Origin of the sequence: Streptomyces sp. NPDC002328, from assembly GCF_042890065.1 — a bacterium.
Classification (GTDB): Bacteria; Actinomycetota; Actinomycetes; order Streptomycetales; family Streptomycetaceae; genus Streptomyces.
The window spans coordinates 114306-166329 of sequence record NZ_JBIARQ010000019.1 but is presented as its reverse complement, the minus strand read 5'-3'; the positions used below and the strand labels follow the sequence as shown (position 1 = coordinate 166329).

General features: G+C 72.0%; 47 protein-coding genes and 3 pseudogenes (1 of these 50 running past the window's edge). 18 read left to right on the top strand and 32 right to left on the bottom strand.

Annotated features, from left to right (window positions below; translation table 11 throughout):
- Positions 1–576 precede the first annotated feature (576 nt).
- The gene (trpS, locus tag ACFYX4_RS34110; protein WP_389341703.1) at positions 577–1602 is read left to right on the top strand and encodes a tryptophan--tRNA ligase; all 1026 of its coding nucleotides are present in this window, start codon (positions 577–579) and stop codon (positions 1600–1602) included.
- On the opposite strand, the gene ACFYX4_RS34105 is transcribed toward trpS, so the two are convergent.
- Positions 1542–2540 (bottom strand): GlxA family transcriptional regulator, encoded by a 999-nt coding sequence (locus ACFYX4_RS34105; RefSeq protein WP_389341700.1) that lies wholly within the window; start codon positions 2538–2540, stop codon positions 1542–1544. The two genes, trpS and ACFYX4_RS34105, sit on opposite strands and share 61 nt — an antisense overlap.
- A 75-nt stretch (positions 2541–2615) precedes the next feature.
- On the opposite strand from ACFYX4_RS34105, the pseudogene ACFYX4_RS34100 reads away from it, so the two are divergent.
- Positions 2616–3200, top strand: a pseudogene (locus tag ACFYX4_RS34100) (cysteine hydrolase family protein).
- A gap of 37 nt (positions 3201–3237) precedes the next feature.
- On the opposite strand, the gene proC reads toward ACFYX4_RS34100, so the two are convergent.
- From proC to ACFYX4_RS34065, 7 genes and pseudogenes are all read right to left on the bottom strand, one after another.
- The gene (gene proC / locus ACFYX4_RS34095) at positions 3238–4050 is read right to left on the bottom strand and encodes a pyrroline-5-carboxylate reductase (RefSeq protein WP_389341696.1); all 813 of its coding nucleotides are present in this window, start codon (positions 4048–4050) and stop codon (positions 3238–3240) included.
- Positions 4051–4164: 114 nt separating this feature from the next.
- On the bottom strand, positions 4165–4938 hold the full coding sequence (locus tag ACFYX4_RS34090) for an ABC transporter permease (RefSeq protein ID WP_389341692.1): 774 nt from the start codon (positions 4936–4938) through the stop codon (positions 4165–4167).
- A complete protein-coding gene (locus tag ACFYX4_RS34085; RefSeq protein ID WP_389341689.1) occupies positions 4935–5789 on the bottom strand; it encodes an ABC transporter ATP-binding protein in 855 nt (284 codons plus the stop codon). The genes ACFYX4_RS34090 and ACFYX4_RS34085 overlap by 4 nt, the downstream gene beginning before the upstream one ends.
- Before the next feature lie 129 nt (positions 5790–5918).
- A pseudogene (locus ACFYX4_RS34080) lies at positions 5919–6619 on the bottom strand (class I SAM-dependent methyltransferase).
- 686 nt (positions 6620–7305) lie between these two features.
- On the bottom strand, positions 7306–7800 hold the full coding sequence (locus ACFYX4_RS34075; RefSeq protein ID WP_389341686.1) for an EamA/RhaT family transporter: 495 nt from the start codon (positions 7798–7800) through the stop codon (positions 7306–7308).
- Positions 7801–7872: 72 nt separating this feature from the next.
- Positions 7873–8802: a GyrI-like domain-containing protein gene (locus ACFYX4_RS34070; protein WP_389341683.1), complete on the bottom strand. Its 930-nt coding sequence runs from the start codon at positions 8800–8802 to the stop codon at positions 7873–7875.
- Between the two features lie 163 nt (positions 8803–8965).
- On the bottom strand, positions 8966–9292 hold the full coding sequence (locus ACFYX4_RS34065; RefSeq protein WP_389341680.1) for an SH3 domain-containing protein: 327 nt from the start codon (positions 9290–9292) through the stop codon (positions 8966–8968).
- A 191-nt stretch (positions 9293–9483) separates the two neighbouring features.
- Here ACFYX4_RS34065 and ACFYX4_RS34060 point away from each other — a divergent pair, with 191 nt between their 5' ends.
- Positions 9484–11673: a serine/threonine-protein kinase gene (locus ACFYX4_RS34060; RefSeq protein WP_389341677.1), complete on the top strand. Its 2190-nt coding sequence runs from the start codon at positions 9484–9486 to the stop codon at positions 11671–11673.
- A 43-nt stretch (positions 11674–11716) separates the two neighbouring features.
- Here the strand turns inward: ACFYX4_RS34060 and ilvD are convergent, their stop codons facing one another.
- From ilvD to ACFYX4_RS34040, 4 genes are all read right to left on the bottom strand, one after another.
- Positions 11717–13570, bottom strand: coding sequence for a dihydroxy-acid dehydratase (ilvD, locus tag ACFYX4_RS34055; protein ID WP_389341675.1), 1854 nt, complete (start codon positions 13568–13570; stop codon positions 11717–11719).
- Between the two features lie 166 nt (positions 13571–13736).
- Positions 13737–14342, bottom strand: a complete 606-nt coding sequence (locus ACFYX4_RS34050; RefSeq protein WP_389341673.1) for a TetR family transcriptional regulator — start codon at positions 14340–14342, stop codon at positions 13737–13739.
- Positions 14339–15163 (bottom strand): sugar phosphate isomerase/epimerase family protein, encoded by an 825-nt coding sequence (locus tag ACFYX4_RS34045; RefSeq protein ID WP_389341670.1) that lies wholly within the window; start codon positions 15161–15163, stop codon positions 14339–14341. Before ACFYX4_RS34045 ends, ACFYX4_RS34050 begins: the two co-directional genes overlap by 4 nt.
- Before the next feature lie 168 nt (positions 15164–15331).
- Positions 15332–16264 carry a Ppx/GppA family phosphatase gene (locus ACFYX4_RS34040; protein ID WP_389341667.1) on the bottom strand — a complete coding sequence of 311 codons (933 nt, stop codon included), beginning with the start codon at positions 16262–16264 and terminating at the stop codon, positions 15332–15334.
- Between the two features lie 96 nt (positions 16265–16360).
- On the opposite strand from ACFYX4_RS34040, the gene ACFYX4_RS34035 reads away from it, so the two are divergent.
- The gene (locus ACFYX4_RS34035) at positions 16361–17266 is read left to right on the top strand and encodes a hypothetical protein (RefSeq protein ID WP_389341664.1); all 906 of its coding nucleotides are present in this window, start codon (positions 16361–16363) and stop codon (positions 17264–17266) included.
- Positions 17267–17333: 67 nt separating this feature from the next.
- Here the strand turns inward: ACFYX4_RS34035 and ACFYX4_RS34030 are convergent, their stop codons facing one another.
- On the bottom strand, positions 17334–19142 hold the full coding sequence (locus tag ACFYX4_RS34030) for a hypothetical protein (protein ID WP_389341661.1): 1809 nt from the start codon (positions 19140–19142) through the stop codon (positions 17334–17336).
- 162 nt (positions 19143–19304) lie between these two features.
- Between ACFYX4_RS34030 and radA the strand changes: the two genes are divergently transcribed.
- Together radA and disA are read left to right on the top strand one after the other, a co-directional pair.
- Positions 19305–20714 carry a DNA repair protein RadA gene (gene radA / locus ACFYX4_RS34025; RefSeq protein ID WP_389341658.1) on the top strand — a complete coding sequence of 470 codons (1410 nt, stop codon included), beginning with the start codon at positions 19305–19307 and terminating at the stop codon, positions 20712–20714.
- 81 nt (positions 20715–20795) lie between these two features.
- Complete coding sequence (gene disA / locus ACFYX4_RS34020; protein ID WP_389341654.1) at positions 20796–21920, top strand: DNA integrity scanning diadenylate cyclase DisA; 1125 nt, start codon at positions 20796–20798, stop codon at positions 21918–21920.
- A gap of 198 nt (positions 21921–22118) precedes the next feature.
- Here the strand turns inward: disA and ACFYX4_RS34015 are convergent, their stop codons facing one another.
- Positions 22119–22964, bottom strand: coding sequence for a hypothetical protein (locus ACFYX4_RS34015; protein WP_389341652.1), 846 nt, complete (start codon positions 22962–22964; stop codon positions 22119–22121).
- Between the two features lie 372 nt (positions 22965–23336).
- Here ACFYX4_RS34015 and ACFYX4_RS34010 point away from each other — a divergent pair, with 372 nt between their 5' ends.
- The 5 genes from ACFYX4_RS34010 to cseC all read left to right on the top strand — a co-directional run bounded on the left by ACFYX4_RS34010 (position 23337) and on the right by cseC (position 28034).
- Positions 23337–24302, top strand: coding sequence for an A/G-specific adenine glycosylase (locus ACFYX4_RS34010; protein ID WP_389341649.1), 966 nt, complete (start codon positions 23337–23339; stop codon positions 24300–24302).
- 246 nt (positions 24303–24548) lie between these two features.
- Positions 24549–25091, top strand: coding sequence for a SigE family RNA polymerase sigma factor (locus ACFYX4_RS34005; RefSeq protein WP_389341646.1), 543 nt, complete (start codon positions 24549–24551; stop codon positions 25089–25091).
- Positions 25076–25747, top strand: coding sequence for a hypothetical protein (locus ACFYX4_RS34000; RefSeq protein ID WP_389341643.1), 672 nt, complete (start codon positions 25076–25078; stop codon positions 25745–25747). The genes ACFYX4_RS34005 and ACFYX4_RS34000 overlap by 16 nt, the downstream gene beginning before the upstream one ends.
- Before the next feature lie 227 nt (positions 25748–25974).
- On the top strand, positions 25975–26676 hold the full coding sequence (cseB, locus tag ACFYX4_RS33995) for a two-component system response regulator CseB (protein ID WP_389341640.1): 702 nt from the start codon (positions 25975–25977) through the stop codon (positions 26674–26676).
- A gap of 20 nt (positions 26677–26696) precedes the next feature.
- Positions 26697–28034, top strand: coding sequence for a two-component system sensor histidine kinase CseC (gene cseC, locus ACFYX4_RS33990; RefSeq protein ID WP_389341637.1), 1338 nt, complete (start codon positions 26697–26699; stop codon positions 28032–28034).
- Between the two features lie 123 nt (positions 28035–28157).
- Here the strand turns inward: cseC and ACFYX4_RS33985 are convergent, their stop codons facing one another.
- Positions 28158–29813, bottom strand: a complete 1656-nt coding sequence (locus ACFYX4_RS33985; protein ID WP_389341634.1) for an MDR family MFS transporter — start codon at positions 29811–29813, stop codon at positions 28158–28160.
- Between the two features lie 169 nt (positions 29814–29982).
- Here ACFYX4_RS33985 and ACFYX4_RS33980 point away from each other — a divergent pair, with 169 nt between their 5' ends.
- Positions 29983–30579 (top strand): TetR/AcrR family transcriptional regulator, encoded by a 597-nt coding sequence (locus ACFYX4_RS33980; protein ID WP_389341631.1) that lies wholly within the window; start codon positions 29983–29985, stop codon positions 30577–30579.
- Between the two features lie 25 nt (positions 30580–30604).
- On the opposite strand, the gene ACFYX4_RS33975 is transcribed toward ACFYX4_RS33980, so the two are convergent.
- Positions 30605–31216, bottom strand: a complete 612-nt coding sequence (locus ACFYX4_RS33975; RefSeq protein WP_389341628.1) for a M23 family metallopeptidase — start codon at positions 31214–31216, stop codon at positions 30605–30607.
- Between the two features lie 518 nt (positions 31217–31734).
- Here ACFYX4_RS33975 and ACFYX4_RS33970 point away from each other — a divergent pair.
- Positions 31735–32412, top strand: coding sequence for an HAD family acid phosphatase (locus ACFYX4_RS33970; protein ID WP_389341623.1), 678 nt, complete (start codon positions 31735–31737; stop codon positions 32410–32412).
- Between the two features lie 85 nt (positions 32413–32497).
- Here the strand turns inward: ACFYX4_RS33970 and ACFYX4_RS33965 are convergent, their stop codons facing one another.
- Complete coding sequence (locus ACFYX4_RS33965) at positions 32498–35026, bottom strand: ATP-dependent Clp protease ATP-binding subunit (protein ID WP_389341620.1); 2529 nt, start codon at positions 35024–35026, stop codon at positions 32498–32500.
- Positions 35027–35456: 430 nt separating this feature from the next.
- Here ACFYX4_RS33965 and ACFYX4_RS33960 point away from each other — a divergent pair, with 430 nt between their 5' ends.
- Complete coding sequence (locus ACFYX4_RS33960; protein WP_389341617.1) at positions 35457–36149, top strand: SCO3374 family protein; 693 nt, start codon at positions 35457–35459, stop codon at positions 36147–36149.
- On the opposite strand, the gene ACFYX4_RS33955 is transcribed toward ACFYX4_RS33960, so the two are convergent.
- The 10 genes from ACFYX4_RS33955 to ACFYX4_RS33910 form a co-directional block, all read right to left on the bottom strand.
- Positions 36128–36463 (bottom strand): Lsr2 family protein, encoded by a 336-nt coding sequence (locus ACFYX4_RS33955; RefSeq protein WP_389341614.1) that lies wholly within the window; start codon positions 36461–36463, stop codon positions 36128–36130. The two genes, ACFYX4_RS33960 and ACFYX4_RS33955, sit on opposite strands and share 22 nt — an antisense overlap.
- Positions 36464–36690: 227 nt before the next feature.
- Complete coding sequence (locus tag ACFYX4_RS33950) at positions 36691–37224, bottom strand: amino-acid N-acetyltransferase (protein ID WP_389341611.1); 534 nt, start codon at positions 37222–37224, stop codon at positions 36691–36693.
- 9 nt (positions 37225–37233) lie between these two features.
- Positions 37234–37662 (bottom strand): BlaI/MecI/CopY family transcriptional regulator, encoded by a 429-nt coding sequence (locus ACFYX4_RS33945; protein WP_389341608.1) that lies wholly within the window; start codon positions 37660–37662, stop codon positions 37234–37236.
- Between the two features lie 140 nt (positions 37663–37802).
- Positions 37803–37982 (bottom strand): hypothetical protein, encoded by a 180-nt coding sequence (locus ACFYX4_RS33940; RefSeq protein WP_389341605.1) that lies wholly within the window; start codon positions 37980–37982, stop codon positions 37803–37805.
- A gap of 58 nt (positions 37983–38040) precedes the next feature.
- A complete protein-coding gene (locus tag ACFYX4_RS33935; protein ID WP_389341721.1) occupies positions 38041–38754 on the bottom strand; it encodes a hypothetical protein in 714 nt (237 codons plus the stop codon).
- Positions 38755–38890: 136 nt separating this feature from the next.
- A complete protein-coding gene (locus ACFYX4_RS33930) occupies positions 38891–39688 on the bottom strand; it encodes a type III pantothenate kinase (RefSeq protein ID WP_389341602.1) in 798 nt (265 codons plus the stop codon).
- 15 nt (positions 39689–39703) lie between these two features.
- The gene (gene nadC, locus ACFYX4_RS33925) at positions 39704–40702 is read right to left on the bottom strand and encodes a carboxylating nicotinate-nucleotide diphosphorylase (protein WP_389341599.1); all 999 of its coding nucleotides are present in this window, start codon (positions 40700–40702) and stop codon (positions 39704–39706) included.
- Entirely contained in the window at positions 40699–42414 is a 1716-nt protein-coding gene (locus tag ACFYX4_RS33920; protein WP_389341596.1) for an L-aspartate oxidase, read from the bottom strand. The genes nadC and ACFYX4_RS33920 overlap by 4 nt, the downstream gene beginning before the upstream one ends.
- The gene (gene panC / locus ACFYX4_RS33915; RefSeq protein WP_389341593.1) at positions 42411–43403 is read right to left on the bottom strand and encodes a pantoate--beta-alanine ligase; all 993 of its coding nucleotides are present in this window, start codon (positions 43401–43403) and stop codon (positions 42411–42413) included. Before panC ends, ACFYX4_RS33920 begins: the two co-directional genes overlap by 4 nt.
- A complete protein-coding gene (locus ACFYX4_RS33910; protein ID WP_389341590.1) occupies positions 43400–44329 on the bottom strand; it encodes a Rossmann-like and DUF2520 domain-containing protein in 930 nt (309 codons plus the stop codon). Before ACFYX4_RS33910 ends, panC begins: the two co-directional genes overlap by 4 nt.
- A gap of 162 nt (positions 44330–44491) precedes the next feature.
- On the opposite strand from ACFYX4_RS33910, the gene ACFYX4_RS33905 reads away from it, so the two are divergent.
- A complete protein-coding gene (locus ACFYX4_RS33905; protein ID WP_389341587.1) occupies positions 44492–45712 on the top strand; it encodes a threonine aldolase family protein in 1221 nt (406 codons plus the stop codon).
- Between the two features lie 11 nt (positions 45713–45723).
- On the opposite strand, the gene ACFYX4_RS33900 is transcribed toward ACFYX4_RS33905, so the two are convergent.
- Positions 45724–45963: a hypothetical protein gene (locus ACFYX4_RS33900; protein WP_389341584.1), complete on the bottom strand. Its 240-nt coding sequence runs from the start codon at positions 45961–45963 to the stop codon at positions 45724–45726.
- Positions 45964–46148: 185 nt separating this feature from the next.
- Here ACFYX4_RS33900 and ACFYX4_RS33895 point away from each other — a divergent pair, with 185 nt between their 5' ends.
- On the top strand, positions 46149–47255 hold the full coding sequence (locus tag ACFYX4_RS33895; RefSeq protein WP_389341581.1) for a DUF5937 family protein: 1107 nt from the start codon (positions 46149–46151) through the stop codon (positions 47253–47255).
- 67 nt (positions 47256–47322) lie between these two features.
- Here the strand turns inward: ACFYX4_RS33895 and ACFYX4_RS33890 are convergent.
- The 3 genes and pseudogenes from ACFYX4_RS33890 to ACFYX4_RS33880 all read right to left on the bottom strand — a co-directional run.
- Positions 47323–47582 (bottom strand): annotated as a pseudogene (locus tag ACFYX4_RS33890) (ATP-binding protein); the annotation flags it as partial.
- Positions 47583–47600: 18 nt separating this feature from the next.
- Positions 47601–48269, bottom strand: a complete 669-nt coding sequence (locus ACFYX4_RS33885; RefSeq protein WP_389341578.1) for a response regulator — start codon at positions 48267–48269, stop codon at positions 47601–47603.
- 79 nt (positions 48270–48348) lie between these two features.
- Positions 48349–49554, bottom strand: coding sequence for a sensor histidine kinase (locus tag ACFYX4_RS33880; RefSeq protein WP_389341575.1), 1206 nt, complete (start codon positions 49552–49554; stop codon positions 48349–48351).
- A 130-nt stretch (positions 49555–49684) separates the two neighbouring features.
- Between ACFYX4_RS33880 and ACFYX4_RS33875 the strand changes: the two genes are divergently transcribed.
- Complete coding sequence (locus ACFYX4_RS33875; protein ID WP_389341718.1) at positions 49685–50728, top strand: SAM-dependent methyltransferase; 1044 nt, start codon at positions 49685–49687, stop codon at positions 50726–50728.
- Between the two features lie 57 nt (positions 50729–50785).
- Here the strand turns inward: ACFYX4_RS33875 and ACFYX4_RS33870 are convergent, their stop codons facing one another.
- Positions 50786–51937 carry an NADH-quinone oxidoreductase subunit D gene (locus ACFYX4_RS33870; RefSeq protein ID WP_389341572.1) on the bottom strand — a complete coding sequence of 384 codons (1152 nt, stop codon included), beginning with the start codon at positions 51935–51937 and terminating at the stop codon, positions 50786–50788.
- Positions 51938–51968: 31 nt separating this feature from the next.
- Between ACFYX4_RS33870 and ACFYX4_RS33865 the strand changes: the two genes are divergently transcribed.
- Positions 51969–52024, top strand: the 5' portion of a protein-coding gene (locus tag ACFYX4_RS33865; RefSeq protein ID WP_389341569.1) for a PH domain-containing protein. Its footprint extends 478 nt past the window's final position; only the first 56 of its 534 coding nucleotides appear in the window; its start codon is at positions 51969–51971; its stop codon lies beyond the right edge, outside the window.

The following is a 52024-nucleotide window of genomic DNA, read 5'->3' as shown; positions in this document are numbered from 1 at the left end:
AGACCTTTTCGCGATCCGATTTCCTCGGTGCTTTCCGGTTCCCCGCTCTCGCGGTTTCCCTTCCGGCGTTTCCGACTCTATCAGATCCTTTCGGCGCTGATTCCCCGTCGGAGGGGGCTGTCTTCCCGGCTGTTGGGCCGTTCCGACGAGTGAGACTTTAGCGGATTCCCGCCCGCCGAAGCGAATCGGGGCCCGCGTCCTTTCGAACGCGGATTCCTCATTCCGCGAATACGCATACCAATGAAACGACGGCAGACGAATCGACTGCTCATCGAGAAGAGGTAGGTACCTGTGGAATGGCTGTCCGGGGACCCACCGGAGTGGGCGCTCACGTCGGACAACTCGGAGAACACTACGTATCCGGCCGGGGCGTGTCAACCCGCCCCCATGGGGCCCTCCCGAGGCGTACGCTGAGGCCCATGTTCACGCGTACGTGCAACCAGCAGTGGTGGGCCGCCTGACGGCGGCCGGCATTCACGTATGCACTCAACGGCCGCCGCCTCGGCGGCCGTTCTCGTATCTCCCTCCTGAGAGCCGGCCGGCGGGCGCGGCGGTCATCGACCAGGAGGTGGAGAGATGAAGCGGGTCTTCAGCGGGGTCAAGCCGACCGGGCATCTGACGCTGGGGAACTACCTGGGAGCCATGCGGCAGTGGGCCGAGGTCGACCAGCACCGGGCGGACGCGCTCTTCTGCGTCGTCGACCTGCACGCGCTGACCGTGGACCACGATCCCGCGCGGGTGCGCCGGCTCAGCAGGCAGACGGCCACGCTGCTGCTGGCGGCCGGGCTGGATCCGGCGTTGTGCACCCTGTTCGTGCAGAGCCATGTGGACGAACACGCGCGGCTGTCGTACCTGCTGGAGTGCGTGGCCACCGACGGCGAGATGCGGCGCATGATCCAGTACCGGGAGAAGGCCGCTCGGGAGCGCGAGCGCGGTGGGAGCGTGCGGCTGTCGCTGCTGACGTACCCGGTGCTGATGGCCGCGGACATCCTGGCGTACGGGACGGACGAGGTTCCCGTGGGGGACGACCAGGCGCAGCACGTGGAGCTGACACGGGATCTGGCGCTGCGGTTCAACCAACGGTACGGGCAGACCTTCGTGGTGCCGAGGGCCACGCATCCGGCGGTGGCCGCCCGGGTGATGAACCTCCAGGCGCCCGCCTCGAAGATGGGCAAGAGCGAGGACTCGGGGCCGGGGATCGTCTATCTGCTGGACGAGCCGGACGTCGTGCGGAAGAAGGTCATGCGGGCCGTGACCGACAGCGGGCGGGAGGTCGTGTACGACCGGCCGGGGCGGCCCGGGGTGGCGAACCTGCTGGAGATCCTCGCCGCGTGCACGGGCGGGAACCCGGAAACCCTGGGCGGCGTTTACGAGTCGTACGGCGCTTTGAAGAAGGACACCGCGGAGGCTGTGGTGGAGGTCCTTCGGCCCGTGCAGGCCAGACACAAGGAGTTGTGCGCTGACCCGGTGTATGTGGAGGGGGTGCTGAGGGAGGGTGCGGAGAAGGCGCGGGCGATGGCCCGGCCGGTGGTGGACTCCGCCTATCGCGCGATCGGGCTGCTGCCGCCGGTGGCGGAGCCGGCGCTGAACGCGGCGCGGTAGGCGCGCGGGCTGGTGGCGAGGCGCGATGCGAAGTGCTGGCGCATCGTGACCTCGCTGCCGAAGCCGGCGCGGCGGGCGACCTCGGGCATGGGGAGGTCGGTGCGTTCGAGGAGTTTCTGGGCTGCGGCGAGGCGCTGGTCGAGGAGCCAGCGCAGGGGTGTGGTGCCGGTCTCCGCGGTGAAGTGGCGGGCGAAGCTGCGCGGGGACATGCCGGCGTGGGCGGCCAGGTCGGCGACGGCGAGGGGCTCGTGGAGGTGGCGCAGGGCGTGTTCGCGGACGGCGGCCAGGGTGTCGGCGTCGCGGTCGCTGCGGGGTGTGGGGCGTTCGATGAACTGGGCCTGGGTGCCCGTGCGGAAGGGGGCGGTGACCATCGAGCGGGCGATGGTGGCGGCTGCCTCGGCTCCGTGGGAGACACGGACGAGGTGGAGGCAGAGGTCGATGCCGGCCGCGGTGCCGGCGGCGGTCCAGATGTTGTCGTCCTCGATGAAGAGTGCGTCGGGGACGAGGTCGACGCGGGGGTGGTGGGCGTGGAGGAGGTCGATGAGGTTCCAGTGGGTGATCGCGCGGCGGCCGTCGAGGAGGCCGGCCTGGGCGAGGGTGAAGGCCCCGCCGCAGAGAGCGGCGAGAGTGGTGCCGCGCGCGTGGGCGCGGCACAGGGCGTCGAGGACGGGGGGCGGTGCGGGGGTGAGGTGGTCGTCGAGGCCGGGGACGAGGATCAGGTCGGCGCGGGAGAGCCAGCTGAGGGTGCGGTCGGGGAGGAGGGTGAGGCCGCCGCGCATCGGGACGGGGGCGGTGGTGTCGGCGGCGACGCGGCGCAGGTCGAAGGCGGGGGCGCCGCGGTCGGTGCGGTCGTTCCCCCAGACCTCGGTGATGACGGAGACGTCGAAGGCGCGGATGCCGGGGAAGGCGACGAGGGCCACCCGGTACGGGTTCACCATGACTGGCAGTAAACCATCGATCGCTGGCTTCCTGCCCGCTGGGAGCGGTGCCGGTCCGGCGGCAGGATCGACGGCATGGAGATTTCAGGGAACGCTGCGCTGCTGGTCGTGGACGTACAGAAGGGCTTCGAGGAGGAGGGTTTCTGGGGGTCCCGGAACAACCCGGGCGCCGACGAGAACATCGCGTCGCTCATCGACGTGTGGCAGGGGTCGGGGCGGCCGGTCGTCTTCGTGCGCCATGACTCGTCGTAGCCGGATTCGCCGCTGCGGCCGGGGTACGGGGGCAACGGCTTCAAGGAGTACGTGGAGGAGCGGCGCGGGAAGGGCTCCGGGGAGGAGCTGTTCGTCACGAAGAGCGTGAACTCGGCCTTCTACGGGACGCCGGATCTGGACGCCTGGCTGAAGGCGGCGGGGATCTCGCAGGTCGTGGTGGCCGGGATCCAGACGAACATGTGCGTGGAGACGACGGCCCGGATGGGCGGGAACCTCGGCTACGACGTGCTGGTGGCGTACGACGCGACGTACACCTTCGACCTGGAGGGGCCGTTCGGCTGGCGCAGGAGCGCCGAGGAGGTGGGGCAGGCGTCGGCGGTGTCGCTGCACGGGGGCGGTTTCGCGCGGGTGGTGACCACGAAGGAGGTCGTGGACGCGGCGCGATGAGATGAACCGCCCCCGGCGGGCGGTGAGCCTGAGAGGCTCAGTCCTTCTTGCCCGAGGCCAGCTCGCGGCTGCGGTCGCGGGCGGCTTCGAGGGCGGCGATGAGGGCGGCGCGCACGCCGTGGTTCTCGAGTTCGCGGATGGCGTTGATGGTGGTGCCGGCCGGGGAGGTGACGTTCTCGCGGAGCTTGACGGGGTGTTCGCCGCTGTCGCGGAGCATCGTCGCGGCGCCGATCGCGGACTGGACGATGAGGTCGTGGGCCTTGTCGCGGGGCAGGCCGAGCAGGATGCCGGCGTCGGTCATGGCTTCGACCAGGTAGAAGAAGTAGGCCGGGCCGGAGCCGGACAGGGCGGTGCAGGCGTCCTGCTGGGACTCGGGGACGCGGAGCGTCTTGCCGACGGAGCCGAAGATCTCCTCGGTGTGGGCGAGGTCGGCCTCGCTGGCGTGGCTTCCGGCGGAGATGACGGACATGGCCTCGTCGACGAGGGCGGGGGTGTTCGTCATGACGCGGACGACGGGGACGCCGGCGGTGAGGCGTTCCTCGACGAACGTGGTGGTGATGCCGGCGGCTCCGCTGATGACCAGGCGGTCGGCGGGGACGTGGGGGCCGAGTTCGTCGAGGAGGGTTCCCATGTCCTGCGGCTTGACCGTGAGGATGAGGGTGTCGGCGGTCTTGGCGGCCTCGGCGTTGGTGACCGGCACGACGCCGTAGCGGGTGCGGAGTTCTTCGGCTCGGTCCGCGCGGCGGGCGGTGACCAGGAGGTCGGCGGGGGGCCAGCCGCCTCGGAGCATTCCGCTCAGGAGGGCTTCGCCGATCTTGCCGGTGCCGAGGACTGCGACTTTCTGGGGCATGACGGGGGTGTCCTCCGGAGGTGTGCGTCGTCCGTCGTCCGGGGTCATCCTCGCACCGGGGGTGGGGGGTCGGGTCCGGGTGTCCGGTGGGCGGACTGCGGTTCTCTCCAGGAATCATGCCGTGCGTCGTCGGAGGGTCGCCGCACCCAGGCACAGGACCAGGAGGGCGCAGCCGCCGACGACGAGGACGTCCCGTACGAAGGTGGCCGTCATGTCGGTGTGGGTGAGGACCTCGTTCATGCCGTCGACGGCGTAGGACATGGGGAGGACGTCGGAGACGGCTTCGAGGGCGGGGTGCATCTGGTCGCGCGGGGTGAACAGGCCGCAGAGGAGGAGCTGGGGGAAGATCACCGCCGGCATGAACTGGACCGCCTGGAACTCGGAGGCCGCGAAGGCGGAGACGAACAGGCCCAGTGCGGTGCCCAGGAGGGCGTCGAGCAGGGCCACCAGGAGGAGGAGCCAGGGGCTGCCCGTGACGTCGAGGTCGAGGAACCAGAGGGCGAGGCCGGTGGCCAGGGCGGACTGGACGATCGCGAGGGCTCCGAAGGCGAGGGCGTAGCCGGCGATCAGGTCGCCCTTGCCGAGGGGAAGGGCGAGGAGGCGTTCGAGGGTGCCGGAGGTGCGTTCGCGCAGGGTGGCGATGGAGGTCACCAGGAACATCGTGATCAGCGGGAAGATCCCGAGAAGGGAGGCCCCGGTGTTGTCGAAGGTGCGGGGGCTGCCGTCGAAGACGTAGCGGAGCAGGAACAGCATCGCGCACGGGATGAGGATCATCAGGGCGATGGTGCGCGGGTCGTGGCGGAGCTGGCGCAGGACGCGGGCCGCGGTGGCCGTGGTGCGGGAGAGGTTGAGGGGGCCGGCGGGGGCGGGGCGGGTCGGCGTGGTCATCGGGTCGTCTCCCTTTCGCGGGCGGACTTCGTGGCCTCGTCGACGAGGTGCAGGAAGGCCGTCTCGACCGTGTCGGAGCCGGTGCGGGTGCGCAGGGCGTCGGGCGTGTCGTCGGCGAGGATCTCGCCCTCGCGCATGAGGAGCAGGCGGTGGCAGCGCTCGGCCTCGTCCATGACGTGGGAGGAGACGAGGAGGGTGGCGCCGCGGGAGGCGGCGATGTCGTGGAAGAGGTTCCACAGGTCGCGGCGGAGGACGGGGTCGAGGCCGACCGTGGGTTCGTCGAGGACGAGGAGTTCGGGGGCGCCCAGGAGGGCCACGGCGAGGCTGACGCGGTTGCGCTGGCCGCCGGAGAGGTTGCCGGCGAGTGCGTCGGCGTGGCTGGTCAGGTCGACGTCGGCGATTGCGCGGGTGACGTTGTCCTGGCGGCGGTCGGCCGCCGCGCGCCCGGGGTCGAGGATCGCGGCGAAGTAGTCGAGATTCTGGCGGACCGTCAGATCGTCGTAGACGGAGGCGGCCTGGGTGACGTAGCCGATGCGGGCGCGCAGGGCGGGGTGTCCGGCGGGGCGGCCCAGGACGTCGAGGGTGCCGGTGACCTTCGCCTGGGTGCCGACGATCGCGCGCATCAAGGTCGACTTGCCGCAGCCCGAGGGGCCGAGGAGTCCGGTGATCTGCCCGCGCGGGACGGTGAAGTCGAGGGAGCGCAGGACCGTGCGGGGGCCTCGGACGACGGTGAGGGCGGAGGCGTGGACGGCGGGGGGACGGCCGGTGTCGGGCGGGGCCGGGTGGGGGCCGGGTCCCGGGTGGGGGTCGGGGCCGGGTCCTGGGTGGGGCTCCGGACTGTAATTCATCATGTGATGAATACTCCTGCCGCGGTGGGGTGTCGTCAAGGGGGGCGGGGGCTGCGGCCGGGAACGCGCGTGTGCGGCGGCCCGGGAGTCGGGGGCCGCCGCACGGAAGAGGAGGAGGCGGAGTCTGCGGGGTCAGAGGCGGACGGCGGGCAGCAGTTCGACGTCGTAGGTCTCCTCGACCAGGCCGTCGGGGAGAGCGGTCAGAAGGTGCTCGCGCTCCTCGGCGAAGAAGGCGGCGGTGCGCTCCTTCTCGTGGATGAGGAAGAGCGAGTGGCTGCCGATGTTGGCGAGGTGGGTGTCGACGGGGACGCGGCGGCTCCAGCGGACGCGGGCGCGGGCGAAGTCCAGCGGGTCGGTCGGGCCGGCCAGGACGGCGTGCGTTCCGTCGCCGTTGCGGCCGGGCCGGCGCTCGAGGTCGAAGTGATGCTGGACGCGGTCCGTCTGCGCCTCGATCCACGGCACGTCGAGGGCACCGGGTCGGTCCAGTGCCAGGACTGGGCGGAGGTGAGGAAGTCGAGGCAGGCGGTAGCGAGGGGGAGACGGTCGCCGTCGCCGCGGACGATCGGCACGCCGGGGAGGGCGCGACGGAACTGCTCCGCCATGCCGTCCCCGGGTTCCACGGCGACGACGTCCGCGCCGCGGGCAGGCAGGAGGGCGGTCGCGATGCCGGTCCCGGCCCCGACGTCGGCCACGCGCGCGCCGGCGAGGGGCCGTCCGGCCAGCTCCTCGACGGCTTCGAGGAGGGCGGACGGGTAGGAGGGGCGGTTGGTGGCGTACTAGGCGGCGACGGAGTTGAGGGAGAGCGCTCGGTCGGTGTTCGAGGGAGCCGTCATGAGCCCATGGTGACCGGAGGTGCCGACGGGGGGGAACTGGGCGGCTCCGCCGGGGCGGGGTGTGGCGGCTCGGGTTCAATGACTCGGGCCCGGTGACTCAGGTTCGGCGGCCCGAATTTCGCAGCTCGGTCGCGGCGACCTGGATTCGGCGTCACGGGTGCCGTGACGCGGGCGCGGCAACTCGGGCTCGGCGGTTCAGGTCCGTGACTCAGACGCGGCGGCTCTGGCCCGGCGGGCTTGAGCCCGGCGGCTTGAGGCCCGCGGCTTGAGCCCCGCGGCTCGGGCGAGGCGGCTCGGGCGCGGCAGTCCAGGTTCCGTGACTCAGGCGCGGCGGCTCTGGCCCGGCGGGCTTGAGCCCGGCGGCTTGAGCCCCGCGGCTCGGGCGCGGCGGCTTGAGTCCGGCGGCTCAGGCTCAGTGGCTCGGACCGGCAGCCTGAGCCTGGCGTGCAGGTCCGGCGGCCCCGACTCGGCAGCTCGGACTCAGCGGTCGGGCGCTCGACAGCCCAAGCTCAGCAGCCAGGTTCGGCAACTCAAGCCCCGCAGCTAAAGCCAAGCAGCCCAAGTCCGACCGCCCAGGCCAAGCCGCCCAACCCCGGCGGCCCGAGCCGAGCAGCCCAAGCCCAGCGGCTCAGGCCACGCAGCCCAAACCGAGGCAGACCGAGCCCAGGCAGACCACCCCCAACCGCTCAGACCCGGCGGCGTTTCTTCGAGGGGTTGCCCGTGCGGCGGGATGTGCGGCGGGTGTGTTGGGTTCGGGCATGCTCGTACTCCTCGCGGTGGAGTTTCTCGCCGGGGGCTTCGAGCAGGGAGCGGAAGAAATAGGCGAGCAGGGAGCCGACGAAGCCGATGGCCAGCAGGCCGCGCAGGGAGGACTGACGGTCGGGGTCATGGCGCTTGGTGTAGCCCTCCAGGGTGTGCCGGAAGGCCAGCGCGCTGCACACCGCGAACATGACCACGACCAGCAGGGTCACGAAGCTGCCGGTCTCGGCGATCGCGAGGCCCTCGTAGGCGAAGCGCAGGACGAGGCACGAGCCGACCGCGGCGGCGAGGGAGCCCACGGCCACGGCGACACGGCGGGCCGCGTAGCCGTGGTCGTGGTCCACCCAGGTCGTGCCGAAGAAACGCAGGGGCTCGGGGCGGGGGCCCGACGGGGTCTCCGGGGTGCCGTTCTCGTCGCTCACGGGACGATTATGGCTCCGGACGACGCCTGCTCCCAGAGCAGGGCGAACTCCCCCTCGGGCGAGCCCGCCGGTTCAGCGTCGCTCGTGCTCCACCGGGAGCCAGAGTTCGGCGTCGGCCTCCGTGCCGTCCGGCGAGAGAACGGTGCGCAGGATCTCCGGGCCGGGCCGGCTGCGGTACGGGTTGGACGGGAACCACTCCGTGAACACGTCACGCCAAAGTTCCTGGATGGCTTGCGGCACCGGCCCGGAGACGGTGAACACGGCCCAGGATCCGGCCGGGACGTCCAGTTCGGCCAACTCGGCCAACTCGGCCAACTCGGCCAGACCTGCCTCGTCCGTCACGCCGGCCGCGCCCGCCGCACCCTCGGACGAGGACGGCGACGTGATCACCCCGTAGTAGTAGTCGAGTTCGGTGCCCTCCGCGCGGCTCGGGTCCAGGTCGTCGCAGACCGCGACGATGCCCCGCGGCTCCTGCTCCGACAGCTTCTCCAGCCGCTCCCGGGTGGGCGCTCCTATCCCCCTGACGAAGTCGATGATGGCCTGGTTCGGTCCCGCGTGCACCAGCGGCACCCGGGCCTTGAGGCCGACCACGGTGAAGGCCGGCCGGTCGACGACGCGATAACGCATGCTGCTGCTCCCTTCGACGGTGAGTCGGAAGGTCAACCGCGGCTGGGAGACGAGCGCGGCCCCGGTGCGCCGGGCCTCGCCGGGCCCGACGCCGTGGACCGCGCGGAACGCCCGCGCGAACGCCTCGCCCGAGCCGTACCCGTACCGCACCGCGATCTCCAGCAGCGAGTCCCGCCCCGCGAGCACCTCGGCGCCCGCGACGGTCAGCCGTCTGCGCCGGACGTACTCGGACAGCGGCATGCCCGCGAGCGCCGAGAACATCCGTCGCAGGTGGTACTCCGAGGTGGCCGCGGTGCGCGCCAACCCGGCCACGTCGATCACCCCGTCGAGGCGGTCCTCGATCTGTTCCATGGCCTGGTTGAGCCGCTCCAGCACGCCCGGTCCCCTTCCTCTTGACGACCACCACGCTAGGAAGCGGCCGCCCGGCGGCACCCGACATCCTGTGCCCGATCAGGTCGGGTGCCCGGGAGTATCTGAGTGCGGGACCAGAACGGAGGACGGGACCACGGCTCGGTGTCCTCCCGCGTCAGGAGCAGTGTCAGGAGCAGCGCGAGGTGACGTACCCGTCGCTGCCCGTGCGGACGTACGCGTCCGAGACGTACTCGCCGCTGCCGATGTTGTCCCAGATGTTCGACGTGCCGTACGGGCCGCTGACCGACGTGCCCGGCGTCTGGCAGTAGATCGAGACCCTGGCCCCCTCGGACAGGACGCGGACGACGCCGTAACCGGTGCCGGGGCCGCTGCGGACGTTCAACCGGACGCCCGGCGCGACCGGGTAGGAACTCACCGCCGCGGCCGTCATCACGGCCTGCTCCGCGCCGCCGCCCTCGATCTCCTCGACATGCTCGACATGCTCGACAGACATGACAAAACCTCCCCCGTTGAACCCCCATGACGGACATGGGGACACGTTGATTCCCTCGAATCACGAGATGAAACACATGTTCACTCCTCGAACTCGCAAGCTGGCAAGCCGCCTCGGTCCCGTACGCCTCATCGACTAGGCTCCGTGCGTCGCGCGCGCTAACGAGCGGCCGAACAGCACGGGGGTGGTCCATGGCGCCACAGCGCAACACCGGAGCGGACGCGGAAGCGGAACTTCCGGAGTACGCCGGCCACTACCGCCTGGATTCCTGCCTGGGCTCGGGCGGGATGGGCGTGGTCCACCTGGCCCGCAGCACCTCGGGGATGAAGCTCGCGGTGAAGGTCGTGCACGCGCGGTTCGCCAAGGACCCCGAGTTCAGAGGGCGGTTCCAACAGGAGGTCGCCGCCGCGAGACGGGTGAGCGGCGCGTTCACCGCGCCGGTCGTCGACGCCGACCCGGAGGCCGAACGGCCGTGGATGGCCACGCTGTTCATCCCCGGCTCGACCCTCTCGGACCATGTGAAGCGGAACGGGCCCATGGGTGTGGGCGAGTTGCGGCGGCTGATGGCCGGACTCGCGGAGGCGCTGCGCGACATTCATCGCGTCGGGGTCGTGCACCGGGATCTGAAGCCCAGCAACGTCCTGCTCGCCGAGGACGGCCCGAAGGTCATCGACTTCGGCATCTCCCGGCCCAAGGACAGCGAACTGCGCACCGAGACCGGGAAGTTGATCGGCACCCCGCCGTTCATGGCGCCGGAGCAGTTCCGCCGGCCGAGGGAGGTCGGGCCCGCCGCCGACATCTTCGCGCTCGGGTCGGTCCTGGTGCACGCGGCGACCGGGCGGGGGCCGTTCGACTCGGACAGTCCCTACGTCGTCGCCTACCAGGTCGTGCACGACGAGCCCGATCTGACGGGCGTGCCGGAGACGCTGGCCCCGCTGGTCCAGCGCTGTCTGGCGAAGGAGCCCGAGGAGCGGCCCACGCCGGACGAACTGATGCGGGAGCTGCGGTCGGTGGCCGCCTCGTACGACACGCAGACGTTCATACCGGCGTCCTGGGAGCAGGATCCGGCCCGCGATCCCGATCGGCGGCCCGACGACGCGGCTCCGGCCGGCTCAACGGCGGCGTCCGACGCGTCAGTTGATCAGGCAGCCCCAGCCGCCGCACAAGCCGAATCCCCCGCACCCGCACCCACTCCCGCCACCCCCCGCACCCGCCACCGTCTGCTCCGCCCCATCGCGGTGGCAGCGGGGGCGTTGAGCCTCGTCGCGAGTGGGACCGTCGCCGCCGTGCAGTGGACCGGCGGCACGCCCGCCCCGCAGGAGGCGAGCCCTCGGACGACGCCGGCCGCGTTCACGGCGTGGCGGTCGAAGCCGGTGTCCGACGCGCAGTCCGCGCCCGAGTGCTCCTACGGCGCGGGAAAGCTGCTCTGCGCCCAGGCCGGGCAGGTCTTCGCGCTCGACCCCGCCGACGGCGCCCTGGCCTGGCGTCACGCGGCCGCCTCACCGCTCGGCAGCGGGCCGCCGGTGCTCGCCGGGGGGCTCGTGCAGCCGCCGGCGGACCTGAGCCCACGCCTTTCGGCCCTCGACCCCGCCTCGGGCGAGGAGCGCTGGAACGTGCGCGTGCCCGAGCACAACGGGCTGCGCGCCGTCGGCGGCATGCTCCTGATCACCTCCCCCGACGGGACGGTCACCGGCGTCGACGGCGCCTCGGGCAAGACCGTGTGGAGCCGTGCGATTCCGGGGCAGGCGACCCCGTACTTCACCTCGTTCGCCGGCGATCCGCTCGCGTACGCGACGAACACCTCCGACTCGGGGAAGACCTCGGTCACCGCCGTGGACCCGGCCACGGGCGCCGTGCGCTGGGAGGCGCGGCTCGACGGCACGCTCACGGCCGTCGGCAGTCACGACGGGAGCCTGTTCCTGCTGTCGGTCGAGCAGGAGACCGGGTTCACCGACGCCGTGGTGCGCCACGACCCCGAGTCGGGGTCGACCCGCCGGGTGGAGCTGCCGGTGACCCGCCAGGGCCCGCAGGCCGGCGTCCAGGGGGACGTCGTGTACCTGCTGAGCACCGGCGGGGCGCTGGAGGCCGTCGACACGGCGGAGCGCCGGATTCTGTGGCAGCTGGAGACCGGCCTGAGCCGCGGCTCCGAACCGGTCGCCGACGGCGGCCATGTGTACGCCGTCGGCGCGGACGGACGGCTCCTCGGGGTCGACGCCCGCGCCGGCAGGCTGCTCGGGCAGACCCCGGCCCGGCTCGGCGCGCACGGCGACCGGGTGGCGGCCTCCCTGCCCGCGCCCGTCGTCGTGGACGGCCGGGTGTACGCGAGCGCGCCCGACGGGACGGTCTTCGCGGTGGACGGGGGCGACCCGGAGGGCTGGTGAGCCCCGCCCGGGACGCCGCCCGGTGCCTGGCGGGCGGGCCTCGTCAGCCCAGCTTGCTCACGTCCCGCACGGCGCCCTTGTCGGCGCTCGTCGCCATCGCCGCGTAGGCGCGCAGCGCGGCGGACACCTTGCGTTCGCGGTTCTTCGGGACGTACACCCCGTTCAACGCCTGCTCACGGCGCGAGAGTTCCGCGTCGTCGACGAGCAACTCGATCGTGCGGTTCGGGATGTCGATGCGGATGCGGTCGCCGTCCTCGACGAGCGCGATCGTGCCGCCGGAGGCCGCCTCGGGGGACGCGTGGCCGATGGACAGGCCCGAAGTGCCGCCGGAGAAGCGGCCGTCGGTGATCAGGGCGCAGGCCTTCCCGAGGCCGCGGCCCTTCAGGTACGAGGTCGGGTAGAGCATCTCCTGCATGCCGGGGCCGCCCTTGGGGCCCTCGTAGCGGATGACGACGACGTCGCCCTCCGTGATCTGTTTCAGCAGGATCTTCTCGACGGCCTCCTCCTGCGACTCGCAGACGACCGCCGGGCCCTCGAAGGTCCAGATCGACTCGTCGACGCCGGCCGTCTTCACCACGCAGCCGTCGACGGCGAGGTTGCCCTTGAGGACCGCCAGACCGCCGTCCTTGGAGTACGCGTGCTCCGCCGAGCGGATGCAGCCGCCCTCGGCGTCGTCGTCGAGGGCCGCCCAGCGCTCCGACTGGGAGAAGGCCTCGGCGGAACGGACGCAGCCCGGGGCCGCGTGCCACATCTCGACCGCCTCGGGGGACGGGGAGCCGCCGCGGAAGTCCCACGTCTTCAGCCAGTCCGCGAGGGACGGGCTGTGCACGGCGTGCACGTCCTCGTTGAGCAGGCCCGCGCGGTGCAGCTCGCCGAGCAGGGCGGGGATGCCGCCGGCGCGGTGCACGTCCTCCATGTAGTACGTGCGGTCCTTGGCGACGTTGGGCGCGACCTTGGCGAGGCAGGGGACGCGGCGGGAGACCGCGTCGATCTCGTTGAGGCCGAAGGGGACGCCCGCCTCCTGGGCCGCCGCCAGCAGGTGCAGGATCGTGTTGGTGGAGCCGCCCATGGCGATGTCCAAGGCCATCGCGTTCTCGAACGCGGCGAAGGTGGCGACGTTGCGCGGCAGGACCGTCTCGTCGTCCTGCTCGTAATACCTGCGGGTGATGTCCATCACCGTACGCGCGGCGTCGACGTACAGCCGCTTGCGCGCGGTGTGGGTGGCGAGGGTCGAGCCGTTGCCGGGGAGGGACAGGCCGATGGCCTCGGTCAGGCAGTTCATCGAGTTGGCGGTGAACATGCCGGAGCAGGAGCCGCAGGTCGGACAGGCGTTCTCCTCGATACGGAGGATGTCCTCGTCCGAGATCTTGTCGTTGACGGCGTCGGAGATCGCGTCGACCAGGTCGAGCGTGCGGACCGTGCCGTCGACCAGGGTGGCGCGGCCGGACTCCATCGGGCCGCCCGAGACGAACACCGTGGGGATGTTCAGGCGCAGGGCCGCGTTGAGCATGCCCGGGGTGATCTTGTCGCAGTTGGAGATGCAGATCAGGGCGTCGGCGCAGTGGGCCTCGACCATGTACTCGACGCTGTCCGCGATCAGGTCGCGCGAGGGCAGCGAGTACAGCATGCCGCCGTGGCCCATGGCGATGCCGTCGTCGACGGCGATGGTGTTGAACTCGCGCGGGATGCCGCCGGCCTCGACGATCGCCTCGCTGACGATCCGGCCGACCGGCTGGAGGTGGGTGTGGCCGGGCACGAACTCCGTGAAGCTGTTGGCCACGGCGATGATCGGCTTCCGGCCGATGTCCGCACCGGGTACACCGGAGGCGCGCATAAGGGCGCGGGCGCCCGCCATGTTGCGGCCGTGGGTGACTGTGCGGGACCTCAGCTCGGGCATCGTCGCTCGCTCCTTCAGACGGATAGGGCTGCTGACGAGCGTACGCCGGTCATCCAGGTGTCGGGACGATGTGTCCGGAATGCGGGATGCATGTCTCGCGGAGGCGCTCCGCCCGACCGGGCGCGGGACGCATCGGACGTCTCGGACGCCGCCGCGCGCGGGGCGGTCACGGTCCCGTGAGGTGCCCCTGCACGACCGGCGCAAGACGGGCGACGATCTGCTCGACGTCCGCCGACGCCAGCGGTTCCACCTTGATCACGTACCGCAGCATCGCCATCCCCACCAGCTGCGCGGCGGCCAGCTCGGCGCGCAGCTCGGCGTCCGGCAGGTCGAGCCGGTCGGCGACGCGGCGCAGCAGCTGGGAGGCGACGAGGCGGCGGAAGACGGCCGCCGCGGTCTCGTTGTTCACCGCCGAGCGGACGATCGCCAGCACGGGCGCGCGGGTCGCGGGGTTCTCCCAGATGCCCAGGATGAAGCGGGTCAGACGCTCGCCGACGCCGTCCATCGGGCCGTCGGCGATGGCGTCCGGCGCGCTGAGCGCGGGCGCGAAGGCGACCTCGATGGCCGCCGCGAAGACCTGCTCCTTGGTGCCGAAGTAGTGGTGGACGAGCGCCGAGTCGACGCCGGCGGCCTTGGCGATGCCCCGCACGGACGTCTTGTCGTAGCCCCGCTCGGAGAACTCCTCGCGGGCCGCGGTCAGGATGCGGTCGCGGGTGTCGGCGGACTCGGTGCGCGGGGGGCGCCCGCGGCGGCGCGCGCCGGTGTCGTTCACCAGCGGGGCACCTTCGGCGCGGACGCGAGGTGCAGCCGGGTGAAGGCCAGGGCCTCCGCGAGATCGGCCTCACGTTCGGCGCCGGACATGGCCCGCCGGGTGTTGACCTCGATGACGACATGGCCGTCGAAGCCGCTCAGCGCGAGCCGCTCCAGCAGTTCGGCGCAGGGCTGCGAGCCGCGGCCGGGCACGAGGTGCTCGTCCTTGGCCGAGCCGTTGCCGTCGGCGAGATGGACGTGTCCGAGGCGGTCGCCCATGCGGTCGAGCATCTGGATGGCGTCGGCGCGGGCCGTCGAGGCGTGGCTGAGGTCGATCGTGAAGTGCCGGTAGTCGTCCTTGGTGACGTCCCAGTCCGGTGCGTAGGCGAGCATCTCGCGGTCGCGGTAGCGCCAGGGGTACATGTTCTCGACGGCGAACCGTACGTCCGTCTCGTCGGCCATCCGCCAGATTCCGGTGACGAAGTCCCGCGCGTACTGGCGCTGCCAGCGGAAGGGCGGGTGGACGACGACGGTGCTGGCGCCGAGCTTCTCGGCCGCCGCGCGGGCCCGCTGCAACTTGACCCACGGGTCGGTCGACCACACCCGCTGCGTGATGAGCAGGCACGGGGCGTGCACGGCGAGGATGGGCACCTGGTGGTAGTCGCTGAGTCTGCGGAGCGCGTCGACGTCCTGGCTGACCGGGTCGTTCCAGACCATGACCTCGACACCGTCGTATCCGAGGCGCGCGGCGATCTCGAAGGCCGTCGCCGTCGACTCCGGATAGACCGAGGCCGTCGACAGGGCGACCTTCGCATCCGGGATGCGCACGACTGGCTCTGCCATGGGGGACAGATTACGGGGTGCGGTCGGGTGCGAGCCGTGCCACTGGGGGCCGTTGTGGCGTTCGCCACGGGCGGCGCGGCGGGCTCCGGTGGATTCGCGGTGAATCGCACGGGGACGCGCCGCGCGCGGGGACGCACGCTTCGCCCAAGGACACGCCTCGCTCGTCGGCTACGCCGACCCCATGTGGTCCAGGCGACGCAGGATGACGCCCTCCCGCAGCGCCCAGGGGCAGATCTCCAGGGTCTCCACGCCGAACAGGTCCATCGCGCCCTCGGCGACGAGCGCGCCGGCCAGCAGCTGGCCCGCGCGGCCCTCCGAGACGCCGGGCAGCTCAGAGCGCTGGGCGACGGTCATGCCGGCCAGGCGCGGCACCCACGCCTCCAGGGACTCCCGCTTGAGCTCGCGCTGCACGTACTGGCCGTCGGTGGAGCGGGCGGCGCCGGCGATGCGGGCGAGCTGCTTGAAGGTCTTCGACGTGGCGACGACGTGGTCGGGCGCGCCGAAGCGGCTGAACTCCCCGACCGTGCGGGCGATCTCCGCGCGCGCGTGCCGTCGCAGCGCCCTGACGTCCTCGGGGTCGGGCGGGTCGCCGGGCAGCCAGCCCGCCGTGAGCCGGCCCGCGCCCAGCGGGAGGGAGGCGGCCGCGTCGGGCTGCTCGTCGATGCCGTACGCGATCTCCAGCGAGCCGCCGCCGATGTCCAGGACGAGCAGCTTCCCGGACGACCAGCCGAACCAGCGGCGCGCGGCGAGGAAGGTGAGCCGGGCCTCCTCCGCGCCGGTGAGGACCTGGAGCTCCACGCCGGTCTCCTCCTGCACGCGCGCAAGGACGTCGTCAGCGTTGCTCGCCTCGCGCACGGCGGAGGTCGCGAACGGCAGCAGGTCCTCGACACCCTTGTCCTCGGCGGCCTGGAGGGCGTCCTGGATGACGTCGATCAGCTTGTCGACGCCCTCGGGCCCTATCGCCCCGCTGGCGTCGAGGAGTTGAGCCAGGCGCAAATCCGCCTTGTGCGAGTGCGCGGGCAGCGGGCAGGCGCCGGGGTGCGCGTCCACCACCAGCAGGTGCACCGTGTTCGATCCCACGTCGAGGACACCGAGTCTCATGGGGGGAAACGCTACTGCCAGGCCTGCCTCGCGCAGTCCCCGGTGCGCATCCTGAGACGGTGCCGCGGCGGGCCGCGGGCGACTTACCCTGGACGCGTGCCAAAGACGAAAAGCGCGAAGGACGAAAAGACCGACAAGGACGCCAAGGACACCAAGGCCGTCAAGGCGGGCGAATCGGCCAAGGGTTCTTCGCAGACGAAGTCATCGAAGAAGTCGCGCAAGGCCCGGCAGCAGTCGTCCCCCGTTCCGGTCGGGGACGAGAAGGGCCTCGACTTCGCGCGCGCGTGGGTGGAGTTCCCCGACCCCGCCGACGACGAGCAGGTCTTCCGCTGCGATCTGACCTGGCTGACCTCGCGCTGGAACTGCATCTTCGGCAGCGGCTGCCAGGGCATCCAGGCGGGCCGCGCGGACGACGGCTGCTGCACGCTGGGCGCCCACTTCTCCGACGAGGACGACGAGAAGCGCGTCGCCGGGCATGTGGCGCGGCTCACGCCGGACATCTGGCAGCACCACGACGAGGGCGCCCGGGACGGCTGGATCGCGGAGGACGAGGACGGCTCGCGTCAGACCCGCCCGTTCAACGGCTCGTGCATCTTCCAGAACCGTCCCGGCTTCGCGGGCGGCGCGGGCTGCTCGCTGCACATCCTGGCCCTGCGGGAGGGCCGTGAGCCGCTGGAGACCAAGCCGGACGTCTGCTGGCAGCTTCCGGTGCGGCGCACGTACGACTGGATCGACCGGCCCGACGACACGCGCGTGCTCCAGGTGTCGATCGGTGAGTACGACCGGCGCGGCTGGGGTCCGGGCGGTCACGACCTGCACTGGTGGTGCACGTCGGCGACCTCGGCGCACGGCGCGGGCGATCCGGTGTACGTGTCCTACCGGGCGGAACTGGTCGAGCTGATGGGCAAGGCCGGCTACGACCGTCTGGTCGAGCTGTGCGAGGAACGGCTCGCCTCGCAGCTTCCGCTGCTGGCGCCGCATCCGGCGGATCCCGGGGTCTGAGGCGCTCCGGAGGCGTTCGGAGGCGCTGCTGAAGCGCTGGTGAGGCTTGCTGGTAAGGCGCTGCGCCCTAGCCGCCGCCGTTTCCGCCTCCCTTCGCCCTGTCGCCGTCGCCGTCCCCGCCGTTGCCCGGCCCGCTGCCGCCGTCGCCGTTCCCGTTGCCGTTGCCATTTCCGTTGCCGCCGCCTTCGCCCTCTCCCGAGGGCGGTGTCGAGGTGCCCGGGTCGGGGGTGGACGGGCCGGGCGTGGGCTCGGGGGCGGCGGTGGTCGGCGGGTCGCTCGGAGTGGGGGCGGCGGAGGCCGAGGCCGTCAGGCTCGGGGCGGGGCCGTCCGTCGGGGGCCGGCCGGTGGGGCGGCCGGGCTCTGCGGGCGTGGGCGCGGTGCCGTAGCCGTCGATGGAGACGACGGCGCCGGCCGGGGCGACCGCCACGCGTGCGTGCCAGTGCCCGGAGGGCTCGCGCAGATGGTCGACGTACACCTTGACCGTCGTCGACTCGCCGGGCTCGATCACGCCCCGGGAGTGGCTCAGGTAGAGCCAGGAGGCCGTGGTGGCCGCGGACCAGCGGATCGGCTCGGGGGCGTCCGGGGCCGCGGTCAGGGTGATCAGGGTGGTGTCGCCGTCGTTGCCGGCCGTCACGGTGAGGCGGCCCGCTCCGTGCTTGCCGAGCCCGTTGACGCTGATGACCGCGACGGAGACGTCGGGATCGTCGCCCGCGGAGCGGCCGGAGCCGGGCCGGGTGCTGGCGTTCCCGGCGTTCTGGTAGCCGGCGGCCGCCTCTCCGTCGAGGCCGCCGGGCCCCTGCGCCTCGCTGGCGGTGGGAGTGCGTCCGTCGGCCCCCTCGGCGGTCGGCGTGCCCCGGTAGGCGGCCCAGAGGGCGAACACGGGCGCGGCGACGACGGTGGCGACGACGGTCGTGGTGACGGCACGCGCGCGAAGGCGGTCGCGGCGGGCGGCGCGGTCCTTGGGGTCCATCGGGAACCCCCGCCGGTCGAAGCGCGGCGCGGCGGCGCCCCGCGCGCGCGGGAGGCGGCCCGTGGCGGCGCGCAGGGCCGCGCGGGGCGCTTCCAGCACGGGCAGTTCGGCGGGGGTGACGACGCCGGCGCCGGGCCAGCGGCCGGGGACCGCGCGTTCGGCGGCGCGGCGGCAGCGCGGGCAGTCGTCGACGTGCCGGACGAGTTCGCGGCGCAGGGCGGCGCTCAGCACGAGCTGCTGGTCGCCGGCGAGGCGGTCCACCCCGGGGCAGCCGCCGGTCTCGACGACGGCGAGCGCCGCGCGGGTGCGCTCGACCTCGCAGGCGGCGGTCGCCAGCAGCTCGCGCGCGGCGGCGGGCTCCATGCCGAGGACGGCGGCGACCTCGTGGGCGGTGAGCCGGTGGCGCACGGCGAGCTCCAGCGCCTCGCGCTGCTCAGGCGTGGTGCCGGCCGCCTCGGGCCAGGCGAGCAGGGCGAGTTCACGCCGCCGCTCCTGCCGGAGCTCGTCCGGGACGGCCGGTTCGGCGGGCTGCGCACCGGGCTCGAGGTGGCCGCCGTGCCGTCCCGCCGCGTGCGTGCCCTGACGTTTCCGCCTGGCCTCGGCGAGCCCCCGCAGGCACGCCCAGCGGGCCAGCGCGTACAGCCACGCCCTGCGGTCGCCCGCGGCGTCCGGGACGCGCTGCCCGCGCCGCTCGGCGAGCGCGAGGACGTCCGCGAGCGCGGCGGTGGCCGCCTCGTGCTCGCACAGGACGGAGAGGCAGTAGGTGAACAGGCCGTCGAGGTACGGCTCGTAGCGGCCGGGCGGTCGCCGCGCCGGCGTACACGCCTCAGTGCGGTCGCGCGCCTCCCTGTGCGCCCGGTGTGCGCCGGTCGTGCGGGTCGGTGTCTCCGGACTGCTGCTCTTCACCCGTGCGACCGTAGGCGGCGTGGAACTGCCTCTTCTGCCCCCTTGAGTCCTTTTAATCCGTACGGGTGAAACGATCCCTCAAACGGGGTGGGGGTGGAAGGCGCATCCGGGGGTTGTCCACAGGCTCGGACCGTTGTCGGTCCCGGCGGTTACGGTTTCCCCATGGCTGCCCGTACGAAGACCACCAAGGACCGCCCGTCCTACCGCTGCACGGAATGCGGCTGGCAGACGGCCAAGTGGCTCGGCCGCTGCCCCGAATGCCAGGCCTGGGGCACGGTCGAGGAGTACGGCGCGCCCGCGGTCCGCACGACGACGCCGGGGCGCGTCACCACCTCCGCCGTGCCGATCGGCCAGGTCGACGTCCGCCAGGCCACCGCCCGCCCGACCGGCGTGGCCGAGCTGGACCGGGTGCTCGGCGGCGGGCTGGTCCCGGGCGCGGTCGTGCTGCTCGCCGGGGAGCCGGGCGTGGGCAAGTCGACGCTCCTGCTCGACGTGGCCGCCAAGTCGGCGAGCGACGAGCACCGCACGCTCTACGTCACGGGCGAGGAGTCCGCGAGCCAGGTCCGGCTGCGCGCCGACCGCATCGGCGCCATCGACGACCACCTCTACCTCGCCGCCGAGACGGATCTGGCGGCCGTCCTCGGCCACTTGGACGCCGTCAAGCCCTCGCTGCTGATCCTCGACTCGGTGCAGACGGTGGCCTCCCCGGAGATCGACGGAGCGCCCGGTGGCATGGCCCAGGTCCGCGAGGTGGCCGGCGCCCTCATCCGCGCCTCCAAGGAACGCGGCATGTCCACGCTGCTCGTGGGCCATGTCACCAAGGACGGCGCGATCGCGGGGCCGCGCCTGCTGGAGCACCTGGTGGACGTCGTCCTGCACTTCGAGGGCGACCGGCACGCGCGCCTGCGTCTCGTGCGCGGCGTCAAGAACCGCTACGGGGCGACCGACGAGGTGGGCTGCTTCGAACTGCACGACGAGGGCATCACGGGCCTTGCGGACCCCAGCGGACTTTTCCTGACCCGTCGTGACGAACCGGTCCCGGGCACCTGCCTGACGGTCACCCTGGAGGGGCGCCGTCCCCTGGTCGCCGAAGTGCAGGCGCTCACCGTCGACTCGCAGATCCCCTCCCCGCGCCGGACGACGTCCGGTCTGGAGACGTCCAGGGTGTCGATGATGCTCGCGGTCCTGGAGCAGCGGGGCCGGATCAGCGCCCTCGGCAAACGGGACATCTACTCCGCGACGGTCGGCGGGGTGAAGCTCTCCGAGCCCGCCGCGGACCTGGCGATCGCCCTCGCACTGGCCAGCGCCGCCAGCGACACCCCGCTGCCGAAGAACCTCGTCGCGATCGGCGAAGTGGGCCTCGCGGGCGAGGTCAGACGGGTCACGGGCGTTCAGCGCAGGCTCGCCGAGGCCCACCGTCTGGGCTTCACGCACGCGCTCGTGCCGGGCGATCCCGGCAGGGTCCCGGCGGGCATGAAGGTGCTGGAGGTCGCGGACATGGGAGACGCCCTGCGGGTGCTGCCGCGCTCGCGTCGACGAGACGCCCCACGGGAGGCGGAGGACCGCCGGTAGACTTTGCCCAGGTCTCGCCCGTCCGTACGAACCGAGTGCGTGAAACGGGAGCGCCTCAGAACCTGCGACCGGAGGAGTGCAGTGGCAGCCAACGACCGGGCGGCAGCTCCCGGAAAGTCCGGTGGGAGTTCCGGCGCCGAGGGCCTGATGCGCGCCGCGCTCAGCGCGGTGGCTCCCGGTACGGCCCTGCGCGACGGCCTCGAGCGGGTTCTGCGCGGCAACACCGGCGGGCTCATCGTGCTCGGCTCCGACAAGTCCGTCGAGACGATGTGCACGGGCGGCTTCGACCTGGACGTGGAGTTCTCGGCCACGCGGCTGCGCGAGCTGTGCAAGCTCGACGGCGGCATCGTCGTCTCCTCCGACCTGTCGAAGATCCTGCGCGCCGGCGTCCAGCTGGTGCCGGACCCGACGATCCCCACGGAGGAGACGGGCACCCGCCACCGCACCGCGGACCGGGTCTCCAAGCAGGTCGGGTTCCCCGTCGTCTCGGTCTCCCAGTCGATGCGCCTGATCGCCCTGTACGTCGACGGGCAGCGCCGCGTGCTGGAGGACTCCGCCGCGATCCTCTCCCGCGCGAACCAGGCCCTGGCGACCTTGGAGCGCTACAAGCTCCGCCTGGACGAGGTCGCGGGGACGCTGTCGGCGCTGGAGATCGAGGACCTGGTGACGGTCCGGGACGTCTCCGCGGTCGCGCAGCGGCTGGAGATGGTCCGCCGCATCGCCACCGAAATCGCCGAATACGTGGTCGAACTGGGCACGGACGGCCGTCTGCTCGCCCTCCAGCTCGACGAGTTGATCGCGGGCCTCGAACCCGAGCGCGAGCTGGTCGTCCGGGACTACGTCCCCGAGCCGACCGCCAAGCGCTCCCGCACGGTCGACGAGGCGCTGTCCGAGCTGGACGCGCTCAGCCACGCCGAGCTGCTCGAACTGTCCACGGTGGCCCGCGCGTTGGGCTACACCGGATCCCCCGAGGCCCTCGACACCGCGGTCTCCCCGCGCGGCTTCCGCCTCCTGGCCAAGGTGCCGCGCCTGCCCGGCGCCATCATCGACCGCCTGGTGGAACACTTCGGCGGCCTCCAGAAACTCCTGGCCGCCAGCGTCGACGATCTCCAGACGGTCGACGGAGTGGGCGAGGCAAGAGCACGCAGCGTCCGAGAGGGCCTGTCCCGACTGGCGGAATCCTCAATCCTGGAACGCTACGTCTGACCCCGTCCCAGCCTCCGCCTCAGCTGCGGGCAGTCGTGCCGCTGGGGCGATGGGGGTCCCCCCGCTCGAGCGAAGCCGAGAGTGGGGGAGGGTGGGCGCAGCGGCACCCCGCAACGCCGGGCCGCGCACCCACCCCCCAGCACCGACACCCGCACCGAGCGAACCCCGGCACCACAGACCAACCGCAGACGCTCGCGCTCAGTCCGCCTTCAGCACGAACGACGTCTGCACCTTCGCAAACCCCGGAACCTTCGCCTCCACCAGATACGTCCCGGCCCCCGCCACCCCGGCACCCGGCGTAGCACACGCCGGCGCACTCGGCTTCCGGTCCCACGTCACGGTGTAAGTGAACCCACCCCCACCGGTCACCCGGTACAACAGACTCCCCGCCCCCCTAGGACAGTCGTCCGAGGACCAGTAGTCGTCCGAGCCCCCCGCCTGCGTGATCGTCAACACCGCGCTCTTCGGCCCGAGATCGACCTTGCAGTCACTCCCGGAGGAGTTCTTCGCCGTCAACTGGAACGTAGGCGTCTGCCCCGGCGAGTACGTGTTGCGCACACTGCGCAGACTCAACGTCACGACACTCGCGGTGCAGTTGGGCAACGTGGTCCCCGCAGGCAGCGTCGTGGCCGAACTCCCGGCCCCCGCACCACCGTCGGCCCCGGCACCCGCGGACCCACCGCCCGCACCCGCACCCGAACCACCGGCACCCGCCCCGGAACCGCCCCCGGCCCCCGCGCTCGACCCGGAACCCGACCCGGATCCACCCGACCCACCGGACCCGGACCCCTCGTCCCCCGACTCATCACGCCCACCCGGGTTTTGACTGATCGCGGGCCCCGACCCCGACGGCCCCGGCGTGATGGAAGGCGCGGGATTCTTGCCGTTGGAACCGTCCGCTCCGTTGCCGCCGCCACCCCCGCCCGAGCTGACGATCCACGTGATCAGCAGCGCCAACAGGGCGACCACGGACAGCAGTACGACCCTCCGTCGCCAGTAGATGGAGGAGGGAAGCGGCCCGACCGGATTGCGCAGAGATCCCACGGCGCAAACTGTACGAGAGATCGCAGCGTTCCCCGGCCGTACCCGCCGCCCGGAGTACAACTTTTCCGGATCATCATCCCGGACACGACTGCTCCGCCCCCGACTTGCGCCCTCCACACCCCTCCACAGCCCCTCCGGTCGCACGACGTGACGACGACGGCGACCGTCCTCACCATCCGTGACCGCACGGCGGGAACCGCAAGCGCTTCGCATTCGCGCGGCTTGCACCTCTGGCCACGGCTGAGAGGAACACGACCGAGAGGAAGGAGCACAGGCACACCCGCGCCCCGCCCTCACCTCACTCCTCACCCCATGCCGCAGAGTGGCGGTACGCGCGTGTGCCCCTCTCCGCATGGCAGGATCGGTAGGGCCATGACTGCGCCCACCAAGCCCTCGAAGCCCCCGTACAGCAGCCCCGCCGACGCCGACACCGCCCCGGGCCCCCTCCTCGAAGAGCAGGTCTCCGGCGCCCACCTCCACGCCCCCGTGATCGACTGGTTCGACGACCACGCCCGCGACCTGCCCTGGCGGCGTCCCGAGGCCGGCGCGTGGGGCGTGATGGTCAGCGAGTTCATGCTCCAGCAGACGCCCGTCAACCGCGTCCTGCCGGTCTACGAGCAGTGGCTCGCCCGCTGGCCGCGCCCCGCCGACCTGGCCGCGGAAGCCCCCGGCGAGGCCGTACGCGCGTGGGGCAGGCTCGGCTACCCGCGCCGCGCCCTGCGGCTGCACGGCGCGGCGGCGGCCATAACGGAACGGCACGGCGGCGACGTGCCGTCGGACCACGCCCAGCTCCTCGCCCTGCCCGGCATCGGCGAGTACACGGCCGCGGCGGTCGCCTCCTTCGCGTACGGCCAGCGGCACGCCGTCCTCGACACCAACGTCCGCCGGGTCTTCGCGCGCGCGGTCACCGGCGTCCAGTACCCGCCGAACGCGACCACGGCCGCCGAGCGCAAGCTCGCCCGCGCGCTCCTCCCCGAGGAGGAGAGCACCGCCGCCCGCTGGGCCGCCGCCTCCATGGAGCTCGGGGCACTCCTGTGCACGGCCAGGAACGAGACGTGCCACCGCTGCCCGATCTCCGCCCAGTGCGCCTGGCGGCTCGCGGGCAAGCCGGAGCACACCGGGCCGCCCCGCCGCGGACAGACGTACGCCGGCACCGACCGGCAGGTCCGCGGGAAGCTGCTCGCCGTCCTGCGGGACGCGCACGCGCCGGTGCCGCAGGCCGCCCTGGACCGCGTGTGGCACGAGCCGGTGCAACGCGCGCGGGCGCTGGACGGCCTCGTCGCGGACGGCCTCGTGGAGCCGCTGCCGGGCGGTCAGTACCGCCTGCCGCTGACGTGACACAGCACGACTGACAAGCAAAACACCCCATACCCGCGCCAAGCGGCGCAGGTCTCTACCCCGAACTCACTTCCGTTACACAACCGACGGACAGCCGAGTGCTGGCCGCAGGCTGCCTCGGACAGTGCCGTGACAACAGCTCCGTAGCTTCTCTTCCGTGGCCGCAGCGGCACTCAGGCCACAGACCAAGAGCGGGAAACCGGCAGGCCACGGCCGACCGGAACGGGGACACGGAGGGTGTTGATCATGGCGCAGGCAGAGGTGCTCGAGTTCGAGGAGTACGTCCGCACCCGGCAGGACGCGCTGTTGCGCAGCGCCCGCCGGCTCGTCCCGGACCCGGTCGACGCACAGGACCTGCTCCAGACGGCACTGGCGCGGACGTACGGCCGCTGGGAGGGCATCGCGGACAAGCGTCTGGCCGACGCCTATCTGCGCCGGGTCATGATCAACACCCGGACCGAGTGGTGGCGGGCCCGCAAGCTGGAGGAGGTGCCCACCGAGCAGCTCCCGGACGCCTCCGTGGACGACTCCACCGAGCAGCACGCGGACCGCGCCCTGCTGATGGACGCGATGAAGGTGCTGGCTCCGAAGCAGCGCAGCGTCGTCGTGCTGCGACACTGGGAGCAGATGTCCACGGACGAGACCGCCGCCGCCCTCGGCATGTCGGCGGGAACGGTCAAGAGCACGCTGCACCGGGCGCTCGCCCGGCTCCGCGAGGAGCTGGAGGCCCGCGATCTGGACGCACGCGCGCTGGAGCGTGAGGAGCGGGAGCGTTGCGCGGCGGCCTGACCGAGGCCGGACCCCCACGGGTCCGGGGGATCTTCCAGGCGGCGATCACGGCGATGACCGTGATCGCCGCCCTCGGGCTTTTCGCCTCCGCGTGCGACACCGGAGGCACCGGCGCACGTGACGAGGGGCCGGCCCACGCCGACACCGCCCCGGGCGCGGTCGCCTCGACGGGCGCCTCCCCCGCCGCCGCTCCCACCGGCGCCCTCGACCGGGTGGAGGCGGTCCGGCTCGTGAAGGAGGACCCGGCGGTGTCGGCGGAGGTCAAGCGCGAGCTGAAGCCCTGCGTCGGCGAGGAGTACCCGGTCGACGTGTCGTACGGCGACCTCACCGGCGGCACGGACAGCGACATCGTGGTCAACGTCCTGACGTGCAGCGACGTCGTCGGCGTCGGCTCGTACGTGTACCGCAGGACGGACGGCCGCTACACGAACGTGTTCAAGGCCGAGGAGCCCCCGGTCTACGCGGAGATGGACCGGGGCGACCTGGTCGTGACCAAGCAGGTGTACGAGAAGGGCGACCCGGTCTCCAGCCCCTCGGGCGAGAACGTGATCACCTACCGCTGGGTCTCGGGCCGGTTCGTCAAGGAGTACAGCTGGCACAACGACTACAGCAGCGTCGTGGGCGACGAGGCGACACCGACGCCGGCCGGCGGCTGAAGGCCGGGGCCGGCGGTCGGCGGTCGGCGGAGGAAGGTCGCGGGAGAAAATCTCTCGTCGTGTGAACCGATCGGGCCGCCCGGACCGATGAACGAGTGAACGCAGCACGCGCTCCGGGCGTCCACTCTAGGGACGCTCCGACAGCGAACCGACAGATTCACGCCCAAGAGCCGTACGACCGACAGCTGTACGACCGACCGATACACACGAGGACTGAGAGCACCGGGATGGCAGACCAGACCCACGTCCTGTTCGTCGAGGACGACGACGTCATCCGCGAGGCCACCCAGCTCGCCCTGGAGCGGGACGGCTTCGTGGTCACCGCGATGCCCGACGGCCTGTCCGGCCTGGAGGCGTTCCGGGCCGACCGCCCCGACATCGCGCTGCTGGACGTGATGGTGCCCGGTCTGGACGGCGTGAGCCTGTGCCGGCGCATCCGCGACGAGTCCACCGTGCCGGTGATCATGCTCTCCGCGCGCGCCGACTCCATCGACGTCGTCCTCGGTCTGGAGGCCGGCGCGGACGACTACGTGACCAAGCCGTTCGACGGCGCCGTCCTGGTCGCCCGCATCCGGGCCGTGCTGCGCCGCTTCGGACACGCGGGCGGCGGCGACCGGTCCGACCAGGACGCCTCGGCGGTCGGGGGCGTGCTGAGCTTCGGGGATCTGGAGGTCGACACCGAGGGGATGGAGGTGCGGCGGGCCGGCAGTCCGGTGGCCCTCACCCCGACCGAGATGCGCCTGCTGCTGGAGTTCTCCGCCGCGCCGGGCACGGTGCTGTCGCGGGACAGACTGCTGGAGCGCGTCTGGGACTACGGCTGGGGCGGTGACACCCGGGTCGTCGACGTCCATGTGCAGCGACTGCGGACCAAGATCGGACAGGACCGCATCGAGACGGTCCGCGGCTTCGGCTACAAGCTGAAGGCCTGAGCGGAACGGGGTATCGGGGGATGTTGCGGCACCTGGTTCCGGCCCGCGTGGAGCGCGCGGGCATCCGCACCGGCCTGCGGTGGAAGCTGAGCGCGGCCATCGCGCTGGTGGGCGCGCTGGTGGCGGTCGCGCTCAGCCTCGTCGTCCACAACGCGGCCCGTGTGTCCATGCTGGACAACGCGCGCGACCTCGCGGACGAGCGCGTGCAGATCGCCCAGCGCAACTACGAGCTGTCGGGGCGCACCAACTTCCCCAACATCAAGATCGACGACCCGCGGCTGCCGCCGGAGCTGCGGAAGAAGGTCGAGGAAGGCCGCAGGGCGACGTTCGTCTCCGACCGCGCGGGCGGCGTGCCGGACATCTGGGCGGCCGTGCCGGTGAAGAAGGGGCAGCATGTGCTCTCCCTGCACACCGGGTTCACCGACCGCAGCACGGACATCCTCAACGATCTCGACCAGGCCCTGGTGATCGGCTCCATCGCGGTCGTCTTCGGCGGCAGCGCGCTCGGCGTGCTCATCGGCGGGCAATTGTCCCGGCGGCTGCGCAAGGCGGCGGCAGCGGCGAACCAGGTCGCCAAGGGCGAGGCGGACGTCCGGGTGCGGGACGCGATCGGCGGGGTCGTCCGGGACGAGACCGACGACCTGGCCAGCGCGGTGGACGCCATGGCGGACGCGCTTCAGCAGCGGCTGGAGGCGGAGCGCAGAGTCACCGCCGACATCGCGCACGAGCTGCGCACCCCGGTGACGGGGCTGCTGACGGCCGCCGAACTGCTGCCGCCCGGCCGGCCCACCGAGCTGGTCCTGGACCGGGCGAAGGCGATGCGCACCCTGGTGGAGGACGTGCTGGAGGTTGCCCGGCTGGACGGCGCGTCGGAGCGGGCCGAGCTTCAGGACATCCTGCTGGGCGAGTTCATCACCCGGCGCGTCGCGGCCAAGGACCCGGAGGCCGAGGTGCGCGTGGTCCACGAGTCGATGGTCACCACGGATCCCCGGCGGCTGGAACGGGTGCTGTTCAACCTGCTCGCCAACGCGGCCCGGCACGGCAAGCCGCCGATCCAGGTCACCGTCGAGGGCCGGGTGATCCGGGTCCGCGACCACGGCCCCGGCTTCCCCGAGAACCTGCTCGCCGACGGCCCCAGCCGCTTCCGCACCGGCAGCAGCGACCGCGCGGGCCGCGGCCACGGCCTGGGGCTGACGATCGCCGCCGGCCAGGCCCGGGTCCTGGGCGCCCGGCTCACCTTCCGCAACGTCCAGCCGGCGGGCGCACCCGCGCACATACCCGCCGAGGGCGCGGTGGCGGTCCTGTGGCTGCCCGAACACGCCCCGACGAACACCGGAAGCTACCCGATGCTGCCCTGAGCCGAACCGGGGTCGCTGACCCCAGCGGGGGGCGGCACCGCTCCTCCGCCGCACGCACGGAGAGGCGGCACCGCGTCTCGATGTGCCTCGATGCGCGGTGCCGCCTCTCTCGTCCGCCCTGGGTCAGACGGACTCCGTCAGTGGGGTCTTGGACGGGGCCGGCCCGTCCGCACCGGCGCCGGGGGCCGCGGCGGCGTCGTCCGTGGGGTCGTTCTGGCTGTCCGGGCTGGGGAGGGCGCCTCGCAGGGGGACCTCCTTGACGAACACCGCGGCGGCCAGGGCGATCACGGCCACCGCCGCGCCGAGGAGGAACGCCGCGTGCGTGCCGTCGGACACCGCGTACTGGTACGCCTCCCGGGCCGCCTCCGGCAGCTTGGCGAGGCCGGCGGCGTCCAGCTGGGCGGACTGCTCGGTGACCTTCGAGCCCAGCGCGCCCGCCCGCTCGGACATGACCTCCTGGACGCGGCTGTTGAACAGCGCGCCCATGATCGCGACACCGAAGGAGGAACCGAGGGTGCGGAAGAGAGTGGTGGACGAGGACGCGACGCCCATGTCCTTCATCTCCACGCTGTTCTGCGCGACCAGCATGGTGATCTGCATCAGACAGCCCATGCCGAGTCCGGTGACGGCCATGAACACGCCGGACGTGAACCGCGACGTCCCGGTGTCCATCGTCGACAGCAGGTAGAGGCCGACGATCAGCAGCGCGCTGCCGACGATCGGGAAGACCTTGTAGCGTCCGCTGCTGGTGGTGATCCGGCCCGCGACCATCGAGGTGACGAGCATCGCGCCGAGCATCGGCAGGAGCAGCAGCCCGGAGTTGGTCGCGGACGCGCCCTGCACGGACTGCTGGTACAGCGGCAGGAAGAGCGTCGCGCCGAACATCACGAAGCCGGCGATGAAACCGATCAGCGACATCAGCGTGAAGTTGCGGCTGCGGAAGATGTGCAGCGGCACGATCGGCTCCGTGGCCCTGTTCTGCCAGAACACGAACCCGACGAGCGCGGCGACGCCGATCCCGGTCAGCTCCATGATCCGCGCGGAGGTCCAGGCGTACTCCGTGCCGCCCCAGGTGGTGACGAGCACGATGGCGGTGATGCCGACGGTCAGCAGCGCGGCGCCCAGATAGTCGATGCGCGCGTCGGACCGCTTCCTCGGCAGGTGCAGGATGACGCTGATGAGGCCGAGGGCCACCACGCCGAGCGGCAGGTTGATGTAGAAGGCCCAGCGCCAGCCCCAGTGGTCGGTGATGGAGCCGCCGACGAGCGGTCCGCCGATCATGGCGATGGCCATGACGCCGGCCATCATGCCCTGGTACCGGCCGCGCTCCCGCGGCGGAACCAGATCGCCGATGATCGCCATGACGCCGACCATCAGACCGCCGGCGCCCAGGCCCTGCACGGCGCGGAAGGCGATCAACTGGCCCATGTCCTGGGCCATGCCGCTGAGCGCGGACCCGATCAGGAAGATCACGATCGAGATCATGAAGGCGCCCTTGCGCCCGTACATGTCGCCGAGCTTGCCCCAGATCGGGGTGGAGGCCGCGGTAGCCAGGGTGTAGGCCGTGACCACCCAGGACAGGTGTTCCAGACCGCCGAGCTCGCCCACGATCGTCGGCATCGCCGTGCCCACGATCATGTTGTCGAGCATGGCGAGCATCATCGTGATCATCAGCGCGAGGATCACGACCCGCACGCTCTTCGCCTGTTCCTCCTCCGTGCCGACGCCCCGTGTGTCGGGTGTGCCGGTGTCCCGCTCAGCGCTGTGTGTGTCCGCCATCGTTTCCACTCCCCCAGGGCCGCCTACTTACTTGCCGCCCGGCTAGTTCACTACACTGGGAAAGTAGACCTGGAACTAGCCGGGCGTCAAGTAAGTTCTAGCCGGTCGGCAAGTAAGTTTTCCTTACCGACAGCGGGCGGATTTTCGCGGCGACGCGAGGAGTACGAGGATGGACGTCACCATGGACGGCACCAAGCAGCAGCGCCGCGGCAACACCCGCCAGCGCATCCAGGACGTCGCGCTCGAACTCTTCGCCGAGCAGGGCTACGAGAAGACCTCGCTCCGTGAGATCGCCGAGCGGCTCCACGTCACCAAGGCGGCCCTGTACTACCACTTCAAGACCAAGGAAGAGATCATCGTCAGCATCTTCACGGATCTGACGAAGCCGATCGAGGACCTGATCGAGTGGGGCCGGGAGCAGCCGCACACCCTGGAGACCAAGCACGAGCTGGTGCGGCGCTACAGCCGGGCCCTCACCGAGGCCGCCCCGCTCTTCCGCTTCATGCAGGAGAACCAGGCGACGGTGCGGGAGCTCCAGATCGGCGACTCCTTCAAGGACCGCATGCGGAGCCTGCGCGACATCATCGTCGACCCGGACGCCCCCCTCACCGAACAGGTCCGCTGCGTCAGCGCGATCTTCACCCTGCACGCCGGCATGTTCTTCCTCCAGGACCTCGAAGGCGACCCCGAGGACAAGCGCGAAGCTGTCCTGGAGGTCGCCGTCGATCTGGTCACCCAGGCCCATCAGGGCACGCGGCCGTCCTAGCGACGGCCGCCGGGCACGTCCGTCCTCAGACGGTCACGCCCTTGCCGCGCAGGAACTTCACCGGGTCGATAGCCGAACCGTAGTTGGCGGTCGTGCGGATCTCGAAGTGCAGGTGCGGACCGCTGGAGTTGCCGGTGTTGCCGGACAGGGCGATGCGCTGACCGGTCTTGACGATCTGGCCTATCTTCACGTCGACCTGCGAGAGGTGGGCGTACTGCGAGTAGACGCCGTTGGCGTGCCTGATCACGACGGCGTTGCCGTAGGCCGGACCGTCGCCGGCGCCGTTGCCGCCGGCCTTGACGACGGTGCCGCCGTGGGACGCGACGACCTTGGTGCCGTTCGGCACGGCGAAGTCCTGACCACTGTGGGTGGACTGCCACATGCCGCCGTTCTGGGCGAAGCTCGCGGACAGCCGGTACTTCTTCACCGGGTCGACCCAGGAGGCGGCCTTCTTGGCGGCGGCCGCGGCGGGCTTCGCGGCGGGCTTCGCGGCGACGGCCTGGGCGGCCGCGGGCTGCGCGGCGGACGCCACTCCGGCCCCCAGCACGACCGAGGCGCCGAGGGCGGCGGCCCCGACGGCCGCACGGGAGCGGAGCAGGGACGTACGGGAGGAACGGAACGTGACGCGCTGGAACATGGAAAACCTCATGGGTCCGGGGTCAGAGAAAACCACCCGACGCACGGACGTCCGCCGGATGGCCATCCCTTGGTAACCCCCGGATCCATCTCGCCTCAAATGTGTGACCTACGGCGATAGCTAGTACTAAGACGGCTATCTGCATACTTCTTGACAGTTGGGCTTTTAGTCCGTTTTCCTGCCAAGCCGCACCCCTGGCCCGCAGTTCACCTCACACGGTGAACTTTATGTCCGTTTTGCCGGAATTGCCGCCACCACTATTCCATCTAGTAACGGACATTTCGCCTGTGCGGCATGTCACCGGCGGCCCCCCGGAAGGCACTTAGGAATGTGACGGGGGCTACTCCCCTGCATTCACGAGGCCTTGTGACCCGTATCACCTTCATATGCATACGGCTGTGAGCGGTTTCTCATTACCGGCTACCGTCCGGTAACCCGCTGGTTCCCCTCAAGCCATCCCCACCGATGAGCATGCCCACGACACCCGCAGCACATGGACGTGAGAGGACCCCCACACCATGAACAGAGGTACCTGGACGCGCCGTATCGCCATGACGGCCGTGGCCACGGCCACCGTCACCGCGATGGCCGTTCCGGCCGGCGCCCAGGCCGCGACGGCCGCCGGAGTCTCCACCGGCGCCTCCGCCGTCGTCACGACAGCCGCCGCCACGACGACGGCCGCGTCCGCGACGGCTGCCGCGGACGTCGACTACGCCACCTGGCAGGCGGACTGCCAGGGCGTGATGAACCAGGCCCTGCCGTACCTCAAGCAGCGCATCGCCGCCGCGAAGCCGGGCGAGAAGCAGGCGCTCGTCCTGGACATCGACAACACCACGCTGGAGACCGACTTCGGCTTCAGCTACCCCCAGCCGGCCAACAAGCCGGTCCTCGACATCGCCAAGTACGCGCAGGAGCGCGGCGTCTCGCTGTTCTTCGTCACCGCCCGGCCGGGCATCATCGCCGGCTTCACCGACTACAACCTCAAGCGCGTCGGTTACAAGGTCTCCGGCCTCTATGTGCGCGGCCTGCTCGACCTGTTCAAGGACGTCGGCGCCTACAAGACCGCTCAGCGCGTCGACATCGAGAACAAGGGCTACACGATCATCGCGAACATCGGCAACAGCTCCACCGACCTGTCGGGCGGCCACGCCGAGAAGACCTACAAGCTGCCGGACTACGACGGGCAGCTGTCGTAACCCAAGGCAGGACCGGACACAGGCATGCGAAAGGGGCCGGTGCTCGAAAGCACCGGCCCCTTTCTCGCGCTCAGTCCCCGAAGGATCAGGCGTCCTTGCTCAGGTTCGGTCCGGCGCCGCCGGCCGCCTGCTCGATCGGCGGGACGTCGGGCAGCGCCGACTTCTCCTCACCGCGGAAGGTGAAGGTCTTGGCCTCGCCTTCGCCCTCGGTGTCCACGACCACGATGTGGCCCGGACGCAGCTCGCCGAAGAGGATCTTCTCCGAGAGGGTGTCCTCGATCTCGCGCTGGATCGTGCGGCGCAGCGGCCGGGCGCCCAGGACGGGGTCGTAGCCCTTCTTGGAGAGAAGCTCCTTGGCGGTCTGGGACAGCTCGATGCCCATGTCCCGGTCCTTGAGGCGCTCGTCCACCTTGCTGATCATCAGGTCGACGATCGCGAGGATGTCGTCCTGGGTCAGCTGCGGGAAGACGACCACGTCGTCGACGCGGTTGAGGAACTCGGGCCGGAAGTGCTGCTTCAGCTCGTCCGAGACCTTGTTCTTCATGCGCTCGTAGTTGGTCTTCGTGTCGCCCGCGGCGGCGAAGCCGAGGTTGAAGCCCTTGGAGATGTCCCGGGTGCCGAGGTTGGTCGTCATGATGATGACCGTGTTCTTGAAGTCCACGACCCGGCCCTGGGAGTCGGTCAGCCGACCGTCCTCCAGGATCTGGAGCAGCGAGTTGAAGATGTCCGGGTGGGCCTTCTCGACCTCGTCGAACAGGACGACGGAGAACGGCTTGCGGCGGACCTTCTCGGTCAGCTGGCCGCCCTCTTCGTAACCCACGTATCCGGGCGGGGAACCGAACAGACGCGACACCGTGTGCTTCTCGCTGAACTCCGACATGTCGAGGGAGATCAGCGCGTCCTCGTCGCCGAAGAGGAACTCGGCGAGCGCCTTGGACAGCTCGGTCTTACCGACGCCGGACGGGCCGGCGAAGATGAACGAACCACCGGGACGCTTCGGGTCCTTCAGACCGGCACGCGTACGACGGATCGCCTTCGACAGCGCCTTGACGGCGTCGACCTGGCCGATGACCCGCTTGTGCAGCTCGTCCTCCATGCGCAGCAGACGCGAGGACTCCTCCTCGGTCAGCTTGAAGACCGGGATGCCGGTGGCGGTCGCGAGGACCTCGGCGATCAGCTCGCCGTCGACCTCGGCGACGACGTCCATGTCGCCGGCCTTCCACTCCTTCTCGCGCTTGGCCTTGGCGGCCAGGAGCTGCTTCTCCTTGTCGCGGAGGGAGGCGGCCTTCTCGAAGTCCTGCGAGTCGATCGCGGACTCCTTGTCGCGGCGGACGCCGGCGATCTTCTCGTCGAACTCGCGCAGGTCCGGCGGCGCGGTCATCCGGCGGATGCGCATCCGGGAGCCGGCCTCGTCGATCAGGTCGATCGCCTTGTCCGGCAGGAAGCGGTCCGAGATGTACCGGTCGGCCAGGGTGGCGGCCTGGACCAGCGCCTCGTCGGTGATGGAGACGCGGTGGTGCGCCTCGTACCGGTCACGGAGACCCTTGAGGATCTCGATCGTGTGCGGCAGGGACGGCTCCGCGACCTGGATGGGCTGGAAGCGGCGCTCCAGGGCCGCGTCCTTCTCCAGGTGCTTGCGGTACTCGTCCAGCGTGGTGGCGCCGATGGTCTGGAGCTCGCCGCGGGCCAGCATCGGCTTCAGGATGCTCGCCGCGTCGATCGCGCCCTCGGCGGCGCCCGCACCGACCAGCGTGTGGAGCTCGTCGATGAACAGGATGATGTCGCCGCGGGTGCGGATCTCCTTGAGGACCTTCTTCAGGCGCTCCTCGAAGTCACCGCGGTAGCGGGAGCCGGCGACCAGGGCGCCGAGGTCCAGGGTGTAGAGGTGCTTGTCCTTGAGGGTCTCGGGCACCTCGCCCTTGACGATCGCCTGGGCGAGGCCCTCGACGACCGCGGTCTTGCCGACGCCGGGCTCACCGATCAGGACCGGGTTGTTCTTGGTGCGGCGCGACAGCACCTGCATGACCCGCTCGATCTCCTTCTCGCGCCCGATGACCGGGTCGAGCTTGGACTCACGAGCAGCCTGCGTGAGGTTGCGGCCGAACTGGTCCAGGACCAGGGACGTCGAGGGCGTGCCCTCGGCGGGACCGCCGGCGGCGGCGGTCTCCTTGCCCTGCTGGTAACCCGACAGCAGCTGGATGACCTGCTGCCGCACCCGGTTCAGATCCGCGCCCAGCTTGACCAGGACCTGGGCGGCGACGCCCTCGCCCTCACGGATCAGGCCGAGCAGGATGTGCTCCGTGCCGATGTAGTTGTGGCCCAGCTGAAGGGCCTCGCGGAGCGACAGCTCCAGGACCTTCTTGGCACGGGGGGTGAAGGGGATGTGCCCGGACGGGGCCTGCTGGCCCTGACCGATGATCTCCTCCACCTGCTGGCGGACCGCCTCGAGCGAAATCCCGAGGCTCTCAAGGGCCTTGGCGGCGACACCCTCACCCTCATGGATCAGGCCCAGGAGGATGTGCTCGGTGCCGATGTAGTTGTGGTTGAGCATCCGGGCTTCTTCCTGAGCCAGGACGACAACCCGCCGCGCGCGGTCGGTGAACCTCTCGAACATCGTTAATCGCTCCTCAGAGCGGTCAGGCAGTGGGGGGAACTTCCCCTCCCTGTCCTTCCGCAGCTTAGTCCCGCAAGCGGGGACCGCTCATTCCAACTGCCGACACCGTCGATGGCCTCCTGACCCCGAACGCCGACATCTGCTCCAACCCGATGGTGCGAGACGATGTTCCCGCAGGCCAGGCAGTTACCCCCATCGCCAGTACGCCGATGGCGAACGTGAGACGTCCTGATCTGCGTGTCGCCCCCTCCCACTAGGGATGTCTTACCCGTCGGGACTGACACTCCATGCCGCGCGCGCCCGTTCCCTCAGCTATGGGCGAACAACCTTGCGCCTCGGGATGCCCCCGCACGCCCCCGATCGCGACACTGTACGCGGTCACACAAACACACAGCGTAACTCGCGGCGCTTCCGGACGGTTGCACTCGGCATGGTTCGCTCACTTCCCATCGTTCCTCCACCGCGTCGTCCTCTCGATCCGGCCGCTCCGAGCGATTCGGCCGCTCCGATTGATTCGGCCGTTCCGGCTGTTCCGGATGACTCGGTTGTTCCGGCCGACCGCATTCGCGGCTGGTACGAGAACGAACTGGGGTGGGCGACGGTGCCCGGGGAGCCGGTACGACTTTCCGTGGGCGTGCGCTTCGACGTCCTGGACGTGCCGGCCGAGGCGGGCCGTGCGGCGCTGCGCCATCTGCCGCCCGGGGCTCCGGTGGCCCTGCGGGGCGACCGGATGCGGCTCCTGGTGGCCGCGGGCAGTGCGGAGGAACTGCCGGCGATCCTGCGCTGGCTGGAGTGGGAGCCACTCCCCCTCGACCTGTCGGCCAGAGGAACGGGCGACGCCATGGAAGCGCCGTCGCCCCCGGACCTCACCGGGCCGCCCTCGCCCTCAGGCGCCGGCGGGGCGGTGCGGTCTCCCGGCCTCGCCGCGGCGTCTCAGGGGGCCGCCGTCTGGCTGCGGCCCCCCGTGGCGGGGTGCGAGGTCGAGGTCCTGCTGCCGACGGTGTCGGCTTTGGGGGGCGGTGGGGGCGCCCCCGATCTGGTGCGGCTGGTGAACACGCTGGCGACGCACTGTCACCGTGTCCGACTCCGGCGCGCGTGTGCTCAGCCGTTGGCCTTCTCGTAAGCCTCACGAATGGTCGCGGGAACACGGCCGCGGTCATTGACCTCGTAGCCGTTCTCCTTCGCCCACGCGCGGATCTGCGCCGTGTCCTGGCTGCCACCGGAAGCGGCGCGCGCCTTTCCGCGTCCGCCCGAAGCGCGGCCCCCGGTACGACGACCACCCTTGACATAGGGGTCGAGAAGGCTGCGCAGCTTGTCCGCATTGGCAGTCGTGAGATCGATCTCGTACGTCTTGCCGTCCAGCGCGAACGTCACGGTCTCGTCCGCCTCGCCGCCGTCGAGGTCGTCGACAAGAAGGACCTGAACCTTCTGTGCCACCGGATTTCCTTTCATCGATAACGTGAGGGCCGGGGGTCTCCGGCGTCCGCCGTTTCGCCGCCCCCTGTTATATGCAGTACTGCAGTACGTCGGAAAGCAAACCGCTTTTGCTGGGAAAACACAAACCCCAAGTTGAGACCCGCGGCCGATCCCGCGACCGGAAACGTGCGCGTTTCGGACATAGGGGCACCCACGCAAGGCGGCTCGGTCCGGAATGGACTCGGCGATCACAGATGCAGAAGCATCCGGCTGTTGCCCAAGGTGTTCGGTTTCACTCGTTCGAGACCGAGGAACTCCGCGACGCCCTCGTCATAGGAACGCAACAGCTCCGCGTAGACATCGGTGTCGACCGGCGTCTCACCGATCTCCACGAAGCCGTGCTTGGTGAAGAAGTCGACTTCGAAGGTCAGGCAGAAAACGCGGCGAACGCCGAGCCAGCGGGCGGTGTGCAGCAACTTCTCCAACAACTGGTGGCCCACGCCCGCGCCCTTCAGCCCGTCCTTCACGGCGAGAGTGCGGACTTCCGCGAGGTCTTCCCACATCACGTGCAGGGCGCCGCAGCCGACCACCTCGGCGTTGTCGTCCCGTTCGGCGACCCAGAACTCCTGGATGTCCTCGTAAAGCGTCACCGTCGCTTTGTCGAGCAGGATGCCGCCACGGACGTACGCGTCAAGGAGACGTCGCACGGCGGGGACATCGCTGGTCCGGGCCCGGCGGACGGTGATGGCTTTAGCGCTGACTTCGGAGGTCCGTGCTGACATGTGCGGACGCTATCGCCCGCCGCTTCCCGTTGCCGAGCCGGGGTTCTCGCCGGCACTCCCGGCTTCCGCGGGCGGCGGCGCGGGCGTTTCCGGACCTTGGGCGATGCGTACGGCGTCGCTGAGCGCCTGTCGCTGTTCCTCGCTCATCATGCCGAAGAAGGCGACGAGAGCGGCCGCGGGGTTGTCGCTCTGCGCCCAGGCGTCGTTCATGAGGGCGGCGGCGTAGGCGGCCCGGGTGGAGACCGCCTCATATCGATAGGCCCGGCCTTCCGCCTCACGGCGGACCCAGCCCTTCTGATGGAGATTGTCCAAAACGGTCATGACCGTGGTGTACGCGATCGAGCGTTCCTGCTGAAGGTCTTCCAGGACTTCTCGGACGGTCACCGGGCGGTTCCACTTCCATACCCGCGTCATGACCGCGTCTTCGAGTTCTCCCAATGGGCGAGGCACAGCTCAGACAATAGTGGTAGATCCCGCCCATCGCGTGTCGGACGTGCGCTTTCCTCGGCAACGCCAACAAAAAGGGCGCACGACCCGACGACGGTGTCGGAGTCGTACGCCCGGAAGGGGTGGTCGGGTCAGTCGTCGGCCGCCCCGGAGGCCGGTCGGGCGGCCTCCGCGCGCGCGAGGGCGGCGTCGACGGCCGCGTCCTCCTTGGCCTTGTTGGACCCGCCCTGGGTCTTCACGATCACCCTGATCACGCCGACGAAGAAGACGGCCATGACGACGGGGGGCAGGAGCGCGGAGACGTAGTCCATGGATCCAGGGTAGCCACGGCCGGACCGTATCCCGGGGCGGGGTCCGCGGCGGGCCCGGTCAGCCGGCGACCAGCGCCCGCCCGGCGTCGGCGGGCGGCTCGGCCGGCTTGCGGCGCGGGAACACCTCGCCCGGCGTCGGGACGGGCCGGCGGACCGGTCCGGGGGCGTCTGGGCCGGGGGGCTTCACCGGGACGGGGCCGGGGCCGGGGGCGGGCGTCGCCGGTTTCTCGGCGGGCTTCTTCTTCGGCTTGTCCGCCGGGCCGGCGGCGACGGGCGCGACGGCGCAGAGCACGTCACCGCCCTCCGGTCGCACCTCCCCGGAACGGCCCCCGGGGAGGGCCAGGAGGCGCGTACGGGACGCCGGGACCGTCGGGGCGACCCGGACGTCCCGCGAGGCCGTACGGCCCGCCAGACGGGCTCGTACGTCCTGCTCGGCGAGCGTCTGGCAGCGGGCCAGGAGGGTCGCGGCGGCCGGAGTGCCCCGCAGGGCCCGCAGCGCGGCGAGGTCGTCGGGGACGGGCCGGTATCCGGCGCCCAGCACCTCCTCCAGGAGCCGGAGGTAACCGGCCGCCGTGCCGGGCAGGGCGGCGCGGTAGCGGCCGAGGTCGGCCACCAGGAAGGCCCGCAGCCGGGCGGCCTCCCGCGTCGCCTCGTCGAGGGACTCGGCGAGGCGATGGCAGTCCTGGACGTCCTCGGCCGAGGCGGGGCCGGGGTGGAGGGCGAGGGCGAGGGCGCGGCGGAGCACACGCAGCTCCTCCGCGCCGAACGCCATGCCGCCGCGGGATCCGTATGGCGTGGGCATGCGGCGACGATACGCGCTAATCAGACAAGTTCGACATAACGGACGGGCGTGGCGCGCCCGGTTCCACCGGCCGGCCCGCACCCGCACACCCGCACCCGCGCCCCGCTCACATGCGCGACACGTTCCGCTCGTAGACCAGGCGCAGCCCGATCAGGGTGAGCCAGGGCTCGTGCTCGTCGATCACCGAGGACTCGCCCAGCACCATCGGCGCCAGCCCGCCCGTCGCGATCACCGTCACGTCGTCCGGGTCGTCGGCCAGCTCGCGCGCCATCCGGCTCACGACGCCGTCGACCTGACCCGCGAAGCCGTAGACGACGCCCGCCTGCATCGCCTCGACCGTGTTCTTGCCGATCACGCTGCGCGGGCGGGCCACCTCGATCTTGCGCAGCTGCGCGGCCTTGATGCCCAGTGCCTCCACGGAGATCTCGATGCCGGGCGCGATGACGCCCCCGACGTACTCCCCGCGCGCGCTGATCGCGTCGAACGTCGTCGCCGTGCCGAAGTCGACGACGATCGCGGGGCCGCCGTAGAGCTCGTTGGCCGCGACCGCGTTGATGATGCGGTCGGCGCCGACCTCCTTGGGGTTGTCGAAGAGGATCGGCACGCCCGTCTTCACGCCGGGCTCGACGAGCACCGCGGGCACGTCGCCGTAGTGCCTGCGGGTGACCTCGCGCAGCTCGTGCAGCACCGAGGGGACGGTCGCGCAGATGGCGATGCCGTCGATGCCTTCGCCCAGTTCCACCCCGAGGAGGGGGTGCATGCCCATCAGTCCCTGGAGCAGGACCGCGAGCTCGTCGGCCGTGCGGCGGGCGTCGGTCGAGATCCGCCAGTGCTCGACGATGTCCTCCCCGTCGAACAGGCCGAGCACGGTGTGGGTGTTGCCCACGTCGATCGTCAGCAGCATGACCGGTTCCCGCTCCTACTCCGCCGCGCGCAGGTCGAGGCCGATGTCCAGGATCGGCGAGGAGTGGGTCAGGGCGCCCACGGCCAGGAAGTCGACGCCGGTGTCGGCGTACGCCTTGGCGTTGTCCAGGGTGAGCCGGCCGGACGCCTCCAGCAGCGCGCGTCCGCCGACGACGCCGACGGCCTCCGCGCACTCGCCGGGGGTGAAGTTGTCCAGGAGGATCAGGTCCGCGCCGGCGTCCACGACCTCGCGCAGCTGGTGCAGGGTGTCGACCTCGACCTCGATCGGCACGTCCGGGAAGGCCTCCCGCACGGCTTCGAAGGCCTGGGCGACGCCGCCGGCGGCGACCACGTGGTTGTCCTTGACCAGGGCCGCGTCGGACAGCGACATGCGGTGGTTGACGCCGCCGCCGCAGCGGACCGCGAACTTCTCCAGCGCGCGCAGACCCGGCGTCGTCTTGCGCGTGTCCCGCACGCGCGCCTTGCTGCCCTCCAGGACGTCCGCCCACGCGCGCGTGGCGGTCGCGATGCCCGACAGGCGGCACAGCAGGTTGAGCGCGCTGCGCTCCGCGGTCAGCAGGTCACGCGTACGCGTGGTGACCGACAGCAGCTTCTGCCCGGCCTCCACGCGGTCGCCGTCCTCGACGTGCCGCTCGACCTCGAACTCGTCCGTGCAGACGACCGAGATCACCGCCTCGGCGACGCGCAGGCCCGCCACCACGCCCGCCTCGCGCGCGGTGAAGTCCGCGGTGGCCACGGCCTCCTCGGGGATGGTCGCGACGGTCGTCACGTCCACGCCGTGGGCCAGGTCCTCCTGGATGGCGACGTTGGCGATGTCCTCGACCTCCAGCGGGTCGAGCCCGGCGTCGGCCAGGAGCTCGGCGAGCGCGGGGTCCAGCCCGCACTCCATGAACGCCTCGTCGTCACCGGCTGCGGCGTCGCCGCACGCACAGCCGTCGCCGCAGCCGGCGCTCTCGACGAGGGGAAGGTCCTCGGGGGTGCTCACTTCTGTCACTGCTCCTGCTGGTGCTGCCGGGTAGGGGGGAAGTCTGCGGTATCGGTGGTCCGCACGGCGAGCGTCCGGTCCGGATTCAGCCGTACGACGATGTGACGGCGCCAGTTCGCGTCGTCGCGCTCGGCGCGGTCCTCGCGCCAGTGGCAGCCACGGGTCTCCTCGCGCAGCCGGGCTGCGGCGACCAGGACGCGGGCCACGCACAGGAGGTTGGTGGCCTCCCAGGTGTCGACGCCGGGCTCGGCGGTCTTGCCGTTCTCGTCGAGGGCGTCGCGGGCCTCGGTGTGCAGCCGCTGGAGCTGGTCTGCGGCCTTCTCCAGGGACTGCTCCGAGCGCAGCACTCCGGCGCCCTCGGTCATGGTGCGCTGGATCGCGAACCGGGCCTCGGGGGCCAGCAGCGGATGCGCGGGCGTCGCCGGGTGCTCGACCGGGGCGGGCACCCGCGCGTGCAGGCCGTCGGCCGCGCGGTGGTCCGCGATGTCGGCGGCGATGCGCTCGGCGTAGACGAGGCCCTCCAGGAGGGAGTTGGAGGCGAGCCGGTTCGCGCCGTGCACGCCGGTGCAGGCGACCTCCCCGCACGCGTAGAGGCCCGGGACGGTGGTGCGGCCGTGGGAGTCGGTGCGCACGCCCCCGGAGGCGTAGTGGGCGGCCGGGGCGACCGGGACGGGCTGCGTGATCGGGTCGATGCCGTGGGCGCGGCAGGCGGCCAGGATCGTCGGGAAGCGGTGCTCCCACATGGCGGCGCCGAAGTGGCGGGCGTCGAGGAACATGTGCTCGGCGTCCTGCTCCTGCATACGGCGCATGATGCCCTTGGCGACGATGTCCCGGGGCGCGAGCTCGGCCAGCTCGTGCTGCCCCAGCATGAAGCGCACCCCGTCGGCGTCGACCAGGTGGGCGCCCTCGCCGCGCACGGCTTCGGAGACCAGGGGCTGCTGGCCCTCCGCGTCCGTGCCGAGGAACAGCACGGTGGGGTGGAACTGCACGAACTCGAGGTCGCTGACCTCGGCGCCCGCGCGCAGGGCGAGCGCGACGCCGTCGCCGGTGGACACGGACGGGTTGGTGGTCGCGGAGTAGACCTGGCCCATGCCGCCGGTCGCGAGGACGACCGCCGGAGCGTGCACGGCGCCCACACCGTCGTGCTGCCCCTCGCCCATGACGTGCAGGGTCACGCCCGCGGCACGCCCTTCCGCGTCGGTGAGCAGGTCCAGGACGAGGGCGTTCTCCACGGTGCGCAGCCCACGCGCGCGTACGGCGTCCACGAGCGCGCGGGAGATCTCCGCGCCCGTCGCGTCGCCGCCGGCGTGCGCTATGCGGCGGCGGTGGTGGCCGCCCTCGCGGGTGAGCTGGATGCCGCCGTCGTCGTCGGTGTCGAAGTGGGCGCCCGTGGAGATCAGCCGCCGCACGGCGTCGGGACCCTCGGTGACCAGGAGCCGCACCGCCCCCTCGTCGCACAGGCCCGCGCCCGCCACCAGCGTGTCGTCCAGGTGCTGTTCGGGGGTGTCGCCCTCGCCGAGGGCCGCGGCGATACCGCCCTGCGCCCAGCGCGTGGAGCCGTCGTCGAGGCGGGCCTTGGTGACCACGACCGTCGTCAGACCGGCGGCCTCGCAGCGCAGGGCGGCGGTCAGGCCGGCCACTCCCGAGCCGACGACCACGACGTCCGCGGAGATGGACCACCCGGGCGCGGGCGCGTGCAGTCGTATGCCTGTGCTGGTCACGAGGCGGCTCCGAAGGTGAGGGGGAGGTTGTCGATCAGCCGGGTCGTGCCGACCCGGGCGGCGACGGCCAGGACGGCCTCGCCGGTGAAGTCGTCCCCGATCTCGGTGAAGTCGGCCGGGTCGACGAGCGCGAGGTAGTCCAGCCGCAGCGGCGGGTCCATGCGGACGGCCTCGTCGAGGACCAGGCGGGCGGCCGCGCGGACGGCCGCCGCCGCGCCGGGGACGGCCTTGGCGACGGCGTGCGCGTCGGCGGCGGCCCGGGACTCGCCCAGGGCGCTGAGCGCCTCGGCGCGCGCGTGCGTGGCGGGCACCTCACGCGCGCGTGCCCGCAGCGCCTCCTGCGCGGCGTGCCGGTCGCGGCCCGCGAACAGCGCCTGGGACAGCGCGAGCGCGGTACGCCGCTCCGCCGCGGACAGATAGCGGTTTCTGCTGGACAGGGCCAGTCCGTCGTCCTCGCGCACGGTCGGCACGGCGACGATCTCCACGCCGAAGTTCAGATCGCGCGCCATACGGCGGATCAGGGCGAGCTGCTGGGCGTCCTTCTGCCCGAACAGGGCCACGTCGGGCCGGGTGAGGTGCAGCAGCTTGGCGACGACGGTCAGCATGCCGTCGAAGTGGCCGGGGCGCGACGCGCCCTCCAGCCGCCCGCCCATGGGCCCGGCGGCGACGCGGACCTGGGGCTCGCCGCCCGGGTAGACCTCGTCCGCCGAGGGGGCGAACACGGCGTCCGCGCCGGCCTGTTCGGCGAGCTTGACGTCGGCGTCCAGGCTGCGCGGGTAGCGGTCGAGGTCCTCGCCGGCGCCGAACTGGAGCGGGTTGACGAAGACCGTGACGACGACCTCGCCGTCCGGACCGGCGATCTCGCGGGCCGCGCGGACGAGGGTGGCGTGCCCTTCGTGGAGGGCGCCCATCGTCATCACGACGGCCCGGCGGCCGACACGCGCGCGTGCGTGCAGCTCGTCGGCGGTGCTCAGCTGGCTCGTGGTCATCCGGCTTCTCCCTCGGCGCCGTCGGTCCCGTTGGCGAGTACCCCGAGGAGGTCCTCGGCGAGTTCCGGCTTCAGCAGTCCGTGGGCGAGCGCGCGGTCGGCGGTCGCGCGGGCCATCGCGAGGTAGCCGCCGACGGCCTGCGGGGCGTGCTCGCGCAGCTCGGCGATGTGCGCGGCGACCGTGCCGGCGTCCCCGCGCGCGACGGGGCCGGTGAGCGCCGCGTCGCCGGAGCGCAGCGCGTTGTCGAGGGCGGCGCCGAGCAGCGGGCCGAGCATGCGGTCGGGGGCCGCCACGCCCGCGGTGCGCAGCAGCTCCATGGACTGGGCGACCAGCGTCACCAGGTGGTTGGCGCCCAGGGCGAGGGCCGCGTGGTAGAGCGGGCGGCTGTCCTCGGCGATCCATTCCGGTTCGCCGCCCATCTCGATGACGAGGGCCTCGGCGGCCAGCCGCAGTTCGTCGGGCGCGGTCACGCCGAAGGAGCAGCCGGCCAGGCGCTGGACGTCCACGGGGGTGCCGGTGAAGGTCATCGCCGGGTGCAGGGCCAGCGGCAGCGCGCCCGCGCGCAGGGCGGGGTCCAGGACGCGCGCGCCGTACCGCCCGGACGTGTGCACGAGCAGTTGGCCGGGCCGTACGGCGCCGGTCTCGGCGAGGCCCTCGACGAGGCCGGGGAGGGCGTCGTCAGGGACGGTCAGCAGGACCAGGTCGGCGCGCTGGAGGACCTCGGCGGGGGGCACCACGGGCACGTCCGGCAGCAGCAGCGCGGCCCGGCGCCGGGAGGCGTCGGAGACTCCCGAGACGGCGACCGGGCGGTGTCCGGCGAGCTGGAGGGACGCGGCGAGCGCCGGGCCCACACGGCCGGCGCCGACGACGCCGACGGTGAGCCGCGCGGGGCGGTCCCTGGGGTCTGGCTGTTGGCTTGTACTCACGCGACGACGGCCTTCCCGTTCCAGTCCGCTTCGGGTACCGGACGATTTCTCGTCATGTTAACGCGATCGGTTCGTCGGGCGTCCGGTTGTCCACAGGCTGTGGGTTTGCGCGGGGCAGAAAAGCGGGTGCTCGCGCGGTCCGGCGCGGGGCATGATCCGGGCATGACGAACACGGCGGAGCGGGGCGGGGAAGAGCCGGTTGAGGAGCGGCGGGAGGAACTGCGGGAGGAAGTGCGCGAGGAGCTGCGGAAGCGACGCTCGGCCGCCCTCCGGGCGGCGGAGCGGGTGCTGTCGCGCCCGGCCTTCAGGAGCAGCCTCCGCGGCCGGCTGGAGCTGCTGCACGAGACGGCGTCCCAGGTGTACGACCTGGACGAGCCCGCGGACCAGTACGGCGACGGCGTCGTGGCGGCCCTGGAGGAGCGGGTCGCCGCCCTGCTCGGCGCGGAGGCCGCCGCGTTCTTCCCGACCGGCACGATGGCCCAGCAGGTCGCCCTGCGCTGCTGGGCGGGCCGTACGGGCAACACCACGGTCGCCCTGCACGCGCTGGCCCATCCGGAGGTGCACGAGCGGGGCTCCCTGAGCACGGTGGCCGCGCTGCGTCCGGTGCGCCTCACGAGTGAGCCCCGGCCCCCGACGGCCGACGAGGTGCGCTCCTTCGAGGAGCCGTTCGGGACGCTGATGCTGGAACTGCCCCTCAGGGACGCCGGTTTCGTGCTGCCCTCCTGGGAGGAGCTCACCGACGTCGTGGACGCGGCACGCGAGCGTGACGCGGTGGTGCACTTCGACGGCGCCCGGCTGTGGGAGTCCACGGTCCACTTCGGCCGCCCCCTGGAGGAGATCGCGAGCCTCGCGGACAGCGTCTACGTGTCGTTCTACAAGTCGCTCGACGGCTTCGGGGGCGCCGCGCTCGCCGGTCCGAGGGCCCTCGTGGAGGAGGCGAAGGCCTGGCGCCACCGCTACGGGGGCACGGTCTTCCAGCAGTTCCCGACGGCGCTGTCCGCGCTCGTGGGCCTGGACCGGGAGCTGCCCCGGCTGCCGGAGTACGTCGCCCACGCGCGCGTGGTGGCCGCGGCACTGCGCGAGGGGTTCGCCGAGGCCGGAGTGCCGTGGGCGCGCGTGTACCCGGAGGTCCCGCACACCCACGAGTTCCAGCTCTGGCTGCCCTACGACGCCGATGACCTCGCCGAGGCGGCGGTGCGGCAGGCCGAGGAGACGAAAACGCTGCTCTTCGCATCCGGTTGGAGCCGCGGCGGGCCGCCCGGGCTCTCCTTCACCGAACTCACCGTGCGCGCCGCCGGCCTGGAGTGGACACCGGAAGACGTGAGGGCGGCGGTGCGGGACTTCGCCGCGCGGCTGAGGGGGCCCGACGGGCGGGAGCCGTGAGGAGCCGGCGCTCAGCCGCCTGCCCGCAGCCGCCGCCGCGGCGGACGGTGCGGCAGCCGGCGCAGCAGCCGGCCGAGGACACGCCGGGCGCGACCGCGGGCGGGGCGGCCCGCGCGGACCGACTCCAGCTCGCGGCGGTGGCGCAGCTCGCGGACGACCTGCCAGTCGTGGGCGCCGGGCGCGGGCGGGGCGGGCTCGCCGTGCCGACGGGCTCGGTGGACGTCGAGGGCGTACTGCTGGGTGATGCTCATGGCCGTTGCCTTTCCGGGACGGACGGGACGTGGACGGGGTGGGAAGTGGACGGGGTGGTTCCCGAGGGCGCCGCGGTCGCCCCGGTCGCTTCAGGCTGCGCCGGGCCGGGGCCCCGCGTCGCCTCGATTGACGAGGGCCGTCAATCGGCGACTGCGTTGTCAGTGGCGGGGTGCACCATGAGGGCATGCGCGTGAGCATCGACATCACGGGACTGCGGCCGGAGAGGATCGCGGTCGTGCCGTCCCCCCTGGCCGAGCTCGGCATGGCGCTGCACGCGCTGTCCGAACCGGGCCACCACCCCGGCCTCCAGGGCTGGGTCACGAGCGTGACCGCGCGCCTCGATCCGCATCTGGCCGACCGGATGTGCGAGGCCGACTTCCTGTGGCGGACGACGTTCTCCGACGTCTTCATGCCGTACGCGGGCATCCCGGGCCGGAGTGCCGTGCCGGGCACCACGCTCGCCGAGGAGCTCGACCTCGTGGACAAGCTGACCGACGAGCAGTTCGTCGACGCGGCACTGGAGTTCACGTGTGCTCCCGGCTACGAGCTGCCGAGCTCCAGCGTCCTGTCCGACGCGGCGCTGCACGACCGCGCCCTCGAACTGGCCGCCTCCCGCGGGCCGCGACAGATGCGCTTCACCCGGCGGCTGCTCGACGACCCGCCTCACGTGCGTGCGTGGCTGCGGCAGTTCCTGGAGGACTGCGACGAGGCCTTCTACGCCGACGTCTGGTCCCGGGTCCGCCACGCGCTCGCCGCCGACGCCCGCCACAAGACGGAGCTGCTGCACCACAAGGGGCTCGCGGAGGCGCTCGCCTCGGTGTCCTCCGCCGTGACGCTGGACGAGCACAGTGCGCGGATCACCGTGGACAAGCTGGTCGAGGGCCGTACCGCCACCGCCGACGGGTCCCTGCTGCTGGTGCCGACGAGCCTCGGGTGGCCGCATCTGATGGTGCTGCACCGCTTCGGCTGGCAGCCGGTGCTGCACTACCCGGTCGGCTCACCGGAGCTGGCCTCGCCGCCCTCCGTCGAGCAGCTGACGCTGCGGATGTCCGCGCTGTCCCACCCCGTGCGCATGCGGATCTGCCGTCTGCTGGCCCGCAGCGCCTACACCACGACCGAGCTGGCCCAGGTGCACGGCATGTCGGCGCCCGAGATATCCCGGCATCTCGCCGTCCTGAAGAAGGCGGGCCTGGTCTCCACCCGCCGGCGCGGCCGGTACGTACTGCACCAGCTGGACGTGACGGTGGTGGCACGACTGGGCAGCGACTTCCTGGAAGGGATACTCCGCTAGGACCGGCCCGGCGCGCCCGCATCGGCCGCCCGCTCGGCAGAAGCGAACACTCAGCCGCAGCGAACGCTCAGTCGAAGCGGATGTGCTTCAGCCCCACCCGCGCCTGCCGCAGCCGCGTCCGCAGCGCGCCCTCCTGGTTGGGGCGGAGTGTCAGCCGGGCCACTCCCGGCGCTGAACGGCGTTCTTGCCGGAGAGGATCCGCAGCAGCCGCCCGAAGCCGCGCTCGCGCAGTCGCCGCAGCACGGTCTCCCGCACGGCGAGGAGGGTGAAGTGCCGTACATCGTGGCCGAGTTCGCGCAGCCGGCCAACGGTCTCCGCGAAGCAGCCGACACCGGGACCCGGGGTTCAGCGCCCGCCCGCCCGTACGAGTCCCGTTTCGTAGGCGAGGACCACCACCTGGACGCGGTCTCGCAGCCCCAGCTTGGTCAGGATGCGGCCGACGTGGGTCTTGACGGTCGCCTCGGACAGCACCAGGCGGGCGGCGATCTCCCCGTTGGACAGGCCCTGGGCGACGAGGATCATGACCTCGCGTTCGCGCTCGGTGAGCCGCTCCAGCTCCTTGCGCTGGGGCTCCTTGCCGGCGCTGGGCAGCATCGGCGCGAACCGGTCGAGGAGGCGGCGGGTGGTGGAGGGGGCGACGACCGCGTCGCCGCTGTGCACGGAGCGGATGGCGGCGAGCAGCTCGCCGGGCGGCACGTCCTTGAGCATGAAGCCGGAGGCGCCCGCCTTCAGCCCGGAGAACGCGTACTCGTCGAGGTCGAAGGTGGTCAGGATCAGCACCTTCGGCGGCTCGGCCTCCGCGCAGATGCGCCGGGTGGCCTCCACGCCGTCCAGCTTCGGCATGCGCACGTCCATCAGCACCACGTCCACCGCGGTGGAACGCACCACCTGGAGGGCCTCGACGCCGTCGCCCGCCTCGGCCACGACCTCCATGTCCGGCTGGGCGGCGAGCACCATCCGGAACCCGGTGCGCAGCAGCACCTGGTCGTCGACGAGCATCACGCGGATCGTCATCGGGTCCTCTTCCGTGGTCTGAGCCGTGGCCGGGTCTGTCAAGGGTGTGACAGGTGTCAACAGGGGGCGTGCGTCGGCGTCAGTGCGCCGGTTTGAGCGGCAGCAGGGCGCTGATGCGGAATCCTCCGCCGGGACGCGGGCCCGCGTCCAGCGTGCCGCCGACCATGCCGATGCGTTCACGCATGCCGATCAGGCCGTGCCCCTGGCCGTCGGCGCCGCCCTCCTCGTACAGCTCGTGCGGGGCCCCCTTGCCGTCGTCCTCGACGAGCAGGCCGAGACCGTCGTCGAAGTAGACCAGGCGCACGCTCGCGCCCGCGTTGGGCCCGCCGTGCTTGCGCGTGTTGGTCAGCGCCTCCTGCACGATGCGGTACGCGGTGAGCTCGACGCCGCTGGGCAGCGGGCGCGCGGTGCCCTCGACCTTGAAGTCGACCGGCAGCCCGGAGCCGCGGCACTGCTCGACGAGGTCCTCGATCTGCTCGACGTCGGGCTGCGGCACGTACTCGCCGCTCTCCTGGTGCTCGCCGGTGCGCAGGACGCCCAGCAGGCGGCGCATCTCGGCGAGGGCCTGGCGGCCGGTCGAGGAGATCGTCTCCAGCGCCTTCTTCGCCTGGTCGGGGGCGGCGTCGAGGACGTACGCGGCGCCGTCGGCCTGCACCACCATCACCGACACGTTGTGCGCGACGACGTCGTGCAGCTCGCGCGCTATACGGGCGCGCTCGGCGGCGACCGCGACCTTCGCCTGCGCCTCGCGCTCCTTCTCCAGCCGGGCGGCCCGCTCCTCCAGCTGCGCGAAGTAGGCGCGGCGGGTGCGCATGGAGTCGCCGAGCACCCACGCGAGCGCGAAGGGCACCGTCTGGAGGACGACGATCGCGAAGTTGCCCGCGGCGCTGGTCTGCTCGTTCGGCCAGCGCACCTGCGCCAGGGTCGCGGCGCTCAGGCCCATCCCCAGGGCGAGCCAGGAGGACCAGCGCGCGCCCGTCGCGGCCACCGTGTAGACGATCACCAGCAGGGCGAAGTCCGCGGCCATCGTCGCGACATCCAGCACCAGCTGCGTCACGCCGAGGACGGCGGCCAGCAGGAGCATCCGCTCGGGCATGCGCCGACGCAGCGCCACCACAAGGCAGAGCAGGAAGGCGATCGGCACGTTGAGTGCCGGCGAGTCGGTTCCCCGGTAGGCGTCAGGGTCGGAGAAACCGGCCGCCACAGAGATCCCGAACAGGACGACGGCCCAGAAGCCGTCGACCCCGCTCGGGTGTCTGCGGAGGAAGTCATAGAGGCGCTGCACGTAACCCAGCGTAGGGAAGCGCGGTGCGTGCAGGGGTCAACCGGAGGGCCGATCCGGATCCCGCGCGCGTACTCCGCAAGGTGGAGGCCGTGATCACCTGTGCGCATAGTCTGACCGGGTGGCGGAACGGATGACGGGCTCCGGCGGGTGGCGCGGCTGGCGGGCGGCGACGCAGGCGGCCCTCTACGGGCCCGACGGCTTCTACCGTCGCCCCGAGGGCCCCGCGGGCCATTTCCGCACGTCGGTGCACGCCTCGCCGCTCTTCGCCGAGGCCGTGGCCCGGCTGCTGTGCCGGGTGGACGAGGCCCTGGGCCGGCCCGAGCGGCTCGACTTCGTCGACATGGCCGCCGGACGCGGCGAGTTGGTCACCGGGGTGCTCGCGGCGCTCCCCGCCGACGTGGCCGCCCGCACGCGTGCGTACGCCGTCGAGATAGCCGCCCACCCGACGGGCCTAGCCCACCGGATCGAGTGGCTGCCCGAGCCGCCGCCGCAGGTCACCGGACTGCTGTTCGCCAACGAGTGGCTGGACAACGTGCCCCTGGAGGTCGCCGAGGTCGACTCGGCGGGGGTCGCGCGCCGGGTGCTCGTCCGGGACGACGGGACCGAGCGGCTCGGGGAGCCGGTGTCCGGCGCCGAGGCGCGGTGGCTCGCGCGGTGGTGGCCGCCGGCCGGCGAGGAGGGGCTGCGGGCGGAGATCGGGCTGCCCCGGGACACCGCGTGGGCGTCCGCCGTCTCCCGTGTCGCCCGCGGGCTCGCGGTGGCCGTTGACTACGCGCACACGGCGGACGCGCGCCCGCCGTTCGGGACGCTCACGGGGTTCCGGGAGGGGCGGGAGACGACACCCGTGCCGGACGGGTCGTGCGACATCACGGCGCATGTCGCGCTGGACGCCTGCGCCGCGGCGGGCACGCCAGAGGCCCGGGGCACGGCGAGCGCGCCGGCGCATGCGCCCTCGGACGCGTGTCTGCTGCCGCAGCGGGACGCGCTGCGCGCCCTGGGCATCACCGGCGCACGCCCCCCGCTCGCACTGGCGTCCACGGATCCCGCCGCGTACGTCCGCGCCCTCGCGAGCGCCGGGGAAGCCGCCGAACTCACCGCGGCGGGCGGCCTCGGCGACTTCGGCTGGCTGCTCCAGCCGGTCGGAATTCCCCACCCGCTGGATCCGGCCCGCTGACCCGCTCGACCGCCGGCCCGCTGACCTGCTCGACCGGCGCGGCCGGCCCGCCGCCCGCTACTTGTCGATGTCCCCGACCACGAAGAACATCGACCCCAGGATCGCCACCATGTCCGCGACCAGCGTGCCCGGCAGCAGCTCGGTGAGCGCCTGGATGTTGTTGTACGAGGCCGACCGCAGCTTCAGCCGGTACGGGGTCTTCTCGCCCTTGCTGACGAGGTAGTAGCCGTTGATGCCGAGCGGGTTCTCGGTCCACGCGTACGTGTGCCCCTCGGGCGCCTTGAGGACCTTCGGGAGCCGCTGGTTGATAGGGCCCGGCGGCAGTTCGACGAGGCGGTCCAGGCAGGCGTCGGCGAGGTCGAGTGCGACGTGCGTCTGCTCCAGGAGGCACTCGAAGCGGGCCAGGCAGTCGCCCTCGGTCCGGGTCACCACCCTCAGCGTGTCCTGGAGCTCCCCGTACGCCAGGTAGGGCTCGTCGCGGCGCAGGTCGAAGTCGACGCCCGAGCCGCGCGCGATGGGCCCGCTCACGCCGTACGCGTGCACGGCCCGCGGGCTGAGGACGCCCACGTCGCGCGTGCGGCCCCGGAAGATCTCGTTGCCGAGGACGAGGTCGTCGAAGACGTCCATGCGCGAGCGGACGGCGGCGACGGCGGCACGCGCGCGGGAGGTCCAGCCGCTCGGCAGGTCCTCCTTGAGACCGCCCACCCGGTTGAACATGTAGTGCATGCGCCCGCCGGAGACCTCCTCCATCACGTTCTGGAGGACCTCGCGCTCCCTGAAGGCGTAGAAGACCGGGGTGATGCCGCCCAGCTCCAGCGGATACGAGCCGAGGAACATCAGGTGGTTGAGCGTCCGGTTCAGCTCGGCGAGGAGGGTGCGCGTCCACACCGCGCGCGGGGGCACCTCCATGCCGAGCATGCGCTCCACCGCGAGGACCACGCCCAGTTCGTTCGAGAAGGCCGACAGCCAGTCGTGGCGGTTGGCCAGCATCACGATCTGGCGGTAGTCGCGGGCCTCGAACAGCTTCTCCGCGCCGCGGTGCATATAGCCGATGACCGGCTCCGCGCGCGTGATGCGCTCGCCGTCCAGCACGAGCCGCAGCCGCAGCACACCGTGCGTGGAGGGGTGCTGGGGGCCGATGTTGAGCACCATGTCGGTGCTCTCCGCGGCGCCGCCGATCCCGACCGTGGTCTCCGTCGTGGGAGTCATGGACCCAGTCTCCCCTACGTACGCTGGCCGTATGGAGACGGGGAGCCCGGGGGGCACGGACACGGCGGGGGCCGGTACGGCCCGGAC

Coding starts and splice junctions, on each gene's coding strand:
- trpS (WP_389341703.1), top strand. CDS start 577: ATGAAGCGGGTCTTCAGCGGGGTCAAGCCGACCGGGCATCTGACGCTG.
- ACFYX4_RS34105 (WP_389341700.1), bottom strand. CDS start 2,540: ATGGTGAACCCGTACCGGGTGGCCCTCGTCGCCTTCCCCGGCATCCGC.
- proC (WP_389341696.1), bottom strand. CDS start 4,050: ATGCCCCAGAAAGTCGCAGTCCTCGGCACCGGCAAGATCGGCGAAGCC.
- ACFYX4_RS34090 (WP_389341692.1), bottom strand. CDS start 4,938: ATGACCACGCCGACCCGCCCCGCCCCCGCCGGCCCCCTCAACCTCTCC.
- ACFYX4_RS34085 (WP_389341689.1), bottom strand. CDS start 5,789: ATGATGAATTACAGTCCGGAGCCCCACCCAGGACCCGGCCCCGACCCC.
- ACFYX4_RS34065 (WP_389341680.1), bottom strand. CDS start 9,292: ATGTCTGTCGAGCATGTCGAGCATGTCGAGGAGATCGAGGGCGGCGGC.
- ACFYX4_RS34060 (WP_389341677.1), top strand. CDS start 9,484: ATGGCGCCACAGCGCAACACCGGAGCGGACGCGGAAGCGGAACTTCCG.
- ilvD (WP_389341675.1), bottom strand. CDS start 13,570: ATGCCCGAGCTGAGGTCCCGCACAGTCACCCACGGCCGCAACATGGCG.
- ACFYX4_RS34045 (WP_389341670.1), bottom strand. CDS start 15,163: ATGGCAGAGCCAGTCGTGCGCATCCCGGATGCGAAGGTCGCCCTGTCG.
- ACFYX4_RS34040 (WP_389341667.1), bottom strand. CDS start 16,264: ATGAGACTCGGTGTCCTCGACGTGGGATCGAACACGGTGCACCTGCTG.
- radA (WP_389341658.1), top strand. CDS start 19,305: ATGGCTGCCCGTACGAAGACCACCAAGGACCGCCCGTCCTACCGCTGC.
- ACFYX4_RS34010 (WP_389341649.1), top strand. CDS start 23,337: ATGACTGCGCCCACCAAGCCCTCGAAGCCCCCGTACAGCAGCCCCGCC.
- ACFYX4_RS34005 (WP_389341646.1), top strand. CDS start 24,549: ATGGCGCAGGCAGAGGTGCTCGAGTTCGAGGAGTACGTCCGCACCCGG.
- cseB (WP_389341640.1), top strand. CDS start 25,975: ATGGCAGACCAGACCCACGTCCTGTTCGTCGAGGACGACGACGTCATC.
- cseC (WP_389341637.1), top strand. CDS start 26,697: ATGTTGCGGCACCTGGTTCCGGCCCGCGTGGAGCGCGCGGGCATCCGC.
- ACFYX4_RS33985 (WP_389341634.1), bottom strand. CDS start 29,813: ATGGCGGACACACACAGCGCTGAGCGGGACACCGGCACACCCGACACA.
- ACFYX4_RS33980 (WP_389341631.1), top strand. CDS start 29,983: ATGGACGTCACCATGGACGGCACCAAGCAGCAGCGCCGCGGCAACACC.
- ACFYX4_RS33975 (WP_389341628.1), bottom strand. CDS start 31,216: ATGTTCCAGCGCGTCACGTTCCGTTCCTCCCGTACGTCCCTGCTCCGC.
- ACFYX4_RS33970 (WP_389341623.1), top strand. CDS start 31,735: ATGAACAGAGGTACCTGGACGCGCCGTATCGCCATGACGGCCGTGGCC.
- ACFYX4_RS33965 (WP_389341620.1), bottom strand. CDS start 35,026: ATGTTCGAGAGGTTCACCGACCGCGCGCGGCGGGTTGTCGTCCTGGCT.
- ACFYX4_RS33960 (WP_389341617.1), top strand. CDS start 35,457: ATGGTTCGCTCACTTCCCATCGTTCCTCCACCGCGTCGTCCTCTCGAT.
- ACFYX4_RS33950 (WP_389341611.1), bottom strand. CDS start 37,224: ATGTCAGCACGGACCTCCGAAGTCAGCGCTAAAGCCATCACCGTCCGC.
- ACFYX4_RS33940 (WP_389341605.1), bottom strand. CDS start 37,982: ATGGACTACGTCTCCGCGCTCCTGCCCCCCGTCGTCATGGCCGTCTTC.
- ACFYX4_RS33935 (WP_389341721.1), bottom strand. CDS start 38,754: ATGGCGTTCGGCGCGGAGGAGCTGCGTGTGCTCCGCCGCGCCCTCGCC.
- ACFYX4_RS33930 (WP_389341602.1), bottom strand. CDS start 39,688: ATGCTGCTGACGATCGACGTGGGCAACACCCACACCGTGCTCGGCCTG.
- panC (WP_389341593.1), bottom strand. CDS start 43,403: ATGACCACGAGCCAGCTGAGCACCGCCGACGAGCTGCACGCACGCGCG.
- ACFYX4_RS33905 (WP_389341587.1), top strand. CDS start 44,492: ATGACGAACACGGCGGAGCGGGGCGGGGAAGAGCCGGTTGAGGAGCGG.
- ACFYX4_RS33900 (WP_389341584.1), bottom strand. CDS start 45,963: ATGAGCATCACCCAGCAGTACGCCCTCGACGTCCACCGAGCCCGTCGG.
- ACFYX4_RS33895 (WP_389341581.1), top strand. CDS start 46,149: ATGCGCGTGAGCATCGACATCACGGGACTGCGGCCGGAGAGGATCGCG.
- ACFYX4_RS33885 (WP_389341578.1), bottom strand. CDS start 48,269: ATGACGATCCGCGTGATGCTCGTCGACGACCAGGTGCTGCTGCGCACC.
- ACFYX4_RS33875 (WP_389341718.1), top strand. CDS start 49,685: ATGACGGGCTCCGGCGGGTGGCGCGGCTGGCGGGCGGCGACGCAGGCG.
- ACFYX4_RS33870 (WP_389341572.1), bottom strand. CDS start 51,937: ATGACTCCCACGACGGAGACCACGGTCGGGATCGGCGGCGCCGCGGAG.